The organism is Mesorhizobium waitakense, assembly GCF_056431085.1.
The window spans coordinates 398338-453499 of the sequence record NZ_JBWKME010000016.1 but is presented as its reverse complement, the minus strand read 5'-3'; the positions used below and the strand labels follow the sequence as shown (position 1 = coordinate 453499).

The following is a 55162-nucleotide window of genomic DNA, read 5'->3' as shown; positions in this document are numbered from 1 at the left end:
GCCTGCTTCTTGGCCGATGTTCGCGTCACCGCAATCGCGGTCGCTCCAACCCTGTTGGCGATCTGGATCGCTGCAAGCCCGACACTGCTCGATGCCGCGGTGACGACAACGAAATCTCCGCTGTGCAGCCTGGCGATATCGATCAGCGCGCCATAGGCGGTGAGGTATTGCATCCAGACCGCCGCCGCCATTGGCCAGTCGAGCGAGGGCGGGTGCTTGACGACGAGCCCGGCAGGATAGGTGGCAAGCTCGCCATAGGCGGGCCAGCGGATCATCGACTGCGGCGGGATGATGCTGACGCTGTCGCCCGGCGCAAAATCCTTCACACCTTCGCCTACCGCCTCGATTATGCCCGCAGCCTCAAGACCAAGTCCGGAGGGCAGCGTCGGCGTTTCGATATAGGCACCCGCGCGCAGCAGCGCCTCGGCGCGGTTGAGGCCGAGCGCCTTGACGCGGATTTGAACTTCGCCCGGCCCCGGTCCGGGAAGCTCGACATCCTCGATGCGCAGGACCTCGGGACCACCATGCTGGTGGAAGCGAACAAGACGAGCCATTCGGGTTACTCCAAATTATCTGAACCGAATGAGCTATGCAGGCAAGATTCTCGGCGATTAATGGCTATAAAGGTAGAACAGTAGAAACCAGGAGTTCTGAATATGGATCGGCTTGAGAGCATGGCCGTGTTCGTCAAGGCGGTCGACCTCGGCTCGTTCGCTGCCGCGGCGGTCGCGCTCGATCTGTCCGGGCCGATGGTCGGCAAGCATGTCCGGTTTCTCGAGGAACGGCTGGGCGTGCGGCTGCTCAACCGGACCACGCGCCGGCAGAGCCTGACCGACTTCGGACGCGCCTATTATGAACGCTGCCGGGTCGTGCTGGCCGAGGCCGAAGCCGCCGATGCGCTCGCCGCCGACGAGTTTTCCGAACCGCGAGGCAAACTGCGCGTCACCATGCCGGCGCATTTCGGCCGCCACTGCGTGACACCCATATTGCTGCGGCTGGCGCGGCAATATCCGATGCTGGAACTCGACCTGTCCCTCAGCGACCGCTTCGCCGACCTTGCCGAGGACGGCTTCGATCTCGCCATCCGCACCGGCGCCCTGGACGACAAGGCAGGGGTGATCGCGCGTCGTGTCGCGCGCCAGGGCATGGTCGTCTGCGCAGCACCCGCCTATCTCCAACGCCACGCCGAACCGCTGCGGATCGAGGATCTCGCCGACCATCAGGCCATTGTCTACCGCCGGCTCGGCCAGGTCGTTCAGCCTTGGCTATTCGTGCGCGAGGGGCAAGCCACGCAGGAGATCATGCCGACCGGCCGTCTGCGGCTCGACGATCTCGATGCCATCGCCGATGCCGCTGCTGAAGGCATGGGCCTTGCCTGGTTGCCCTATTGGCTGGTGCGCGAGCGCATTCAGGCCGGCGCCCTGGTGGCGCTGCTGCCGGATCAGCCGCGATATCTCTACGACTGTCACGCGCTTTGGCTGCAGACGCCGCATCTGCCGTTGAAGGTACGGCTGGCCGTCGATGCCCTGGCGGCCGCTTTGCCGAAATCGATGGCCTGATCGCAGGCGTCGCCGTCGGACCTCCGTGCGGCTCAGGCCACCTTGCAGTGCCTGAGCCGCGCAGCTAGTTCGCTACAGTTTGCAGTAAGGCGTCACCGGTGCGATGACGCCGAAATCCTTGACGATCTCATAGCCGATGCCATCTGCCGCCGCCTTGCCGACATAGGAATGGCAGAGCGTGTGGTTGTTGGTGGCGTCGACGCGGATCTTGCCTTGCGGTGCGTCGAACTCGATCGATGGCAATGCCGCCAGCACATCGTCGTCCTTCAGCGATCCGGCCTTTTCGGCGGCCAGCGCGTAGAGGTGCAGGCCGTTGTAGCCGGCCTCGCCGATGCCGTTGACCATCTTCTCCTGGCCGAACTTTTCGCGGAAGCTCGAGATGAACTTCTTGTTGACCGGATTGTCGAGCGCCATCCAGTAGGGCTGCGGCGCGTAAGTGCCGGCCGCCACGCCGGGCGGCAGCGCATCCTTGTTGAAGACCTCGTCGAGCGGCGCGATCAGCGGCTGCTTGATGTCGAAGCTGCGATACTGCTTGAGCTGGGTGACGGCGTCGTTGCCGACCACCATCGACCAGACGACATCGGGCTTCAGCGACTTGATCTTCTGGAAGGCCGGGCCGAAGTCGGTGGTGCCGAACGGATAGTAATCGGCGCCGATGATCTTGCCGCCGGCCTTCTCGTAGGCTGCGGTGATCGCCTCGGTCATCTTCTGCGGCCAGGCATAGTCGGAGGCCATGACATAGATCGTCTTGCCGAGGTTCTCGGCCACCCAGGGCATCATCGGGTCTACCTGCTGCATCGGGATAGGGCCGGTGGCGACGAAGTAGCGGTTGCATTCGCCGCCTTCGAAGTTGGTCGGGTAGAAGAACAGCTTCTTGGCTTTCGAGGTGACGGACAGCGTCGCACTGCGCTCGGGCGAGATGATGGTGCCCATGATCACGTCGACCTTGTCTTCGTTGAGGAGCTTGCGTGCCTTGTCGATCGCGCCCTTGGTCGTGGTCTGGTTGTCCTCGATGAACAATTCGACCTGGCGGCCGCCAATGCCATTGGCGGCGTTGAGTTCGGCAGCCGCCAGCTTGTAGCAATTGAGCAGCGTCTCGCCGAGGATCGCCTGCAATCCGGTGATGGGGATCGATAGGCCGACCTTGACGGTGTCGGCGGCGCGCAGGATCGACGGTGCGCCGACCATGGCGAAGGCGGCCGCGGCGCCGCCCGATTTCAGAACAGTTCTTCTGCTTATCATTTTTGTGTTCCCTTCCAGTCCAGGCGCGCCCCATGCACGCCCTACAAAGCCAACAAATCCCGGGCGCGCTTTAAGCGCGCCTATAGAGCCAACAGATCCTTGAGCAGTGTCTCGTCGGCGAACGCCTCCGGCGCGCCTTCATGCACGATCCTGCCTTTTTCCATCACCAGGCAGCGGTCCGCCGCCTTGAGAACGAGATCGAGATTCTGCTCGACAAGAACGATCGCGATGCCGCGCTCGCGCGCGATGCGCGGCACCAGCTCGGCAATCGACTGCACGATGTTCGGCTGGATGCCTTCCGAGGGTTCGTCGAGCAGCAGCACCGACGGCAAGCCGCACAGCGCGCGGCCGATCGCCAGCAACTGCTGCTGGCCACCGGAGAGTGTGCCGGCAACCTGCGCTTCGCGTTCACGCAGGATCGGGAAATAGCCGAAGATATCGGCCGGAATGCCGCCGTCGCCGCGCCCCTTGGCGGCGCGTGTGCCGACGTCCAGGTTTTGCCGCACGGTCAGCTGGTTGAAGATGCCGCGTCCCTGCGGGACATGCGCGATGCCGGCCCGCGCGCGGCGGAAGGCCGGCGCATTGGTGAGGTCCTGGTCGCCGAGAAGCATGGCGCCGCCGCTCGCCCGCAAGGCTCCGGCGATGACGCGCAGCAGCGTCGTCTTGCCGGCGCCGTTGCGGCCGAGCAGGCCGACGACCTCGCCCGGCGCGACGCTGAGGTCGATGCCGTTCAACACCGGGAGCAGGCCGTAGCCGGCCGAGATCGCCATTGTCCGCAGCATGGTCAGCGCCTCCCCAGATAGACGTCGCGGACCATCTCGTCGGTCTCGATGTCATGGAAAGGACCTCTGCGCAGCCGGCGCCCCTGATGCAGCACCAGCGTTTCGCAGTTCAGCGCTCGCACGAAGCGGATGTCATGTTCGACCGCGACGATCGAGAATTCGCCCTTGAGCCGCAGCAGCATCTCGGCCGTCGCCAGCGTCTCCTGCGGCGTCATGCCGGCGGTCGGCTCGTCGAGCAGCAGCAGCCTTGGCTCGATCGCCAGCGCCATGCCGATCTCCAGCCATTGCTTCTGGCCGTGCGCGAGTTCGCCGGCCAGCGTGGCGGCTCGATTGCCGAGCGCGACCAGTTCCAGCAATTCAGCGACCGGGCGGACAGGTGAGGGCGCCCCCCACCGCGCGACCTTCAGATTGTCCTCAACCGACAGGCTGGGGAAGACCGACGGGATCTGGAACTTGCGGGCGATGCCGAGCCGGGCGATGCGGTGCAGCGGCAGGCCGGCGATATCGCGGCCGAGGAAGCGCACACTGCCGCTGGTCGGGCGCAGCGTACCGGTCAGCACGTTGAGGAAGGTGCTCTTGCCGGCGCCATTCGGCCCGATGATGCAGCAAAGCTCCTTGTCGCGCACGGTGAGATCAAGCGCTTCCAGCGCCTGCAGGCCGCCAAAGCGGATGCCGACATTTTCGGCCTGGAGCAGGACATCGCTCATTGCGCGCGCCTCCGGCCTTTGAACAGGACCTTCAGCCGCGCGTAGATCGACAGGATGCCGTCCGGCAAGACGAAGACGATGACGACGAAGACACAGCCAAGCAGCAGCGGCCACAGGCTCGGGTTGAAGCTGCTGATCGTCTGTTGCGCCCGCTGGATGAAGATGGCACCGAGCACCGGACCGAGCAGCGTGCCGCGCCCGCCGACCGCAACCCAGACGATGACTTCCGTCGACAAAAGCAGCCCCGAAAGGTCCGGCGCCACCAGCCCCGCCATGCAGACATAGAGGGCGCCGGCAAGTCCGGCGATGGCCGCCGACAGGACGAAGGTGACGAGCAGCCGCAAGGGCGCGTTGTGGCCCAGCGCAGCGGCCCGGACTTCATTGTCCTGGATGGCGGTGAGCACCGTGCCCCAGCGCCCGCGGCTGATCGACCACAGGGTGAGCACGGCCACCGCGACGATGGCTGCGACGAAGATGTAGGAGGGCAGGTCCTGGCTGAGATCGACATGCAGCCCGCCTATATCGAACTCGATCGGCGGGATGCCGATCAAACCGCTGTCGCCGCCGGTGACCGAGCTCCAGGAGACCGCGGCCTGCTGGCAGATGACGCCCATGGCCAGCGTGACGATGGTGAAATAGCTGCCACGGATGCCGCCGAAGAACAGGAAATAGCCGATGATGGCGGCGACGAAGGCCGCGCCGGCCACCGCGCCCATGATACCAAGCAGACTAGCGAAGGGGATCGCGTCATTGAGCGTGACCAGCGCCATGATGTAGCCGCCAATGCCGAAAAAGGCGGCGTGGCCGAAACACAGAATGCCGGTGCGACCCCAGAAGAAGTCGAGGCTCGCCGCGAACAGGCCGAAGATCAGTGCGTCGCGGATCACCGTCAGCTGATAGCCATCGGCAATGAGCGGATAGACGATGGCGAGCGCCACGCAGACGGCGAAGATCAGCAGCCAGTTGCGGTCCCGGGCGATCATCGCGATGCCCCGTTGAACAGGCCGTTGGGCCGCAGCCGCACGGCGACGATGGCCGCGAGCAGCACGATCGCTTGCGCCAGCGATGGCGATATCTGGTAGTTCAGGACACTCGTCAGGCCGCCGACGAAGACGCTTCCGGCGACAAGGCCGCCGATCGAACCGACGCCGCCGACGATGACGACGAAGAAGGCGTTGGCGAGATAGTTCACTCCCATCTGCGGCAGCACGATCGCCAGCGGCGCGACCAGTCCTCCTGCCAGTCCGGCAATGGCGGCACCGAAGGTGAAGGCGATGGCATAGGTGCGCCGCGTGTTGATGCCGACGCCCTCGGCCATCTCGCGGTTCTGGATGACGGTGCGGATGTCGAGGCCGAACGATGTCCGGCTGATCAGCAGGACGACTCCAAGCAGCGTCAGCGCGGCAATAGTGATCAGGATCAGCCGGTAGGCCGGATAGACGGTGAAGAAGAGATCGAGCGTGCCTTCGATCGGCGGCGTCACCGGCTTGGCGCCGAGACCGAAGGTCAGTTCCAGCCCTTGTTGCAGGATCAGGCTGACGCCCCAGGTGGCGAGCACGGTCGAGACCGGCCGCGAATAGAGATGGCGGATGATGGCGAACTCGAGGATGCAGCCGACCACCGCGCCGGCGATCGGTGCGGCGGCCAGCCCCAGCCAGAACGAGCCGCCGATGCTCTGGACGAAATAGACCGCGAAGGCGCCGACGGTGACGAACTCGCCATGCGCGAGGTTGGTCACGTTCATCAGGCCGAAGCTGATCGCCAGGCCGAGCCCCACAAGCATCAGGATGCTGATCAGCGTCAGCGCGTTGAGAAGCGTGGTGACGACAAAATCCATCGCGTCAGGCCGCACTGGCCAGGCGTTGGCGCAGGCCGGCAAGCAGGCCTTCGGCGGCATCGATCACACCAGCCTGGTGCGGCTGCAATTCCTGCCCTGCCCATTCGTCGATATGGTCCGACAGCGGGTCGACCACTTCGGTACGATGATTGGCTAGCGTCTCGATGACGGCATGGCCGCAGAACGGTACGTAACCTTCGGAATAGCCGCCTTCATGGCTCATCATCAGGCGTCCGTTCGATGTCTCGGCGGCCAGCGCCACCATGCGTGCGGCTAGGCGCCGGAAGCATTCGCTGTTGAGCATCATGCGACCGAGCGGGTCGAAACCCGATGCGTCGAAGCCGGAAGCGACGATGACGAGGTCCGGCTTGTAGGCGCGCAGGGCAGGGGCGATGACGCGATCGAAGGTCGATTCATAGGCGCCGGTGCCGCTGCCCGCCGGCAGCGGGATGTTGATGTTATAGCCTTCGCCGGCGCCCTTGCCATTGTCGGCCAGCGCACCGCGCCCGGTCGGATAGAGATTGTCCTGGTGCACGGAAATGGTCAGCACCGATGGGTCGGAATAAAACACCGTCTCTGTGCCGTTGCCGTGATGCACGTCCCAGTCGACCACCGCAGCGCGGCCAAGCAGCCCTTCATGCTGCAGCCGGCGCACGGACACGCCGATGTTGGAGAACAGGCAATTGCCCAACGCCTGGTCTGGCTCGGCATGGTGCCCCGGCGGCCGCGCCAGCGCATAGGCGTTGTCGACCCGGCCGGTCAGCACGGCGCGCATGGCGGCATATGTGGTGCCGGCCGACAGCAGGGCGATGTCGAAACTGTTGAGCCCGATCGGCGCCTGCGGCCCGGCGAAGCCGGAACCCCGTTCGCTGAGCATGCGGATATCGTCGACGTGGCGTTGAGTATGCACGCGCAGCAGGTCCTCGACCGAAACCGGTTCGGGAATGATCGGCACGAGGTGGCGCGACAGGCCGCTGACCTGGATCAAATTGTTCAGCCGACGCTTTGAGCCGGGCGATTCCAGATGCCGGCCGGGTTCCACGAAACGGCCGGGAGGCATCATGTCGGCGCTGGAGCCGGTGTCATGCCACATCAGCTGTTCGTGAAAAACGTAACCTGTCGCCATCCGCAACGTCCTCTAAAAACCGGGTGACGCTAACAGGTTTGCGGTGGCATAACCCGACCCGAAAGAGGGGTTGTGCCCGTTATCTATGCCCCTCCTTTCGGAGGGGTTTGAAGGTTTGCCGACCCTTGCGCGGCGCGCACGGCCTGGACCCGGTTGCTCACCGCCAGCTTGCCGAAAATGTTCTTCAGATGCCACTTCACCGTGGTTTCGCTGACCGATAGCGCAAGCGCGATATCGCGGTTGGACATGCCTTCCGTCAGGCAGCGCAGCAGCTCGGCCTCGCGCTGGGTGAGGTGTTCCCTCTCTACGGCTGGCGGGGCCGGCCTGCGCGTCGCCACAGGCATCGTCTGCGCGGCATCGATGATGCGCGTGGCATAGGCTGAGAGTGCCGGATCGGTCTTTGCCTGGGCCGCACGCAGCCGCATCAACCCTTCGACAACGGGCCTTCCCTCATCGATGAAGGAGCGGATGAAGCCAGAGGGGTGGGCAAGGCGCAGCGCTTCGAGCAGATAGCGATCGGCCTCGCGTTGGTCTTGGCCGGCGCATTTGGCGCGCTGGATCAGCGCCAGGATATGGCGGCGCATGCGCCCGCCGCTTTTCGTGCGCTCCAACAGCGCGTCGAAGACCCCCGCCGCATCGACATAGGATTTCTCCGCGGTCAGCAGGCGGCCCTCGGCGAAGAACTCGAATTCGTTGGCGACGGTGGGAGTGGTTTCGGCCTGTCCACGGCGATGCTCGTTCAGCAGGGCGCGCGCCTCGGCGCCGCGGTTCTGGTCGAGCAGCAGCCTGACGCGATCATGCACGAGCACCGAAGCGAGACGACGATACACGGAGCCACGCACGCGCTGATAGACTCGCTCCAGCATATCGAGGGCGGCCTCCGCGCGGCCGGTCAGCTGCAGCACGCGGGCATAGGTCGGAACGCTGGCGAGCGGATAGACGATGACCGCCGCTCCCTCGATCAGCGGCCCGAGATTCTCGACCAAGGTCAGCGCTTCGCTCGACGCATTGGTCTCATAGGCAAGTTCGGCAAGCAGCGTGCCCGCCAGCGCTTCGGCATAGGAATTCGGACCGATCCGCGCCCTGGCTTCGGCGATTGCATCGCGCAGCAGCCGTTCGGCTGCGGGCAGGCGGCCGGCCGAGCGTTCGATGACGGCCATGTAGCAATTGGCGATGGTGACGCCGAGCAGGCTGCCGCTTCGCTCATGCGCCTTGCGCGCCGCCTCCACCGCCGCGCGCGCACCGTCGAGGTCGCCCAGCGCATAGAGATTGTAGCCGATGACATTGGCCGTCGCGCCTTCCATGAACCAGGCGTCGGGCGCAATGACGCGCAGGGCCGCCAATGCGGTGTCGCGCGCCTGCTCGAACTGCTCCAGCGTGCTGTGGACGGCGGCGGCGAGCACCACCAGTTCCGCATCGATCGTGGTGCCGGTCAACGTGCCGGGATCCTTGCCGTCGGCCGGCCCGGTTTCGACCAGCTTGCGCGCATTGTTCAGCGTCTGTTGGGCAAGCTCGGGTTGGCTGCTGTGCACTGCCAGCCACAGCACGACAAGCTGCAGCCGGATGCGCTGGTCGATCAGCTTTTTGGGCAACAGCGCCAGCAACTGGCGCACATAGAGAAGCTGGCACTGGGCGATGAGGTCGAGTGCGTTGTTCTCGACGAACACCGCCGCACGGGCCTGGTCGCCGGCGGCGAGCGCGTGGCCGATCGCCTCGGTCAGCATCTTGCGTTCGCCGAACCATTCGGCGGCCGCCAGGTGCAGCGGCGCGATCATCTCCGGTTCGCGTCGTTCCATTTCGCGGCCGAGGAAGTCGCGGAACAGATGATGATAGCGGAACCAGCGCCGCTCTTCGTCGAGCGGCACCAGGAACAGGTTGCGCGTCTCGATCTCGGTGATCGCCGCCTCGGCATCCGCCGCCCGCATCACCGCCCGGCAGGCCTCGGCGCTGAAGCGTTCGAAGATCGAGCTGTAGAGCAGGAACTTCGCGATAGAAGGCGGCAGTTCGCGAAACACTTCCCCCATCAGGAAATCTGCGACGTTGCGGTTGGCGCCGGTGAAATTGCCGATGACGGTTTCGGGCGCATGCGCGGCACTGAGCGACAGCGAGGCGAGCTGCAGGCCGGCGGCCCATCCTTCGGTTCGCGAACACAAGGTCTCCACAGTGCCGCTACTGACGCTCAAACCGAGCTTCTCGTTGAAGAAGGCCTCGGCTTCGGAGGAGGCGAAGCGCAAATCGTCGGGGCCGATTTCGCAGACGTCGCCCAGCACTCTGAGCTTGCCGAGCTGCAGGTCGGGCAGGCTGCGCGAGCCGATGACGAAGGCGACATTGGCCGGCGCCTGTCGGGTCAAGCGCTCCATGAACCGCTTGACCGCCGGCGCCTCGATGGCATGATAGTCGTCGAAGAACAAGGTGATGTCGGCCTGGCGCGCCGCCAACCCTGCCACCAGCGCGGCAAGCACCACATCCAACTGCGGGATCGGGCTCGACTGGAAGGCTAGGTCGAGCTCCGCCGGGCTCTGTACGAGGTGGCGCAGCCCACCCACCAGATGCCACAGGAAGGCACCCTCATCATTGTCTGATGCCTCGCAGGACAGCCACGCAGTCAGCCGGCCGAGGCGCGGGGCTTCCGCAGCCCATTGCGCCATCGTCGTCGACTTGCCGAAGCCGGCCGGCGCGGCGAACAGCACGATGCGCGTGTCGATGTGGCGCTTCAGCGTCGACAGGATGGTCTCGCGACGGACCCATCGGCGGTGATGCGGCGACGCGTGCGGGGTGGGTTGCGGAGCTGTTCTCATCTAGGCTCGCGCAACCTGTCGGTTCTCCGGACTGCAGGTGCTCCACTCCGCTTCGATCAGCGGAATTTGCGGCGCGGCATTGCGCGGCAAGGTACCCTTTATCCGGGGATCGTCGACGATCTCAAAACCGGACGCGAACGGCACAAATCCACAGGCGCCGTAGAAGCCTATGACGCTGTGATGATCGAAGCTGCTTGTATGCAGCCAGACACGGCTTGGTTTCAGGCGCCATGCCAGCTCGAGCGCGCCGGCCATAAGGCGCCTGCCGAAACCGCGGCCGGTCAGGGACGGGAACAGGCCGAAATAGGTGATCTCGATCTCGTTGCTGTCGGCGACGAAGAATTCGACCATGCCGAGATGCACGCCGCGTTCATCATGGCCGTAGTGGAGATGCTGGCGCGGATCGGCGAAGTGCTCCGTTATCTCGGCGTCGGACATTTCAGACACGCGGTCCCACAGCCAGGGGGCGCCGATTTCGAGGAAGATCGCCCGATAGGACGCGCAGTCGGGCGTCGTGATCCGGGTCATGGCCAGGGGTTGCGCGAGGTCGGGCTGCGGAGCGCGCGCCTCCATCCATGTCACCGCATTGGCGAGCTTGCCCGCCGGCAGGCGCCGGTAGCCAATGGCGAGATCGGTGATTTCGGCCGGCATCGTGTCTTCGGGGATCAACGCATTCCTCTTCATCTCTGCCGATAGCAGTATCGGCTTATCGCCGCTGATGCCAACACCCGCGAATGGTCTGACAAGAGCGGCTGGCCTGGATCGGATTTTTGGCGCCACTGCCTCTTGCATTTCATGAGAATGGCATATGAGATATGATACACCATCCAAATGAAAGTGAAATACAATGCCTGAGCGGATTGCGGACGAGGCCATTCTCAGCGCGGTCGATGACGGCTTCGCGCGACAGGTCGCGTTCCTGGCCGATCTCGTACGCTTTCCCTCCCAACGCGGCGAGGAGCATGCCGCGCAGTCGTTCATGGCGGCTGCCTATGAGGCCGACGGCTATGCGGTTGACATGTGGCGCGTCGATGTCGACGCGATTCGCGATCTGCCGGGTTTTTCACCCGTCGCGGTGTCCTATGACGATGCCTTCAATGTCGTTGCCACCCATACGCCAAGAAACGCGACCGGCCGTTCGCTGATCCTCAACGGGCATATCGATGTCGTGCCGACGGGACCGCTCGACCGCTGGGCGCGCGATCCCTACGATCCGGTGATCGAGGACGGCTGGATGCATGGCCGCGGCGCCGGTGATATGAAGGCTGGCCTGTCCGCCTGTGTTTACGCGCTGACCGCATTGCGCAGCCTCGGCTATCAACCGGCCGCGAACGTGTTCCTGCAGTCGGTCGTCGAGGAAGAGTGCACCGGCAATGGTGCACTCGCCTGCCTGCAGCGCGGCTACCGCGCCGATGCCGCCTTCATCCCCGAGCCGTTGGAGCCGAGGCTGATGCGGGCGCAGGTCGGGCCGATCTGGTTCAGGGTCGAGGTCGACGGCGATCCGCAGCACGCGTCGGGCGCTTTTTCGGCCGGCGCCAATGCCATCGAAAAGGCATTCGTGATCATCCAGGCGCTGAAGCAGCTCGAAATCGTCTGGAACGCCCGCAAGGTCGATGATCCGCATTTTTGCGACCATCCGCACCCGATCCGCTTCAATCTCGGCAAGATCGAAGGCGGCGAATGGACGTCGAGCGTTCCGGCGCGCTGTGTTTTCGAGATGCGGGTCGCGACCTATCCCGGCCAGAAGCTCGAGGATGCCAGAGCAGAGCTTGAGGCGTGCATCGCCGATGCGGCCCGCGCCGATCCGTTCCTGGCCAACCGCCCGCCCAAGATGAGCTACAACGGCTTCATGGCCGAGGGCTATGTGCTGGAGGGCGCCGACGAGATGGAAGCCGTGCTGCGCCGCAGCCATACCGCTGTCTGGGGCGAGCCGCTTACGGAACATGTCACCTCGGCGACCACCGATGCGCGCTTCTTTGGCCTCTATGCCGACACGCCGGCGATCGTCTACGGCCCGATCTGCCGCATGCCGCACGGCTATGACGAGGCCGTCGATCTGGACTCGGTGCGCAAGGTCACCCAGACCATCGCGCTGTTCATCGCCGACTGGTGCGGCCTTGAGCCCATCGATCCGGAGGCCGGGCCATGAACGCGGCTTCGCCCGATGCTTTCGGAGAGACACTGGCCGAGAACGCGCCTGACGTCTCGACGGCCGACGCGCTTGCCATCCTCCGCCGGCACTACGGCCTCACCGGCATCGCGCGTCCGTTGCCTGGCGAACGCGACCACAACTTCCACATCCAGACGGACGGTGATGGCGAGTTCGTCCTGAAAATCTCCCATCCGGCGGAAGAAGCGGGCTTCACCGACTTCCAGAACAAGGCACTCGATCACATCCTTATGGTCGATCCGACCTTGCCGGTTCCCTCGGTGCGCAAAAGCCTGCAAGGTGAAGCGCAATTCACGGTCAGCGTCGGTGGATCGGCGCCACGCATCGTCCGGCTGGTCACCTATCTGCCCGGCCAGTTGCTGTCGCGGTCGCCTGCATCACCGGCGCAAGATCGCAATCTCGGCATCTTCCTGGCCCGCCTTGGCCGCGCGCTGCGCGGCTTCTTCCATCCGGCCGCAGGCAGCGACTTGCTCTGGGATATCCGCAAGGTGGCCAAGACGCGGCCGATGCTGACGCATGTCGCCGACGCTGGTCGGCGGGCCATGGTCGAGCGTGCGATCGATGCCTTCGAGGAGCATGCGGCGCCGGTTATCCCGAAACTGCGCGCCCAGATCGTCCACAATGACATGAACTCCTACAATGTGGTGATGGACGCATCGCGGCCGGAAGCCGTGAGCGGCATTCTCGATTTCGGCGACATGATCCATTCTCCGCTGATCTGCGATCTCGCCATCGGCGCCGTCTATCGCTGGCCGGCCGAAGGCCATCCGCTGGTGCCGGCCGCGCGCTTTGTCGCCGGCTACCGGTCGGTGCAGCCGCTCGAGGCGGAAGAGCTGGGGATCCTTTTCGATCTGATCCGGGCTCGGCTTGCGCTCATCGCCAACATCGCCAGCTGGCAGGCCGAGCGCTTCCCGGCCAAGCGCGACTATGTCCTGCGCCTCGCCACCGAGGTCTGGGCCTCGCTCGAACGGCTGGACGGGCTGTCGTCCGCTGATGCCCGCCGCTATTTTCTCGACCATTCCAATCCGGAGTAGATGCCCGTGTCCCAGTTTTCGCATGCAAATGCCCTTGCCGATGCCGGCGCTTCGGCACAAGAGCGCGCCCTGCTCGAGCGACGCGCCAGGCTGCTTGGCCCGACCTACCGCGCCTTCTACCGCAACCCGATCCATCTGGTGCGCGGCAGCGGCGTCTGGCTCTATGATGCCAAGGGCCGAAAATTCCTCGATGCCTACAACAATGTCGCCTCGGTCGGCCACTGCCATCCGCGTGTCGTCGAGGCCCTGTCGGGGCAGGCCGCAACACTGAACACGCACACACGCTATCTCAGCGAGATCATCCTCGACTACGCCGAGAAGTTGCTCGGCACCTGTCCGCCCCATCTCGGCCATGCCATGTTCACCTGCACCGGCAGCGAGGCCAACGACCTTGCCATCCGCATCGCCCAGCATTCCAGCGGCAGCACCGGGGTGATCATCACCGACTTCGCCTACCATGGCGCGACGATCGCGACTGCACAATTGTCGCCGGCCGCGGTCGGGGTGAAAGCGGTGCCCGCGCATCACCGTACTGTCGCAGCGCCGGACACGTTCCGCGATCATGGCCGCGCCGCGCGCGATTTCGCGAAAAACGTCGCCGCCGCCATCGAGGACATGCGCGCGCGCAATGTCCGTCCGGCGGCACTACTCCTCGACTCTGCGTTTTCCAGCGACGGCATCTTCTTTCCCGATGCGACGGTGATGCGCGAGGCGGCAAGCCTCGTCAAAAAAGCCGGCGGCATTGTCATTGCCGATGAGGTCCAGTCCGGCTTCGGCCGGCTCGGCCAGGGCATGTGGGGCTTCGCCAATTATGGCATCGAGCCAGATATCGTTACGATGGGCAAGCCGATTGGCGACGGGCATCCGATGGGCGCGGTGATGGTACGGCCGCAGCTTGTTGCCTCCTTCGGCTCGAACACCGGTTACTTCAACACCTTCGGCGGCAACCCGGTCGCGGCCGCCGTCGGCATTGCCGTTCTCGAGGTGATTGCGGGCGAGGGGCTGATCGAGAATGCACGCATGGTCGGCGCATATACGGCTGATCTGCTGGGCTCACTGAAGGGCCGGCACGGCATGGTCGCCGACGTCAGGCAAAACGGCCTTTATTTCGGTGTCGAATTGACGGCGGAGGGCGACGAGGCCTTGGCCGCCAGCAGGACATCGGCAATCGTCGAGGCCATGCGCGAGGACGGCGTGCTGATCTCTTCCTGCGGTCCGCGCGGCAATGTGCTCAAGATCAGGCCGCCGCTGCCCTTTGCCAGGGACAATGCCGAGCAACTGGCCGAGACGCTCGACCGCGCACTGTCGAACTGGTGACCGGAGCGGGCCGCGCATGCTGAAGCTTGAACATCAAACCCTGAACGACCGTGCCTATGGCGCGCTCAAGCAGGAGTTGATTTCCGGCGGCTTCAGCCCGGGCCAGACACTGGTCATCCGCAAGCTCGCCGAGACGTTCGGCATATCGACCACGCCAATCCGCGAGGCGCTGCAAAGGCTGGTCGCCGAACGGCTGCTCGAGATGCAGAACAACCGCTCGGTTATCGTGCCCTTGCTGTCCGCCCCCGCCTTCGAGGAACTGACGCGCATCCGCATCGCCGTCGAGGGTCTGGCGGGCGAGATGGCCGCATCGCGGATGACCGAAAGCGGGCTGGTCGATATCAACGCTACGCTCGCCGGCATGCAGCACGCCATCGAGGCGGGCGACGCCAGGGCCTATCTAACGCTGAACGAGGCCTTTCACTTCGCCATTTACCAGCATGCCGGCGCGCCGATCCTTCTGAATATGATCCGCGACCTCTGGGGGAGGGTCGGGCCGTATCTCAAGCTGCTGATGCAGGCTGATCGCTACGTTCCGCAGTCGAACGACGCGCACCGCAAGATCGTCGCCGCGCTGGAGCAGCGCAGCGGTCCCGCCGTCCGGACCTTTATCGAACAAGACATCGCCATGGCAGCCGCTGTTCTGTCGTCAAACCTTGACGCGGCCAGGTGACGGTCCCGCCTATCTCGTTTCGTCCAACCGGTCGCGCAGCATGCTCCAGCCGAGCAGCATGTTGGGTGCGTGCCGCAACAAGCCATGGAACGGGATCGGCGCCGGCAGCGCAAACGGCAGCGGCAGATCACGGGCATCGGTTCCAGCCGCCCAGTCGGCCAGCACCTTGCCCATCGCCGTCGTCATGGCAATGCCCCGCCCGTTGCAGGCGCGACCGGCAATGAGCCCCGGCCCGAGGTCCATGAGGTGCGGTAGGAAGTCCGGCTCGACCGCGGCCATTCCCGACCAGCTACAGGTAAGCGGCGGCAGGTCAGGCAATTCAAGATGCCTGGCGAGCCGTCGCCAGATCGTCTGCGGCACGCGCGCATCGGCTCCGGCGCCCAGGATATGCATGCCGCCGCTGATCAGCCGGTTCTCGGCGTCGAAGCGGAAGGTGAAGAGATTGCGCCTGGTGTCGCCGACGCCTTGCCCGTCGGGCAGGAGACGCGTCCGAATTTCGCGGGGCAGCGGCACGGTGGCGATCTGGAAAACCTTGAGCGGAAAATAGGTTCGTTGCAGCAACGGATTGAGCGCCCCACCATAGGCGTTGGTGGCGATCAGCACCTTGCCGGCGCGTACCGAGCCCTCTGGCGTTTTCAACACCCAGCAATCCGTCGTAAGATCGAGCGCGGTGACGCGCGTATGCTCGAAGATACGCGCGCCGGCCTTCTCGGCCGCATCGGCCAGCCCACGCGCGTAGTCCACCGGATTGAGCACGCCGCCAGAACGATCCATCCAGCCGCCGACATAGCCGCGCGCGCCGGTCAGTGCCTCGACGCTCTGCCGGTCCAAGGCAACGGCAGGCCGGCCGCGCTGCGCCCATTGCCCGGCGCGTGATTTGACCTTCTCGAATGCGGCGTGCGAATGCGCCGGCTGGATCCATCCGCTCTGCACGGCGTCGCAGTCGATGCCGTGCCGGAGGATCAGGCCGAAGACCAGATCGGCGCTGCCGGCGGCAAAATCGATCAGGCGTTCACCACGCTCGGGGCCGAGGTGACCGATGATGTTGTCCGGGTCCATTTTGGCGAAGTTCGGCACGACGAAGCCGGCATTCCTGCCGGTCGCGCCCCAGGCGATGATTTCGGCTTCGAGAACGGCGACCGACAGACCTTTCCCGGCGGCGTGTAGCGCGGTCGAGAGGCCGGAAAAGCCACCGCCGACGATGACGAGATCGACATCGAGCCCGCCTTGCAGCACCGGCCGGTCGCGACGATCGCGGCCGACGGCATGCCAGAGCGAAGCGTCATGCGCTTCCTGCCGGACCACGGCATTCATGACCCGGAACTGCTCTTGCCCGCGACCATCTTCGCCCGCTTGCCGAACCACGGCCGCCGCGCCCGGTCGCCGAACAGGCCATTCGGCCGGATCAGCAGGATGACGCAGAGCATGACGCCGATGGCGGCGATCTGCAGCGCGGCGGCGCGGGCCTGCTGTTCCGGCGGGAAAAGCACGCTGGTCAACGTGCCCGATCCGGCCCATATCGCCCAGATCAGGATGCTGCCGACGACGGCGCCGACATTGCTGCCCGAGCCGCCGACGATCAGCATCACCCAGACCTGGAAGGTCAGGATCGGCAGGTAATTGTCCGGCGCGATGAAGCCGGTGAAATGCGCCTGCAGCGCGCCGGCCAGCGCCATGATGGCGCCGCCGACGGCAAAGGCCTGGACGCGATAGAAGCGCGCGCTCTTGCCCAGCGAGATCGCCGCCCGTTCGTCCTCGCGCAGCGCTTTCAAGACGCGTCCCCACGGGCTGCGCGACAGATGCTCCAGGGCGAGATAGGCGACCAGCGTCACCGCCGAGACGACGGCAAGGTTGGACAGGTTGAACAGCAGCGGTGTCTCCGCAAGGCTGCCGAAGGGACGCGGGATGAAGCCGATGCCAAACGGGCCGCCGGTCAATCCCTGCGCGTTGAGCGCGACCAACTGCACGACGACGGCGACGCCGAATGTGGTGATCGCCAGATAGTCGGATCTCAGCCGCAGCGTGGCCATGCCGGTAAGTGCCGCGGCGATGCCGCCGACGGCCATGGCGCCGAGCCAACCGACAAGGATCGGCAGGCCGAAGCCACCCAGTCGCGCGGCATCGTCAGGTGTGGTCAGCAGCGCCGAGGTGTAGGCACCGATGGCGACGAAGCCGGCGAGGCCGACATTGAACAGGCCGGTCAGCCCCCATTGCAGGTTGAGCCCCAGCGTGACCAGCGAAAAGATCAGCGCGGTGGTCAGGAAGAAGGCGCCGTAGCCGAGCAGATCCATCAGCGTTCCCTCACACCGAACAGGCCGATTGGTCGCACGAACAGCACCGCCATCAGGATGATGAAGGAGACGGCGGCACGCCATTCGGCGCCGATCAGCTGCACCGCACCGGCTTCGGCGAGCCCAATGATCAGGCCGCCGAGCACCGCACCCGGGATGCTGCCGATGCCGCCGAGAATGGCGGCGGCGAACATCGGCAGCAGCATGTCGAAACCCATGAACGGGCGGATTTGCACCAGAATGCCGATCATCACGCCGGCGACACAGGCCAGCGCGCCACCGATGATCCAGGTCACGCGCACCACGCTGGCGACGTCAATGCCGACGACGCGGGCCAGTGCCGCATTCTGGCTGAGCGCCTGCATTGAGCGGCCGGTCTGCGTGCGCGTCATCAACAGATGCACGCCGAGCACCAGCACGGCGGTCAGCAGCAAGAGAGCAATCTGGTCGGGAGTGATGCGGATGCCGAAGCCGACCGGCATGGCGATCTGGATCGCCCGGCTGAAATAGGTCGGCCGCGAGGTGAAGGTGAATTCGAGCAGGCTTCTGAGCGCCATCGAGGCGCCGAAGCTCGCCATCACCACGATGATCGCCTGGCCCTGCGAGCGCAGCCGCGCAAACAGAACCTTGTCGAGCAGCAGCGCCAGCAAAGCGGTGAAGGCCATGCCGATGATCAGTGCGACGATCAGCGGCCAGCCGAAGGACAGCGGTCCGATCGGTGCCACCTTGCCGAATGTCGCGCCGATGGCGCTGACGACGGCCAGCGTCGCATAGGTGCCCCAGGCCATGAAGTCGCCATGGGCGAAGTTCGAGAAGCGCAGGATCGAATAGGTGAGCGTCACGCCGATGGCGCCGAGGCCGATCATCGAGCCGGTCAAAAGCCCGTCGACGATGAATTGCAGGCTCATGCCGCGCCTCCTTTCCCGGCGTGAGGCGTTTTTTCTGCCTTGAGGGGGCGCTGGCCAAGATAGAGTTCGGCGACGACCGGGTCGTTCCACAGTTCGGAAGCAATGCCTTCGTGGCGGTCTTTGCCTTCGACCAGCACATAGGCGCGGTCGCCGATGGCCAGTGCTGCCTTGGCGTTCTGTTCGACCAAAAGGATGGTGACACCGGATTTGCGGATGCCGGCCAGCATCTCGAACACCATCGACACGAATTTCGGCGACAGGCCGGCCGACGGCTCATCGAGCACCAGCACTTTGGGATGGACGATCAGCGCCCGCGCGACGGCGAGCATCTGCCGCTGTCCGCCCGAGAGGTTGCCGGCGGCGGTTCGCCGTTGGCGGACGAGGTCGGGGAAGGCAGCATACATCTCGTCGATGCGGGCAGGGATTTCGCGCCGCTCGAGAATGCCGCAGGCGACCTTCAAATTGTCCTCGACCGACATGAGCGGGAAGATGTTCTCGGTCTGCGGCACGAAGGCCAGGCCAAGCCGTACCATGGTGTGCGCCGGTGCGCCGGTTATGTCCTTGCCGTCCAGAGACACCGTGCCGCCGGTGATCGGGACAAGGCCGGCGATGGCTTTGATGAAGCTCGACTTGCCGGCGCCATTGGGGCCGAGCACGACGACGATCTCGCCTTTCCGGACCGTGATCGAGGCGCCGCGCACGATCGGCACGCCGGGCTCGTAGCCAGCCTCGAGATTGCGGACATCGAGGACTGTCTCGCTCACGCCGCGCCCCCGAGATAAGCCTCGATGACGCGCGGGTCGCGGGCGACCTCTTCCGCCGTGCCTTCGCTCAGCAACTGGCCGCTCGCCATGACGAGGACGCGATGGCAGAGCCGCGTCACCATGTCGATGTTGTGCTCGATCAGCAGGAAGGTGATGCCGCGCGCGTTGATATCGCGGATGCGGTCGATGATGACTTCGAGCAGCGTTGCGTTGACGCCGGCCGCCGGTTCGTCGAGCAGGATGATCGCCGGATCGGCCATCATCACGCGGGCGAGTTCGAGCAGCTTGCGCTGGCCGCCGGACAACACGCGCGCCGGTTCATGCGCGAGGTGGGTGAGGGTGACCAGATCCAGCAGTTCGAGCGCCTTGGTCCTGGCGGCTTTCTCCTGCGCCGCCACCCGCCATGGCGTGACGAAGTTTGCAAGCAGCTTTTCGCCGGCCTGACCCTGCGCCGCCAGCATGATGTTTTCGATCAGCGTCAGGTTGGGCAGCGGACGCGGGATCTGGAAGGTGCGGCCAAGGCCGCGACCGATGCGCAGATGCGCGGCTTCGCCCGAAACGCGCGCACCGTTAAGCAGGATATCGCCGCTGGTCGGCAGGATGCCGCCGGCTAGCAGATCGAACATCGTCGTCTTGCCGGCGCCGTTCGGCCCGATCAAGCCAAGGATTTCTCCTGCCCTGACGTCAAACGAGACATCGTTGACGGCGACGAGGCCGCCGAACCGCCTGACGACGTTCCTTGCCGTCAGAACCGGCGCACGGGTCTCTTGCCCCTGCTGTTCCACTGCCTCGCTCATCAAACCCTCTGGCCGAAGACGATCGCTGCCGCCGCTGATTTTTGATTTGTGATCACACTTGCTTTGATCACGCTATTCGGCTTTAATTTCGTCTGCAAGCCGAAAACCGGCCGAGAACGGAATTCCATGCAAAAGGCTGCTATCGAAAAGAACAACGAGGCCATCGCGGCCCAGCTGGCGCCGGTCGGCCGCGAGACCGTGCAGGATCGCGTCTATTCGGAATTGCGCCGTGCCCTGATCGGCGGCCTGTTCGAGCCAAGCCAGGTGCTGACCATACGTGGTCTGGCCGACGCGCTGGTCACCTCGACCATGCCGGTGCGCGAGGCGCTCGGCCGGCTGATCACCGAAAAGGCCCTGGAGGCGCTGCCCAACCGTTCGGTGAGGGTGCCGCCGATCACGCTGGAACGCCTCGACGATCTCTTGCTTGCCCGCATCCTGATCGAGGGCGAGGCCATCGCGCTGGCCGCCGCCCGCATGGGGCCGCGCCAGATCGCCACCATCGAGACCATTCTCGGCGAATGGGACGAGATGCGGGCTCTGAAACACAAGAAGGATGTCGATCGCGAAGTGACGCTCAACCAGAGCTTTCATTTCGAGATCTATCGCTCCTGCGGCTCGGCCGTGCTGATCCCGATGATCGAAAGCCTGTGGCTGCAATCGGGCCCCTGCATTCGTGTCGCCATCTACGCCTTCTCGGAAGCCGGCGAGGTCGACACCGCCCAGTATCACCGCCGCATCGTCACGGCACTGGCCACCCAGGATGCACAAGCCGCGCGCGAGTCGCTGGCCGCCGACATCAGCCGGCCCTTCACCTTCCTGCGCAGCAAGCTGCAATCCGCCGCCGCGAAAGACCAGACATGACCGCCATCAGGATCACCGAGCCACGCTCGCAGCTTTCCGTGACGGCGCTGTTGCTGCCGCAGAAAGCGCCGGAAAACGCTGCTTTCCTCAAGGCATATCTCGGCACGCCACGCGTCGTCCCGGGGATCCATGCGATGTGGACGGGGCCCGAAATCTCATGCCCGGTTCCCGCTGCCGATCTCGAGGGCCAGCCCTATGCCAGGCCTCTGCCGGCCGAGAACGCGACGCTGACGCCGCAGCCGGGCGACATCGTGCTGTCCTATGTGCCGCCGCGCATGTGGGGCGGCAATCCCAATGCGATCTTCGACATCGGGCTCTACTACGGGCAGGGCGCGCGCCTGCTGTTCCCGATCGGCTGGCTCGCCGGCAGCGTGGTGGCGCAAGTGCGCGCCGAAGACCGCGATCGGTTCGCCGCCGCCTGCGGCATCATCCGCCGCAACGGCGCCTGCGACGTCACCTTCAGCCTGGTGGAGGACTGAATGGCCGACGAAAGTTTCGAGCTCTTCGATCTTCGCGTCGAAGCGGTCATCCCGGAGGGCAAGCCGATCTATTGCGGCGCCAAGGCCGGCGACTATTTCGAGCTCAAGGGCGAGATGCTGTCGATGCCGGCTGGCCAGAGCTTTTCGATCTATTCGATATCGGCCGTGTTGCCGTTGCTGGCAGCCAAGCAGCGCCCGACTCACCCGAACGACTGGATGACCTCGGACGCCGAGATCGCCTGTCCCGATCCCAATTGCGCCAGTCGGCTGAGGATCGTCAGGGTGGCCAAGCGGCGGTTCAGCCATGCCGAGACCACGGCCGTGCCGCTGCCGAAGCGGGGAGACGACAAATGAGTACCCAGACCTTCGAACTTGGCTCCGGCTACACCATCTCGCGCGTCATCCGCGGCGGCTGGCAACTGGCCGGTGGCCACGGCGCCATCGACCGCCAGCAGGCGGTGACCGATCTGATCGCCACCTTCGATGCCGGCATCTGGACCTATGATTGCGCCGACATCTACACCGGCGTCGAGGAGCTGATCGGCGCGGCGCGTCTGCGGCTGGCCAGCGAGCGCGGCCTCGACGCCGCCGCCAGGATGAAGGTGCACACCAAGCTGGTGCCCGACCTCGAACGGCTGGCCGGCATCAGCCGCGACTACATCAGGCGTATCGTCGACCAGTCGCTGCGGCGGCTGAAGACCGAGCGGCTCGATCTCGTGCAGTTCCACTGGTGGGACTATGCGCAGCCGCGTTATGTCGAGGCGATGGGCTGGCTCAACGAGCTTCGGCTTGAGGGCAAGGTGCGCAATCTCGGCACCACGAATTTCGACACGCCGCGGCTGGCCGAAATCCTCGCCGCCGGCATCCCGCTGGTCAGCCAGCAACTGCAATATTCCGTGCTCGACCAGCGGCCGGGCAACAGCCTTGCCGCACTCGCCGCGAAAAACGGCGTTAGCTTCCTTTGCTACGGATCCGTCGCCGGCGGCTTCCTTAGCGACAAATGGCTAGGCGTGGCCGAGCCGGCCACCCCGCTCGAAAACCGCTCGCTGGTCAAATACAAGCTGATCATCGATGACTTTGGCGGCTGGGACCTGTTCCAGCAGTTGCTTCAGGCGCTGAAGGCAGTCGGCGACCGCCACGGCGTCGACATCGCCACCATCGCCAGCGCCTGGGTGCTGGAGCAGCCGCACGTGGCGGCCGTCATCGTCGGTGCGCGCAACCAGGCACATGCGCTTGCCAACGCCGGCATCATGGACGTCACGCTCGATGCCGAGGACCGGGCGCGGATTGCCGCCGTCATCGCGCAAGGCAACGGCCTCGAGGGTGATGTCTACACGCTGGAGCGCGACCGCCAGGGCCGCCACGGTTCGATCATGCATTACAACCTCAATGCGGGGAAGCAATGAGCGGCGAGCCCTCCCTGTTTTCACGCGCCAGCGCAGAGATCGTCGACCTGCATCGCTTTTTCGTCGACTGGTTCGTTGCGGCGCGCGCCAATAAAGCGGACTTCAGCCGCTTCGAGCGCGTCATGGGCGACGGCTTCGCCATGGTCGCACCGGACGGCCAGATTCTCGATCGCGACGCAGTCGTCGGCCATGTCCGCACCAGCCGCGCCACGTGTGACGACGGGTTCGCCATTTCGATCGAGGACATCCGTCCGGGCTGGCAGGATGCCGAGACGATTGTCGTTTTCTACGTCGAGGCGCAACTGCGCGGTGGCAAGCACAGCCGCCGCCAGTCGAGCGCCGTCTTCACCACCAGTTCATCGGCGCCCAACGGCGTCCTATGGCGACATCTGCATGAAACCTGGCTGCAGGTGCCGGAACGCTGAACAGGAGCATCGGACAAAAGTGCGAAGCGGTTTTTGGGTTAGTTCGATGCGCAGACAAAGAGACATGTAATCCAGTTCGTGTAGCTCAAAGGGGAACAACAATGAGAAAGACGATACTTCAACTCACCACCGCGCTCGCCCTCGTAACGATGGCCGGTGCGGCGCAAGCGGCCGATTGCAAGATCACCGTCGGCCTCGTCATGGAACTAACCGGCCCGGCCGGCGAATACGGCCAGGCCGGCGCCAAATCGGTCGAGATGGCCTTCCGCGACATCAATGCCGCCGGCGGCGTGCGTGGCTGCGACCTGGCGACCGACACGCGCGACAGCCAGAGTCAGGGCAACATCGCGGTCGACGCCGCCACCCAGCTGGTTCAGGTCAAGAAAGTGCCGGTCATCATCGGCGGCATCATCTCGTCGGTGTCGATCCCGATCCTGACCTCGGTCACGGCACCGGCCAAGATCGTCCAGGTGTCGCCGGCTTCGTCCTCGCCGACGCTGACGGCGCTCGGCCGCGACGGCAAGACCAACGGCATCTTCTTCCGCACCATCACCTCGGATGCGCTGCAGGGCGTCGCTGCCGCCAAATACGCCGTCGACAAGGGCTTCAAGAAGCTGTCGATCATCCATGTCAACAATGACTTCGGCGTCAACATGGTGGCCGAGTTCTCGCGCGCCTACAAAGCGCTCGGCGGCACCATCGTTTCCGACACGCCCTACAACGAAAAGCAGTCGAGCTATGCTTCCGAAGTGACGGCGGCGATGGCCGGCGAGCCGGACGGGCTCTATCTCGTCAGCACGCCGGTCGACGGCGCGACGGTTGCCCGCACCTGGATTTCGCAGGGTGGCGTGCAGAAGTTCCTGCTCAATGACGGCATGAACAGCCCTGACTTCATCGAGTCCGTCGGCGCCGACTATCTGAAGGACGCCTATGGTACGTCGTCCGGCACCAGCCCGACGGCCTCCACCGACTATTTCACGAAGAACTACAAGGAATTTTCCGGCATCGAGCCGTCAAATCCGGCGGCCGACCGTTCCTATGATGCGGGCGCCATTGTCGGCCTCGCTATCGCGATTGCCGGCTCCGAGGATCCGGCCAAGATCAAGGACGCGATGTACAAGGCGGTCGACCCGGCCGGCACGCCGATCTTTGCCGGCAAGGACGAATTCGCCAAGGCGCTCGGCCTGATCAAGGACGGCAAGCCGATCCGCTACGAAGGCGTCATCGGTCCCGTCGCCTTCGACAAATATGGCGACATCACCGGCCCCTTCCGGCTCTGGAAGATCGTCGACGGCAAGGTGACGACCGACGGCGAAATGACCACCGACGACGTCAACGCGTTGCAAGCCAAACTTCAGTAAGACAACTTCTCGCCCGGCGTCGATCCGATCTCATCGCGATCGACGCCGGACGGTCAGTTTGTGTCGCCATGGATGGCCGTGAGAACCATATCGATTACACGGACAAGGGTTTGACCGCCAGGCGATCACGAATAGGATTGGCCCATCAACAGGATTGGCCAATGTCGCCTGAAACTGAAAAACTTCTATCTGCTCTCGGCGACAGGCTGGGCGCGGGCGGTGTGCTCGCCGGCTCCGACGTGGACCAACGCTATCGCGACGATCCCGATGGCAAGCTTGGCGCTCTGCCCGAAGCAGTGCTGCGCCCGCGCGACACCCAGGGTGTCGCTGCCGCGCTGGCCGCATGCAATGATCTCGGCCAGCCAGTTGTCGTGCAGGGCGGACGCACCGGGCTGACCGGCGCCGCGCGCGTGCAGGCGGGTGAGGTCGTGCTGTCGCTGGAACGCATGACCGGTCTCGATGCACCGGATCGTCAGGCTGCCAGCATCGTCGCCGAGGCCGGCGCAACGCTGCAGGCGGTCCAGGAGGCGGCCGACGGCGCCGGTCTGATGTTCGGCGTCGATATCGGCGCACGCGGTTCGGCTACTATCGGCGGCAATGTCGCCACCAATGCCGGCGGCATCCGCGTGCTGCGCTACGGCATGTACCGGGCGCAGGTTCTGGGGCTGGAAGCGGTGCTTGCCGATGGCAGCGTGCTGACCTCGCTGAAGGGCCTGCCCAAGGATAATTCCGGCTACGACCTCGGCCAGCTGTTCATCGGCACGGAAGGGACGCTTGGCGTCGTCACACGCGCGGCGCTCAGGCTGCATCCGAAACCGGTGTCCGAGGTAAACGCCTTCTGCGCACTCCCATCGCTCGATGCGGCGATCGCCCTGCTTGGGCTGCTGCGGCAAAGGCTCGGCCCGCTGTTGTCCGCCTATGAGGTCAACTTCGCGCCGCTCTATGACGCGATGGTCGCCAGCATGGACATGCCGGCGCCGCTGCCGGGGGGTTCGCCTGTCTATGTGCTGGCCGAGATCCAGGGCAGCGAACCCGACCGTGACGGCGAGCGCTTCGCCGAGGTCTTGATGCAAGCTGTCGAGGACGGCGTGGTCGACGATGTGGTCGTCTCGCAGTCGCCGCGCGAAGTCCGGGCGTTGTGGGCCGTGCGCGAGGACGCAAATCGCCTCCTGTTTTCGATCAAAGGCCTTGTCGGCGTCGACATCAGCATCCCGCTGGCGCGGATGGGTATTTTCCTGCGAGAAGCGGACGCTGCCATCCATGCCATGGATCCCGGCGCCGACATCTATGTCTTCGGCCATCTCGGTGACGGCAATCTGCACTACCAGGTCCGCACGGTGGATCCGGCGGCGGCATACGATATCGTCTATCGCGGCGTGGCGGCAGCGGGAGGCGGCGTTTCGGCCGAGCATGGCATCGGCCTCGACAAGAAGAGGTGGCTGCATCTGGTCCGCAGCGATGCCGAGATCGCCACGATGCGGCGGCTGAAGACAGCTCTCGACCCCAGAAACATCCTCAATCCGGGGCGGGTCTTCGACCTGGTCCCGTCTGCCTTAGCGGCCGGCCTGTAGTCAACGTGGCACTGCGACATCCGTCGGCCGTGACTGCCGCGCACTCAGGTCCGTTCCGTCGCGACTTGCCTGGGGATGAGAAAACGCGCGGCGAGCACGCAAAGCAGTACGGTGAACATCAGGATCAGCGCCACCAGCGCATTGATGTCGGGTGAAAAGCCAAGCCGCATCATCGCCCACAGCCTGACCGGCAGCGTGCTTTGGGTGCCTGTGACCAGGATGGTGATCATGGTCTCGTCGAATGACAGCGCGAAAGCCAGGATTGCACCGCCGACCATGGCGCTCGAGAGGTTCGGCAGGACGATGCGCCAGAATGTTTGCCAGCCGGTGGCGCCGAGATCGTAGGATGCTTCGACCAGCGTGCGGCTCATCGACTGCAGCCGCATCAGCACCGTGCGATAGACGATCGCCAGCACGAAAACCGTATGCCCGATGACCACCGTCAGCAGCGAGCGTTCAAGGCCGATCTCGCGGAAGAAGATCAGCAGCGCCAGACCGCTGATGATCGGCGGCATCAGGAACGGCAGGAATATGATGAACTGCAGCAGCGTGCGCCCGGAACGGCGGCTGTTATAGTAGAGCGCCAGCAGCGTTCCGCTGACCACCGACAGGATGACGGTGCAGACACCAACGATCAGCGTGGTGCGCAAGGCGGCCAGTATGTCGTGGTTTTCGGTCAGCGCGACATAGGTCGCAAGCGTCGGCGACGACCAGTCGACATTGCCATGCGCAATGGTGAAGAACGACGATACGATCGGCACGGCCAGCGGGCTGTAGAGCAGCACCGCGACCAATGTCGTGATCGCAGCCAGAAAGACAGTGGATAGCCGGGGCAGGGCGGTCATATCGCTGTCCCCCGGTTGCGGCCGAAGCGCTCGCCGACAAGAATTGCCGCGATCACCACGACAGCCAGCGCCACTGACAGCGCCGCACCGAACGGCCAATTGTAGGCCGTGCCGAACTGGCTGTAGAGGATGCGGCCGAAGGTGAAGCCGCTGATCCCGCCGACCATTTGCGGCGTCAGGAAATCGCCGATCGCCAGCACGAACACGAAGCTCGCCGCAGAGGCGACGCCGGGCAGGCTGAGCGGCAAGGTGATGCGCAGGAACGTCTGCAGGCCGCTTGCGCCCAGGTCGTCGGAGGCGCGCAGCAGCACCTGTGGAATCCGCTCCAGCGACAGGAAGATCGGCAGGATGGCGAACGGGATCAGCAGCAGCGTCAGCGTCAGCAGGATGGCGTTCATGTTGAACACGAAAAGCGTCGATGGCTCCTGGAGGATGCCGAGCCCGACCAGTGCCTTGTTGAGAAAGCCGTTAAGGCCGAGGATGCTGCGGATCGCATAGATCTTGATGACGTAGCTCATCAGCAGCGGCACCAGCAGCAGCATCAGCAAGGCGTAGCGCCAGCGCCCTTTCAGGGTCGTCAGGAAATAGGCGGCGGGATAGGCGAGCAGAATGCAGATTGCCGACACCGAGAGACACAGCACGATGGTGTTCCAGAACACCGGAAGAAAGATCGGATCGGTGAAGAAGCGGACATAGTTGCCCAGTGACGGCGTATGAACGATCGTGCCCTGGTCGACGCTGAAGAAGCTATAGCCGAGGAAGATCGCCAGCGGCACGAGGACGAAGACCACCGGCAAGGCGAAAGCCAGCACCGTCACCAGCAGCGACCATCGCCGTTCCGCGACCGGTATCGTGCTGGCTCCGCTCATGCCAGCACCAGGTGCCCTTCATGCGGCGCAAACGCGAGGGGGATCGTCGCGCCGGATTTCAGCGTGCTGCCGTCGACCCGGCTCGGCATGCGCAGCCGCAAGCGTTGCGCAGCATGGTCGGCGCCGGCAGCGATGGTGGCAACGGTCGACGAGCCGGCGAAGGCCATGTCGGCGATCGTGCCGGAAAAGCGGTTGTCGGTGTCCTTTGCATCGGCAAGGTGCAAGGCCTCGGGACGGAAGGCCGCGAAGGCACTGGCGCCATCCGCCGCGGACTTCAAATGCGGCTGGTCACGGATCGAACAGACCAGGCGTCCGAGCGTCGTCTCGATCGATCGCAGTTCGCCCTGGACGGATCCAAGCTTTCCGGCCACCAGATTGTTTTCGCCAAAGAAGCGCGCCACGAACTCGCAATTCGGCTTGTAGTAAAGCTCGTGCGGCGTGCCGAGCTGGCGGATATGGCCGGCCTGCATGACGCAGATCCGATCGGCCATGCCGATCGCTTCTTCCTGGTCGTGGGTGACGAACAGAAAGGTGGTTTTGATTTCACGCTGGATGGATTTCAGGAATTCCTGCATTTGCCGGCGCAGTTCGAGGTCGAGCGCCGCCAGCGGCTCGTCGAGCAGGATCAGACGCGGCTGGCAGATCAGCGCGCGGGCCAAGGCGACGCGCTGGCGCTGGCCACCGGAGAGCTGGGCTGGAAAGCGGTCGGTGAAACGCCCGAGCTGGACAAGCTCCAGCGCTTCCGCGACGCGGCGCGCAATCTCCTTGCGCGGCACGTGGCGAACCGAAAGCCCGTAGCCGACATTGCCGGAAACGGTCAAATGCGGGAACAGCGCATAGTCCTGGAACACGGTGTTGAATGGCCGCCGGTTGATCGGCATGCGGCTAATGTCCTGGCCGTCGAGCCGGATCTCGCCCGACGTCAGTGGTTCCAGCCCGCCGATCAGCCGCAGCACCGTGGTCTTGCCGGAGCCCGACGGTCCAAGAACGGTCAGGAACTCACCGTCCTTGATCGACAGGTCGATGTCGTGCAGCACCGGAACGGTGCCGTAGGATTTCGAGACGGACCGCAGCGTCAGCAGGTCGATGTTCTGGTTCATAAGATATTCTCGCATACGCTTCGGCGGTCCGGAACGTCCGGACCGCCGGGTCCTTCGAAGTCTTCGTGCGGAAAGATCAGGGCGTGGCCTTGATCTCGTTCCACATGTCCGACCGCTTCAGCGGGTCCTCGACATTGTTGAGCCAGACCAGCTTGTCGTTGCCGCCGGCGCTGCCGGTTTCGGTCACCGTGTTGCCGAAACCCGTGCGCTCGGAAAGCTCGCCGCTGACCTTCTTGCTCAGCATGAAGTCGATCCATTTCTCGGCCGCCGCATTGTCGCGGACGCCCTTGGAGATGACCCAGTTGTCGAGCCAGGCAAGCGCGCCCTCGCTCGGATTGACGTAGGCGACATGGGCGCCGATCTTCTGCAGTGCCTTGACCTGCTGCTGGCCATAATTGGCCCAGATCAGTGCCACGTCATTGTTCTGATAGATCTGCTGCGCCTCGTCGGCGGTGGTGTAGAAGCTCAGCACATTGCGCTTGAGTTCGACCAACTTGGCCTTGACCGCCGCCATCTGTTCTTCATTCAGATTGAACGGATCCTTGTAGCCGAGCGTCAGCGCGGTGAACGAGAAATTGTGCTCGCCATTGTCATAGGCCAGAACCTTGCCCTTGTAGGCCGGGTCCCAGAGGACCGACATCGATGTCGGCGCCGGCTTGACCTTGTCGGTGTCGTAGATCAGGCCGATCGAGTCGAAGCAGAACGGAATGCCATAGACCTTGCCGTCCTTGGTGACGCCGCTCACCGCCGTCAGATCGCGGAAGCGCGGCAGCACCTCTTTCTGGTTGGCCAGCTTCGTCACGTCGATCGGCGACACCAGATCGGCCTTGATGTAGCGCTGCAACTGGGCCGTGTTGACGGCGAAGACGTCGAAGTCCTGCCCTTCGCTTCCCTTGATCTTGGCCCAGATCTCGTCATCGCTGCCGATGAAGACGACATCGACGCCGATGCCGGTTGCCGCGGTGAAGTCCTTGACCCAGTCCGGGTCGGCGTAGCCGTCCCAGGCCAGAATCCGAAGGTTCGCTGCCAAGGCTGCCGATGTCATCAAGCCGATGCCGAGGCCGATTGCTGCCATTCTTAGAAACAGTCTTTTCAGTCCCATTTTTAATCTCCCATTGTCGTTCTGATGGACCGCAGTTTCCGGACCTTTACCGTCACAGCTGGGTGACGGCGACCAGTCCCTCGTCCGGCACCGACTCCATCCGGTTGCGCAGTGGCTTGCCGAATGTCTGTGCCTGGATTTCATACTCGTCGCCGGAAGCCGTCTTGATGCCGGAGGCGTAGCTCATCACCGCCGCGCCGAAGAAGTAGGCATGCAGGTCGCCTGCTCTGCGGTGCATCGGGTAGCGGAAATGGAAATGTTCGAGATTGGCGATCGAATGCGACATGTGCGCCTCGCCCGACAGGAACTCTTGCTCCCAGATGACGGCGCCGTCGCGCAGGATGCGGGAATGGCCGCGCACTTCATCGGGCAGGTCGCCGATCAAAAGCTCCGGGCCGATCGAGCAGGAGCGGAGTTTTGAATGGGCGAGATAGAGGTAGTTCTCGGCTTCCGTGACATGGTCGGAGTATTCGTTGCCGAGCGCATAGCCGATGCGATAGGGGCGGCCATCCGGCCCATTGAGATAGAGCCCGACGATTTCGGCCTCTTCCGCGCCGGCGCGCGCGAAGGCCGGCATCGGCAGCGCAGCACCGGGCGGCACGACACAGGTGCCGACGCCCTTGAAGAACCATTCGGGCTGGATTCCGATCTGCCCGGCGGCGGGTTTGCCGCCCTCCAGACCCATGCGAAAGATCTTCAGTGAATCGGATTCCTCGGCGTCCTCGCCATGCGTAAGCACATGCATCTTGTCGCGTGCCGCGGCACTTCCGGTATGGGTCAGGCCCGTGCCGGTGACCAGGAAACGCGCCGGTTCGGGATGATCGACCGGGGCCAGTACGCGGCCATCGCGCAACAGCTCGTCATAGTCGACCGTTGCAGTACCCGTCCGCCTCTCGACAAGTGCGGCGATGGAAACGCCCTCAGCAATTGCCGCTTCGGCAAGTTCCAGCACGGTGCGGGTCTTTTCGAGCGGGTGCAGGTGATTGCCGTCATCGGAGACACGGCCAACCCGCCTGTTGCCATCGGGCATTCTGAACTGAACAAGACGCATGAGGTACCCTTCTTCCCTTGAGGCAGTGCGGGTCACACCCAGCCCGCATCGACGATGAATTGCTGGCTTGTGCACATGCGGCTGTCGTCGGCGGCGAGGAACAGCGCCATGCGCGCAATATCGGAGGGCTGCAGCCGGTCGGGCAGGCACTGCCTCTCCTCGATCTGCCGCTCTCCGGCCGGGTTCAGCCACAGGCGCATCTGGCGCTCGGTCATCACCCAGCCCGGCACCATGCAGTTGACGCGGATGCGCTCGGGGCCGAGCTCACGGGCCAGCGCCCGTGTCATGCCGTAGACAGCGGCTTTCGCGGTGACATAGGCGGGGCAATCGGGATCGCCGACCATCCAGGTGATGGAACCAAAATTGATGATCGAGCCGCCGCCCAGCGAGCCCATCTGCAGGCGTACCGCTTGCGCCGCAAAGAACTGGTGGCGCAGATTGACCGCCATGCGGTCGTCCCAATAGGCGACCGTCACGTCCTTGGTTTGATGGCGGTCATCGTTGCCGGCATTGTTGCACAGAACCTGGATCGGGCCGTTGTGCTGCATCGCTTGCACCGTTGCCGCCTGCAGTTGCTCGACGTTGCGCAGGTCGCAGGCAATGAACAGCGGCGCACGATGTCCATCCGCCGCGATCGCGTCTACCAGGCGCCGGGACGGCTCCTCGGCTAGATCGACAAAGGCAACGCGGCTGCCTTGCGCGCAGAAATGGCGCACCAGGCTTTCGCCGATGCCGCTGCCGCCGCCGGTTATGAAGACGCTGCGATCCTTGAGGCTGGGGTAGGTGGCGTAGCCGCTGATTTCATTCGTCATCGCGCGCCTCACTAGTGGGAATGCCGGGGGATGCCGGCATCGCGCCGACCGACGAGAAAGTCGAAATCGCAGCCCTTGTCGGCCTGCAGAACGCGCTCGACATAGAGGCTCTGGTAGCCGCCTTCGGGCGCCGCCGGCGGCTGCCAGTTGTGTCGGCGGATAGCCAGTTCCTCGTCCGACACCAAAAGCTCCAGGCGCCGGCCGGCCACGTCCAGCTCGATGAGATCGCCATCGCGCACCAGCGCCAGCGCCCCGCCGGCCGCTGCTTCCGGCGCCACATGCAGCACCACGGTGCCGTAGGCGGTGCCGCTCATGCGAGCGTCCGAGATGCGCACCATGTCGGAGACGCCTTGCTTCAGCAGCTTGGCCGGCAGCGGCATGTTGCCGACCTCGGCCATCCCGGGGTAGCCACGCGGTCCGCAGTTCTTCAGCACCATCACTGAAGAGGCGTCGATATCCAGCTCCGGATCGTCGATGCGGGCGTAGTAGTGCTCGATGTTTTCGAAGACGATCGCCTTACCGCGATGCTGCATCAGCTCGGGCGTTGCCGCCGACGGTTTGATGACCGCCCCGTTGGGCGCCAGATTGCCGCGCAGGATCGAGATGCCGCCTTCCCTGGTCAGCGGGTCGCTCAGCGGGCGGATGACCTCGGTGTTGTAGTTGGGCGCGCCGTCGATCAACTCGCCAATAGTCTTGTTGCTGACGGTCATGGCGTCGCGATGAAGAAGCCCCACTTCATCAAGCGACGCCATGACCGCAGCCAGCCCCCCGGCATAGTAGAAATCTTCCATCAGGAACCGGCCCGATGGCATTAAATCGACAATGGTCGGAACGTCGCGGCCAAGGCGGTCCCAGTCATCGAGGCTGAGATCGACGCCGACACGGTTGGCGATGGCGATCAGGTGCAGCACTGCATTGGTCGAGCCGCCGATCGCGCCATTGACGCGAATGGCGTTCTCGAACGCTTGCCTGGTGAGGATCCGCGCAATCGTCACATCCTTGCGGACCAGCTCGACGATCTGGCGTCCGGCCATCTGGGCGAGCACACCACGGCGCGAATCCGCCGCCGGGATCGCGGCATTGTCCGGCATCCCGATGCCGAGCGCCTCCACCATGCTGGCCATGGTCGAAGCCGTGCCCATTGTCATGCAGCTGCCCGCCGACCGGCTCTGGCCCTGTTCGGCGGCCAGGAAATCGGCGACCGGCATGCGGCCGGCCTTCACCTCTTCGGCGAATTTCCAGACATGCGTGCCCGAGCCGATATCTTGTCCGCGGAACTTGCCGTTGAGCATCGGCCCGCCCGAAACGGCGATGGTCGGCAGATTGCATGACGCAGCGCCCATCAGCAGCGCAGGCGTGGTCTTGTCGCAGCCGACCAGCAGGATGACGCCGTCGATAGGATTGCCGCGGATGGATTCCTCGACATCCATGCTGACCAGATTGCGAAACAGCATGGCGGTGGGGCGCATGTTGCTCTCGCCCAATGACATGACCGGAAATTCCAGCGGCAGGCCGCCGGCTTCATAGACGCCACGTTTGACGTGGTCGGCCAGGGCGCGCAGATGCGCGTTGCATGGTGTCAGTTCCGACCAGGTGTTGCAGATGCCGATCACCGGGCGGCCGTCGAAAGCGTCGGCGGGAATGCCTTGGTTCTTCATCCAGCTGCGGTGCATGAAGGCATTCTTGCCTTCGCCGCCGAACCAGGCCTCGGACCGCAGCTTGCGTTTGGTCTCGGTCACGATGCCAGCTCCCGATTGGCGCGGCGCCTGTTGCGGTTCTCGACACTGCGGCGCACGTCTTCCTCGGCATCGTCGATGAGCACCAGCAGCGCCTTTTGCGCGCCGGCGGCATCGCGCGCGGCGATCTTCTCAGCTACTTCCCGGTGCAGCGGCAAAGAGTGGCGCTGTCCTTCCGGATTGTCGTTGGAGAGGCGGAAGCTCATCACCAGCGCGGTTTCGACCAATGCCGCGAGCGAACCGATCAGCTCGTTGCCGGTCATGCGCAGAATGGTCTGGTGGAACAGCAGATCAGGCTTGGCGAAGCGGTCGCCGTCGTCGACAACGGCTTCCATTTCGGCGAGTGCGGCGTTGATCTCGGCGATCTGCGCCGGCGTGGCGCGCTGCGCGGCAAGTGCGGCCGACATCGGCTCGATGGCCCGGCGCAGTTCGAACAGCGCCCGCACATCGTCGGCGCTGACGCCGCTGGCGTAACGCCACGACAGGACGTCCGGGTCGAGGAAGTTCCAGTCGGAGCGGGGACGCACCCTTGTCCCGGTCTTCGGCCGCGATTCGACGAGCCCCTTGCCGGCCAGCACCTTGATCGCCTCGCGCAGCACCGTGCGGCTGACCCCCAGCATCTCGCTGGAATCGTCCGCATTGGGCAGTGCCTCGCCGGGCAGGAAATCGCCCTGCACGATGCGCAACCCGATCTGCTCGACAACCGTCGCATGCAGTGCCGTGGAGCCGCTGGAAACCGCGACGGCGACTCGCGAAGTCCGCGCCGTGCTAAAAGATTTCTTATTCTTCATACTATTCATATGATATGTCTTATAGCCGTGGCGATTGGAGTCAAGGGATGGGGACATGCCGATGACAACGAATTCAGCAGCCGTTGTGGAGCAGCACACAGAGCTGCTTTCGATCAGCGACGGCATTGCGACGGCCGAGATTGCTCCGGCCGCCGGCGGTGCGGTAGCGTCGTATCGCTGGCGGCAAGACGGCTCTGTCGTGGACTTGCTACGCCCGGCCGATCAGGCGGCGATCAGCCGCCGCGATGCCGGCGCCATGGCCTGCTTCCCGCTGGTTCCCTATTCCAACCGCATAAGGGGTGGTCGCTTCGCCTTCGCTGGTCGTACCGTCACACTTCCGACAAGCCCCGATGACCCGCATCATGAGCACGGCCATGGCTGGCGTCGGCCTTGGACAGTCGAGCGGCACGAACCCAGCGCTGTCGTCTTGCGCTATCGCCACGCCGCCGATTCCTGGCCATGGAGCTACGAGGCCGAGCAAGTCATCTCGCTGGCCGATGGCAGGCTGGGCATCATCATCTCGCTGCGCAATCTCTCGGACACGCCGATGCCGGCCGGCTTCGGCCTGCATCCCTATTTCCCGTCGACGCCGTGGACGCATGTCCAGGCGCCGGTGTCCGGCATGTGGGAGACCGATGCGGACATCTTGCCAACCCGCCACGTCCTGCCGCCGGCCGGTGCCAACCCGACCACGGGCTTCGATGTGTCCGAGACGGACTTCGATACCGTCTTCACCGGATGGACGCGCCGGGCCCGGATTTGTTGGCCGGAGCATGGACGGCAACTGGAGATCGAGGCCGAGGTGCCGCTCGATTTCCTCGTTCTCTACACGCCGCCCGGCGAGCCGTTCTTTTGCGCCGAGCCGGTCACCAACATCACCGATGCCTTCAACCGCGACGCGGGCATCGACACCGGCCGCATCGTGCTGGCGCCCGGCCAGCTGCGATCCGCCAGTGTTCGCTTCACGCCCTCACAGGCGGTCTGACCGTCCGAATGAAGGCAGTCAGAACGGATAATGCTGGCCCGGGTCCTCGATCGTCACCCAGCGCAAATCGGTGAACTCGGCGATCGAGGCCTTGCCGCCGAAACGGCCATAGCCCGAGCCCTTGACGCCGCCGAACGGCATTTGTGCCTCGTCGCCGACGGTCGGGCCATTGATATGGCAGATGCCGGCTTCGATGCGCGCGGCGACCGCCATGGCACGCTTGATGTCGCGGCTGAACACGGCTGACGACAGGCCGTATTCGGTGTCGTTGGCGACACGCACGGCCTCGTCCTCGCCCTTGACCCGGATCACCGGCTTGACCGGCCCGAAGGATTCTTCGGCATAGACGCGCATGGCCGGCGTGACGTGGTCGAGCAAGCTCGCTTCCACCACGGTGCCGGTACGCTTGCCGCCGGCGACCAGCCTGGCGCCCTTGGCGACGGCATCGGTGATGAGTTCCTCCATCTTGTCGGCCGCCTGGCTGCTGATCAGCGAGCCCAGCACGACATGGCCGCGTGGATCGCCCGCCGGCAGTTGCGACGTGCGCGCCGCGAGCTTGGAAACGAATTCATCGGCGACCTTTTCGTCGACGATCAGACGCTCGGTCGACATGCAGATCTGGCCCTGATGCATGAAGGCGCCGAAGGTGGCGGCGTTGACCGCCGCGTCGATGTCGGCATCGTCCAGCACCAGCAACGGCGCCTTGCCGCCGAGTTCGAGCAGCGCCGGCTTCAGGTGCCGTCCGGCGAGTTCGGCGATGATCCTTCCGACCTTGGTCGAGCCGGTGAAGTTGACGCGCTTGACTGCAGGATGCGCAACCAGCGCCTCGACGATGCCGGCGGCATCCTTGGGATCGTTGGTGACGACATTGATGACGCCCTTCGGCAGGCCGGCTTCGACCAGCACCTGGCCGATCAGCCGGTGCGTTCCGGGGCACATTTCGGATGCTTTCAGCACGACCGTGTTGCCGCAGGCGATTGGCATGGCGATGGCGCGGGTGCCGAGAATGACCGGGGCATTCCATGGCGCGATGCCGAGGCACACGCCGGCCGGCTGGCGGATCGCCATGGCCAGCGTGCCGGGCTTGTCGGAGGGGATGATCTCGCCCGAGATTTGTGTCGTCATCGCCGCCGCCTCGCGCAGTATGTTGGCGGCCAGCATGACGTTGAAGCCAGCCCACGGGCCGGTCGCGCCTGTCTCTTCCATCATCAGCCGGGTGAACTCGCCGACCTTGGAGGCCATGACGTCGGCCGCTTTGCTCAGCAAGGCGCGGCGCTCACCGGGCCCGGTCTTCGACCAAGCCGGAAAGGCGGCAGCGGCAGCCTCTACCGCGGCATTGGCGTCGGCGATGTTGGCCGCGGCGGCGCGTGTCGCCAGCCTGCCGGTAAACGGGTCCATGCGCTCGAAGGATGCCGCACCCGAGGCAGCCCGTTCGTCGCCGTCGATCAGAAGTCCGATGTCCATGACTGTCTCCATGCTCCCAGTGGAGCGTATTCTCTTGGGTTAGAATCCGAACATTTCGGCATTGATCGATGCTTCGAGGCCGCCATCGACCGGCACGTTGGCGCCGTTGATCCAGCGCGCGCCGTCCGAGCACAGGAACAGCACCACCGGCGCGATGTCGCCGGATGTGCCGGCGCGCCCGACCCTGGCAATGTCGCTGTCGACGCGGGCGTCGCCGAGCACGGTGCGGAACTGCTTCAGGATCGGCGTTTCGACCGGGCCGGGGCTCACTGCGTTGACGCGGATGCCGCGGCGTTTGAACAGATCCTGATGCGCCGCGCGAAACGTCCACAAAAGCAGCAGTTCCTTGGAGACGGGATAGCCTTCCTCGTTCCTGACTGCATGGTCGCAAACCACCTCGGCGACATCCGGAAAACCTTCGATGCCGACCATCGAGGCGGCGCGGTTGAGATTGGCGCGCCAGCCATAGCCGGCGATCGAGGCGACGTTGACGATGGCGCCGCCTTCGCGAAGTCTCGGCGCGAGACCTTCCGAAAGCGCCCGCAGGCCGAAGAAATTGACGGCCAGCGTCGCCGCCGCACCGGTGTTGCCGGAAAGGCCGGCGACATTGCAGAGCGCGTCGATGCGATTCGGCAGCCGCGCGATGAGATCGTCGACGCCGGCCTTGGTGGAGATGTCGGCCTTGACGAAACTGCCGACCGCTGCGGCCGGCTCGCGCACATCGACGCCGATCACATCGGCGCCGAGCTGGCCGGCAAGTTCCGCCGTGCGGGCGCCGATGCCGGAGGCGACACCGGTGATGAGGATCGTCTTGCCGAAGAGCATGGTCATGCCCTTTCCTGATGCATCGTGGTTTGTTGTGGCGAAGGCGTCGCGTCGCCATCGGTGGCAGAACCGGGCAGCCTGACCCGGTAGCCGACCGGCAGCAGGCGCAGGCCAAAACGCTCCTCGATCGTCCCCCACAGGCCGCGCGGCAGGAAGAGCGAGAACAGCACGGCCGTGGCGCCCAGCCCGACCAGGTACCAGACGCCGGTGCCGCCGAACCAGGTCTCGATGAGGAAGAACACCAGCGCGCCGAGAATGGCGCCCTCGAAGGTGCCGATGCCGCCGACCAGCACCATGAAGATCATGTAGGCGGTCCATTGCACGTTGAAGTAGGTTTTCGGCTGGAAGGTGATAGAGGTCGCCAGCCATAGCGCGCCAGCAATGCCGATGCCGAAAGCGGCAAGCACGAACAGCAGCCGCTTGGTGCCGGTGACGCGCACGCCGACCGAGGCGGCGGCGTCCTCATTGTCGCGGATCGCGCGGATCGCGGCGCCCGTGCTGCCGCGCAGCAAGCCAAACAGGATGGCGAGCAGCGCGGTCATCGAGGCCAGCGCCAGCCAGTAGATCGTTGCCCGCCTGGTGCTGGCGTCATAGACGTTGAGCGAGATCAGCGACGTGCCGGTTTCGCCCTGCACCAACCGGTCGAGGTTGACCAGGAGATGCGTCAACGCCGCGATGACCCACATGCCGATGGCGAACTCGCCGTTCTTCAGCCGCAGCATGAACAGCGACAGCGGGATAGACACCACGCCGACGACAATTCCCGAGGCGAACAGTGCCAGGAAGGGGTTGAGGCCGGCATCGGCCAGCCGGATGGCGAAATAGGCGCCGAGCCCGAAGAACACCTGCTGGCCGACCGAGACCAGGCCGCCGAAGCCGGCCAGAGCATTCCACATCGCCGCCAGGATCACATAGATGAACAGTGCGGTCATGCGGTCGACCGCACCGGCCGACAGGAACTGCGGTGCAATCGCCAGCAACGCGATGATCACGGCGACGGCCATCGCGGCGATCCGCGATGTCGCCGTGCCGCGCTCGATGACAGGCATGGTGGCGAGAATGCTCATGACGTCTTCCCGAGGTGCAACAGGCCGCGCAGGCCAAGGCCGGACGCGGACAGCCGCACGAACAGCACGATGAGGAAGACAGCGTGGCCGCCGATCAGAAAACCTTGCGGGTGCACTTGCGCGCCGAGCGTCTGGGCAAGCGCCAGCACGATGCCGCCGACCAGCGTTCCCCACAGCGAACCGGCGCCGCCGATCACCGCCGCCTCGAAGGCAAACAGCAATTGCGGCGCGCCGGCATAGGGATCGAAGGTGGCGCGCATACCAAGGAAAGCGCCGGCCAGACCAACCGTGACCATGGCGATGGCGGCAGCGATGGCATTGGCGCGGCGGGCATCGACACCGACCAGGCCGGCGGTGTCGGGATCCTCGGAAGTGGCGCGGATCGAGCGGCCAAGCCGGGTGCGGGTGAGGAACAATTGCAGCCCGCCCAGTAGGATCACCGCGGTCGCGAACATGATCACGGCAAGCTTGCCGACATAGATGCCGCCTGGCCATTCCCAGGAATCATAGGACAGGCTGCCGATATAGGGCGCCAGCGAACGGGTGTCGGCGCCGAACTGCTCGAACAGCAGATTGTCGATGACGATGGCCAGGCCGAACGTGGTCAGGACCGGCAGCAGCGCGCCACCGCGCGCGCTGCGTTCGAGCAGGAAGCGCTGCAGCGCCCAGCCGATCGCCGCCATCAACGGCAGGACGATGAGCAGGCCGACGAATGGTGAGACATGGAACCGCGAGGCGAGTAACCACAGCGCATAGGCAGCGAACACCGCAAGGCTGCCATGGGCGAGGTTGATGATGCGCATCACCGAAAACATGAACGACAGGCCACAGGCGATCAGCGCGTAGTAGCCGCCGAGAAGGATGCCCTGGATGATCTGGTTGCTCATGCCGGAACGCTCCCGGTGCTTTTCCGGTGCAGACCGAAATAGGCCTTTGTCACCTCGTCGCGCGAAACCTCCTTGCTCGGTCCTTCGAGCGCGACGCGCCCTTCGAGCATGCAGATCACCCTGTCGGATACAGCGAGCGCCCGGTTGAGGTTCTGTTCGACCAGGATGATCGTCGTGCCTGAAGCGATCAGCCCTTGCAATGCGGCGTAGACACGGTCGACGATCAGCGGCGACAGACCGAGCGAAACCTCGTCGAGCAGCAGCAGTTCCGGGTTGCTCATCAAGGCCCGGCCGATCGCCGTCGCCTGCTGCTCGCCGCCCGAGAGGTGGCCCGTCTTGGCATGGCGGCGCGGCTTGAGGTTGGGGAACATCTCGAGCACCTTGTCGACGCTCCAGTCGCCCGACCGGCCGGCGGTCCTGCCGAGCAGGAGGTTCTCCTCGACCGTCATCTGCACGAACAGTCTGCGTCCCTCCGGCACCAGCGCGATGCCCTTGCCGACGCGCCTGTGCGACGGCACGCTGGTGAGATCGGCGCCGTCGAGCAGCACGCGGCCGGCCGCCGGCTGATGGGCGCCGGCGATGGCCCGCAGCAGCGTCGTCTTGCCGGCGCCATTGGCGCCGACCAGCGCCAGCGTCTCGCCGCGTTCGATCGTGAAGCTCACGCCGCGCACCGCCTGCAACAGGCCGTGCCGGACAACCAGGTTCTCGACCGACAGCAGGCTCATTTCGGGCCTCCGCCGAGATAGGCGCGCACGACCTCCGGGTCGGCCATCACCGCTTGTGGCTCGCCGTCGGCGATGATCTTGCCGGCATCCATGCAGATCAGCCGCTCGGCCACCTGCAGCAGGATATGCACGATGTGCTCGATCCAGACGATGCCGATCTTGCGCCGGCGCAATTCCTTGATCGTGTCGACCAGTTCGCCGGCTTCGCCATCGGTCAGTCCGCCGCCGATCTCGTCGAGCAGCAGCAGCGTCGGTCTTGCGGCGAGCGCCCTTGCCAGTTCCAGCCGCTTGCGGTCGAGCAGCCCGAGCGTTTCGGCGCGCCGGTTGGCAACGCCCAGCATGCCGCACAGTTTCAGCGAGCCGAGCGCCTCTTCATAGGCCTCGTCGCGGCCGAGACCGGCGCCGTGCGAGGCGGCGACGAAGACATTCTCGAAGGTGGTCATGCCGCTGAATGGTTTTGGCACCTGGTGCGTGCGCACCAGGCCGAGCCGGCAGCGCTGCGTCTCCGACAGCGGCGTCACGTCGCCGCCCTTGAAGCTGACCGTGCCCGAGCTTGGTGGAAAAGCCCCGGCAAGCACGCTGAGCAGTGTCGTCTTGCCTGCACCATTCGGGCCGACGATGCCGACCGCCTCGTCGGCAGCCATGGTGAAGTCGACGGCATCCAGCACCACAAGTGCGCCGAAGCGCTTGTGGATAGCGGCGGCGGCGAGGATCGCCTGTTGTTGCGGATGGGTCACCAGGCGATCCTCGTCAGCGGTCCATCAGCCGTTGTAAGGCAGAAGCTTGGCTTCGACGGGCACTTTCGGGTCCGTGGCATTCTCGGTCACGACATAGTCGAGCGGGAACTTGGCTCCTTCCTTGGCGGCCACCCATTGCGTGCCGATGATCGGGCCGGGCGAGACATTGGCAACCGGGCCGCTGGTGAAATCGACCTTGCCGATCATCGTCTCGGTCTTGAGCTGGCTCAGCGCCTTGGCCACCGCGGCCTTGTCCTTGGCGTCGCTGCTTGCCTTCAGCGCTTCGAAGCCGGCGTCGAGCAGCGACATCGAGGCGCCGAGCTGCTGCGTCCACTGCTTGCCGCTCGCCGCCCCGTAGCCGTCGGCCAGCTCGGTTCCCGAAACGCCGGTCAGGGGCGACTTGTAGGGGAATGCCTTGTGCCAGTAGGCGGCACTCGAAATCTTCATGCCGAGATCGCCGAGCGCCTCGATATCCGAGGGGAACAGCCCGGTCTTGGCGACCTGGCAGATCTTGATCTGCTTGATCAGGCCTTGCTGTGCCGCCTGGCGCCAGAACGCCGCGAAGTCCGGCGGGATCGGGAAGGAATTGAAGATCTCGACGCCTTCCTGCTTGAACAGCGCGATCTGCGAGGAATAGTCGGTGGTGCCGGTTTCATAGGCGCCGGGATCGACGATGGTGAACCCTTGCTTGGCCAGCAGTGGCGCCAGATTGGCACGGATGGCGTTGCCGTCGGCGTCGTTCGGATACATGACGCCGACCTTCTTGTTAGTCTCGATCAAGTTCCACTGCGAGATGTAGGTCTTGAAGAACTCGCCGACGCCGAAGCCGAAATGATAGGTCCATTTGAACGGCGAGGGCGCGCCGGGCTTGGCGCCGCGGCCGAAGTACCAGGCCTCCCAAGGCATGACTGTCGACAGGCACGGCACCCCTGCGGCTTCGCAGGCGTCGGCCACCGGGTTGATCACCTCGGGCGTCGACACCGCCAGCATCAGGTCGATGGCCTGGTTGTTGATCAGGTCCTTGGCCAACTGGCCGGCCCGCGACGGGTCGGACTGCGTGTCCTGGTCGAGGATTTCGACGCTGTACTTCCTGCCGCCCAAGTCGAGCCCGCCGGCCAGCGCCTTGCGGGCCAGATCGAGCACATAGCCGTCGGTCTGGCCGAACCCGGCGAGCGGCCCGGTGCGCGGGCTGACGAAGCCGACCTTGAGCGTGTTGCCCGCCTGGGCAAACGCGCCGCGGCCGCCAAGCGCGAGCGCCGTGCCGCCGGCAATCGATGTGGCGATGAACTGCCGTCGCGATAGGCCCGGAATTGTGGATCTGCTGCCAATGGCGTGGGTCATATTTTCCTCCCTCTGTGGCTCCTCCATCGTCACAGTGCACCACCGGTTTGGTTCGGTAAAATGATATTTTGCGGTGTTTCATTAACCCCTGGGTTAGGAAACTGCCCGGCTGAGACGACGTCCGGTTGGAATGTCCGAGCCGTCAGCTGCCTTGCCTTGCCGCTTCGCGGATGGTCTGCAGCAGGATGGAGAAGGCCGGCGAGGGCGCGGTATCCGTCCGCATCGTCAGGCCGACCGGGCCCTTGGTTTCCTCGGTGTTGACCGGCAAGGCGACGAAGGCACCGCTGCCCAGTTCATTGGCGACGACGCCGGCCGAAATGATCCAGACGGCATTGCTCTGCCGCAGGAAGGCGCGACCGAACGAGTCCGAGACGGTTTCGATCTCGGTTGCCGGCGCGGTCATGCCGTTGGTGATGAACAGCCGGTCGACGAACGGGCGGATGACGGATTCCCGCGTCGGCATCAGCATCGGGAATTCGTCGAGCCGTGCGAACACGTCCTGCTCGGGATCAAGCAGCGGATGTCCCGCTCGCACCACGAACAGCACCTGTTCGGAGTAGAGGTGCTCGAAGAAGAAGCCGGTCATGTTCTCCGGCGCTGCCAGCCGCCCGACAACGAGATCGAGCGCGCCGGTGCGCAATTGTTCGAGCAGCACCGCGTTCTCGCCGGTGACGATCTTGATCGCCGCCCCGGTGCCCTCCTTGAGGAACAGGGTCATGGCAAGCGGCATCACCCGCGCCGACACCGTCGGCAGCGCGCCGATGCGGATCGGGTGCCGGTTGACCGCCCCATCCTGCCTGACGGAATCGACGCCTTGCTTGAGCGCCGTGATCGCCGTGCCGGCATGGCGAAGGAAGATCTCGCCGATGCGCGTCAGCCTGATGCCGCGGCCATCGCGTTCGACCATCGCGACGCCGAGCGCCTCTTCCAGTTCGCGCAACGTCTTGGTCACCGCCGGTGGGCTGACATGCAGCAAATCGGCCGCTCGCGCCACGCTTCCTTGCCGTGCAACTTCCAGGAATGCCTGCAGGTGACGGAACCGGATGCGGCTCTCGGACATGGATTTGATAACCCCTAAGTTAATGAAACGGCGCAAAATATCATTTTACCGAACCAAATGCCTTGTGCAATGTGGAGATGGAGGATCGAAATCGTGCCATTCGTCACCATCGGCGGCATCACGCTGCATCACCGTCACGTCAGGGCGAACGGCAGTGCGCGCCCGATCGTGTTCATCAATTCGCTCGGCACCGACTTCCGGATCTGGGACGAAATTGTCTCTGCTCTTGATGGGGAAATGCCCTTGCTGGTCTATGACAAGCGCGGCCACGGCCTGTCCGACATCGGCGACATCAGGTCGATCGACGATCATGTCGACGATCTCTCGGCGCTCCTCGATCATTTCGGGTTGGAGAAGGTCGTACTGTGCGGCCTGTCGGTGGGCGGCATGGTCGCGCAAGGCCTCTATGCCCGGCGACCCGAGATCGTCGAGGCCATGATCCTATGCGACACGGCCCACAAGATCGGCACGACGGACAGCTGGAACACGCGCATCGCAACGGTCGAAAGCAAAGGAATCCAGGAGATTGCCGATGGTGTGCTCAAAGTGTGGTTCACCCCCAGCTTCCACGCAACGCGTTCAGCCGAGCTCGACGGCTACTGGAACATGCTGACCAGGCAGGCGCTCGCCGGCTATCTCGGGACATGCGCGGCCGTTCGCGACGCCGATTTCACCGAGGCTGCGCGCCGTATCTCCGTACCGACGCTTTGCATCGCCGGTGATCAGGACGGCTCGACGCCTCCCGATCTTGTCCGCTCGCTGGCCGCTCTCATTCCCGGCGCGCGCTTCGAGATCATCCGCGACGCCGGACATATTCCCTGTGTCGAACAGCCCGAAGCACTTGTCGCCCTGATCCGCCATTTTATCGCATCGCTTGCCCTTGGAGCCGAAACCCATGGATGAAGTCCCCGGCAACACCGCCAGATATCGCGCGGGCCTTGGCGTACGGCGGTCCGTGCTCGGCGATCCGCATGTCGACCGGGCCGAGGTCGCCGTCACCGGTTTCGACCAGCCTTTCCAGGAGCTGATCACCGAGGCCGCCTGGGGGACGGTGTGGGCACGGCCGGGCTTCACCAAGCGCGAGCGCTCGATCGTCACGCTGGCCCTGCTGGCAGCACTCGGCCATGATGAGGAGGTCGCCATGCATGTGCGCGCCACCGCCAACACCGGTGCCTCGCGCGACGACATCTGCGAAGCGTTCCTGCATGTCGCCATCTATGCCGGCGTGCCGGCCGCCAACCGTGCCTTCAAGATCGCCAAGGACGTGTTTTCGGAAATGGACGGAGCCAAGAATGCCCGCTGAGTCCGGATCGAACCGGAAGCCCGAGACCGGCGCCTTCTTCCAGCGCGACCGGACCTGGCATCCGCCGGCGCTGACGCCGAACTACAAGACTTCCGTGTTGCGTTCGCCGCAGAAGGCGCTGCTCGCCTTCGACAACACGCTGTCGGAGATTGCAGGGCCGGTCTTCGGTCACGCTATGCTCGGCGAACTCGATGGCGACCTGATGCACAATTTCGCCAGACCCGGCGAGAGCGCCATCGGCGAGCGCATCATCGTCCACGGGCGGGTGCTCGACGAACGTGGCGTTGGCGTGCCCGGCGCGCTGCTCGAATTCTGGCAGGCCAATGCCGGTGGCCGCTACCGTCACAAGAAGGACGGTTACCTGGCGCCGCTCGACCCGAACTTTGGCGGCTGCGGCCGCGCCATCACCAGTGAGGATGGCGGCTATGCCTTTCGCACCGTCAAGCCCGGTCCCTATCCCTGGCCGAACGGGCCGAACGACTGGCGGCCATCGCACATCCATTTTTCGGTCTTCGGCCATGGCTTCGCGCAACGGCTGATCACGCAGATGTATTTTGAGGGCGACCCGCTGATCTGGCACTGCCCCATCGCGCGCGGCATTCCCGACAAGGCAGCCATCGAAACGCTGATCGCTGCGCTGGACATTCAGGCGACGATCCCCTTCGACGCTCGCGCCTACAAGTTCGACATCGTGCTGCGCGGGCGCCGCTCCTCGCTGTTCGAAAACAGGCTGGAGGGCAATTGATGGCCCAGTCGCTCGACCGGCTCAGGGAAAGCCCCTCGCAAACCGCGGGACCCTACGTCCATATCGGGCTGACGCCCAATTTCTGCGGCATCGGCGGCGTCTACGCGAGCGACCTTGGTGCGGCCATGGTCAACGACAAGACCAGGGGCGAGCGCATCGGCCTGCGCATCCGGGTGCTCGACGGCACCGGCACGCCGCTGAAGGACGCGCTGATCGAGATCTGGCAGGCGGATGCCGACGGGCTATACAATTCGCCGGCGGAACTGCGCGGCACGGCCGATCCGAATTTCCCCGGCTGGGGCCGTTGCCCGACCGACATGGACACCGGCCTGTGCACGTTCGACACCATCAAGCCGGGCCGCGTGGCGTTCAGCGATGGTCGCCTGATGGCGCCGCACATCACGCTCTGGATCGTCGCCCGCGGCATCAATCTCGGCCTGCACACGCGGCTGTATTTTTCCGACGAGGAAGAGGCCAATGCGCAGGATCCGATCCTGGCGCGCATCGAGCACCGCATCCGCGTGCCGACGCTGATCGCCGAGCGCAAGGGCGATATTTATGTCTTCGACGTCCATCTCCAGGGGGAGAAGGAAACGGTCTTCTTCGACAGCTAGGAGGCCCGCGCCATGACCGTTTCGCCCTTCGACCATCCATTGCTCTCCGCACTTCTCGGCGACGAGGAAGCGAGCCGGCATTTTTCCGTCGAAGCGGAAATCGAGGCGATGCTAGCCTTCGAGCGCGCGCTGGCCGAAGTGGAAGCGGAAAGCGGACTGATCACGGGGGAGGCGGCAGCAGCCATCGTGGTGGGGCTTGGGACGTTCCGGCCCGACACCGCCTTGCTGCGCGCCGGTGTCGCCAGGGACGGCGTCATGGTGCCGGAACTGGTGCGCCAGATCAGGGCGGCGGTCGGCGAACCGCATGGTGCCTCCGTTCATTTCGGCGCGACCAGCCAGGATGTCGTCGACACAGGCCTGATGCTTCGGCTCAAATCCGTCGTCGAACATCTTGGCCTCCTGTTAACCGAAACCGGCATGCGCTTCGCCTCGCTCGAAGAGCGCTTCGGGGGCAGGGCGCTGACCGGGATCACCCGCATGCAGAAGGCTATTCCCATCCGGGTATCAAATCGCGTGGCAGCATGGCGGGCGCCGCTGCAACGACACCAGGAGAGGCTGGCGGAACAGTCGAGGCGCCTGTTGGTGGTGCAGTTTGGCGGCGCTGCCGGCACGCTGGAAAAGCTAGATGACAAGGGGCTGGCGGTGCGCGCGGGCCTTGCGGCAAAGCTTGGCCTTGCCGATGCGCCGCAATGGCATAGCCAGCGCGATTCGCTCGCCGATTTCGCCGGCTGGTTGTCGCTGGTGACGGGCAGCCTCGGCAAGTTTGGCCAGGACATTGCCTTGATGGCGCAAGGCGGCGCCGACATCGAACTCTCTGGCGGTGGCGGCTCGTCGGCCATGCCGCACAAGCAGAATCCGGTAAAGGCCGAGGCGCTGGTGGCGCTTGCCCGTTTCAACGCCACGCAGCTTTCCGGCATACATCAGGCGCTGGTGCATGAGCAGGAGCGCTCCGGTGCTGCCTGGACGCTGGAATGGCTGCTGCTGCCGCAGATGGTGGTGGCGACAGCCGCGTCGCTGCGCCTTGCCGCCGAACTGGCCGGGCAGGTCGAAAGCCTGGGACGCTGATGCATGTCGCCCAAAAGTGCGCAGCGGTTTTGGGATAACGACATGCACAAGAACATGCGCACGCAGATCCTCATTGTCGGGTCCGGACCGTCCGGCCTGCTGCTTGGCCAGCTTCTCGGCACGATCGGCATCGAGACGGTCATTCTGGAGCGCGCCAGCCGCGAGCATGTGCTCGGCCGCGTGCGCGCCGGTGTGCTCGAACAGGGTACCGTCGAACTGCTGGAGGAAGCGGGTGCCGCGGCACGGCTGCACGCCGAAGGGCTGCCGCATTCCGGCATCTCGCTCGCCTTCGACGGACGCCTGCACCGCATCGACATCGAGGCGCTGACCGGCGGCAGGCATGTCACCGTCTACGGCCAGACCGAAGTGACGCATGATCTGATGGACAAGCGCGATGCGGCAGGACTGACCACGATCTACGAGGCGGCAAACGTCACGCTGCACGATTTCGACGGCAAGGCGCCTTTTGCCACCTATGACAAGGACGGCGTCACCCATCGCATCGAGTGCGATTTTATTGCAGGCTGTGACGGCTATCATGGCGTCAGCCGCAAATCGGTGCCTGAGCGCGCGCTGAAGACCTTCGAGCGCCACTATCCGTTCGGTTGGCTCGGCGTGCTGGCCGAAGTGCCGCCGGCCGACCACGAACTGGTCTACGCCAACCATGAGCGGGGTTTTGCGCTGTGCTCGATGCGCTCGACGCATCGCAGCCGCTACTATGTCCAGTGCCCCGAGGGCGACCGCGTCGAGGCGTGGTCGGACGACCGCTTCTGGGATGAGTTGCGTCGCCGTCTGCCGGAACAGACGGCGGCAAGCGTGGTCACCGGGCCTTCCTTCGAGAAGTCGATCGCGCCCCTGCGCTCCTTCGTTGCCGAGCCACTGCGTTTCGGCCGGATGTTCCTGGTCGGGGACGCCGCCCACATCGTGCCGCCGACCGGCGCCAAGGGCCTCAACCTCGCCGCCAGCGATGTGCGCTATTTGTTTGCCGGTTTGCGCGACTTCTACCGCGACAAATCGATGGCCGGCATCGACGCCTATTCAGGCAAGGCGTTGGCAAGGGTGTGGAAGGCGGTACGCTTCTCCTGGTGGATGACGACGATGCTGCACCGCTTTCCCGACACCGGCGATTTCGGCCAGCGCATCCAGGAGGCCGAGCTCGACTACCTCGTACACTCGCGTGCAGCGTCGACTGCGCTCGCCGAGAACTATGTCGGCCTGCCTTACTAGTTTTTCGTATAGTCAGGCCCAAACCGTGTCGGCAGGCCGTCGGCGAGTTTCAACCAAGGGAGCTTCTCCTCAAAAGCGACATGCAGCGTGGGTGCAAATTTTTCCGGCTCCTCCATCGCTGCGGCAAAAAAATGCATGACACCGGACATGTTCTTTGAGCGGAAGGACAGCGGCGAGCCACATTTATCGCAAAATGTTCTTTCCACACCGGGAGAAGAGTTGAATACCTTCGGTGGCTTGCCCAGCCATCGCCATTGGCTGTCCAAGACGCCAATGTAGGTGGTCATCGGCGCAGAACATTGCCGCCGACAACTTTCGCAATGACAGCTCACGCATGCTTGTGCCGGGCCATCGACTTCAAAAGCAATAGCGCCACATAAGCAATGACCGCGCATGCAAATTCTCCTTGAGTCAACTGACCTGACCAATAATTTGTACCGGGAGCAGTAAGAGAGTCGCCATGAGATACGCCGAGCTGGCGCTCAATTGCGACATTCGGCGCTAGTGATTGTTCTCGCGTGCGCGGGGAGTTGTTTTGGCCTTGGCGGCCATCAGATTGGCGCTTCGCCTTTATGAGTCCGCGGCCTGATGCAGGTCGCCCAAAAGTGGTCCCGGTCTTGGGACAACGACATGCATAAAACATAGCCTCAAAGCGCGGCGCGCTATAAGGGCCGCACCGCCGGCGATCATCGTTCAGCGTCTTTTTGCCTGGCAAGATCCGACAGCATCGGTCGCTGCCCCTTGAGGATCTTGACCTCGGCCTCGGGCAAGGCGAACCAGCCGGCTCTGTCGACTTCCGGGAATTCCTTCATCGATCCCGACCTTGGCGGCCACTCCATGGTGAAGGTGTTGCTCCTGATGGCTGCCACATCGATGTCGATACGCGCCTCGACGGACCACGCCACGACGATCTTTCCACCCGGCTGCCTGTAGTCGCCGAGCCGCGTGAAGGGACCATCGACCTTGATGCCGAGCTCTTCCTCGGTCTCGCGTCGCGCCGCCGTCAACTCGTCCTCGTTCTCATCGACGAGGCCCTTCGGTATCGACCACGCGCCATCGTCCTTCTTCGCCCAGAACGGTCCGCCCGGATGAACCAGCAGCACCCGAAGACCGCCGTCGTCTTGGCGGTAGATCAGCAACCCCGCACTACGTTTTGCCATTTTTTAATGTCCGTTTGTAAAGCTGATTGCGAAGGCGGCGGTCCACCGATTCCCTGGTCATGGGCGCCGACCTTGCGCCGAATGATTGCGACGCTATGTCAGGTGCGACTGCATTGCTCCTCTTCCGCGAGTCCGGCAATCTGACCATCGCTTATTTGGCGGCTCGAAGGCTAGATGAGGCGTGACGATGCAACTCGGTCTTATTGGCTACTACAGCGACTTCGTGGTGTATCCGCTGGTGATCGCCGTGCTGGCAGTGGCCGGGCTGATCGAGGCCGGCGAAGACAATGCGCCGGGCTGGATAGTCACTGTCGTCGCCTGCCTCTTGCTCTGGACGTTGACCGAATACGTCCTGCACAGGTTCGTCCTGCACCACATCCCCTACATCAAGGACCTGCATGATCGTCACCATGTCGAAGAGCGCAGTTCGGTGGGCACGCCGACCTGGCTCAGCCTTGGAGTGCATGCGCTGGTCGCGTTTTTCCCGGTCTGGATGATTTCAGGTTTCGCCGCCGCAAGCGCGGTAAGTTGCGGGCTGATGCTGGGCTACCTCTGGTACATCAGCGTCCATCACATGATCCATCATTGGCATCCCTCCCATCCGAGTTATCTCTACACACTCAAGCGCCGCCACGCCGTGCATCATCATGTCGACGAAACGGTCAATTTCGGTGTCACGTCCATATTCTGGGATCGTGTTTTCGGCACGGCGCGGCTCTGAAGCCAGGGGCACGTGCATCGGTCGTTCAACGCCTTTTTGCGCGACCGCCTAGGGATTTGGCTCCGCGAGGTCCGCTCTGAACCGGCGTGTTGCTCTGGTTTTCGTCGGACAGTTTCCGCCAGCGGGCAAGACGCTCCGGATCGAGCGTGCCAGCCTTCAAGGCAGCCTGCACCGCACAGCCCGGTTCATGCACGTGTGTGCAGTCGCGGAACTTGCAGAGCGGCGCGAGCTCGGTGATTTCGGCAAACAGCGTGTCGATGCCGTAGGCGACGTCGCTGACCTGCAGCGTCCGCATTCCCGGCGTATCGATCACCCAGCCGCCGCCCGCAATGGCGTGCAGTGACCGCGACGTGGTGGTGTGGCGCCCCTTGGCGTCGTGTTCGCGGATGTCTCCGGTCTGTTGCGGCAAGCGCTGGCCAGATCCGGCCAGCGTGTTGACAAGCGTCGATTTGCCGACGCCGGAGGAGCCGACCAGCGCGACCGTCTGGCCAGCACCGCACCAGGTGGCGAGCGCGGTCGCGGCATCCGATGTGCGCGGGTTCAGCGTCACCACCGCTAGGCCGCGTTGCAGCGCGGCGGCCTGCCGCTGATACGCCTCGGCGTCGGCCGCGGTATCCGCCTTGGTCAACAGGATCACCGGCGTCGTTCCAGCCTCGTTGGCCAGCGCCAGATAGCGCTCGAGCCGGGCCGGATTGAAGTCGGCATTGCATGAGGTGACGATGAACAGGGTGTCGACGTTGGCCGCTGCCAGCTGCGGCACCCGACCGCCCTGGGTGCGGCGTTCCAGCACCGTCTTGCGGGTCAGGCGGCGCTGCACAAGCCGGTCATGCGCGTCGACGAGCACCCAGTCGCCGACGGCGTAGTCACCGGTGTTCGCCTGCGCCGGCAGCGTCAGATCGATTGGCCCTGCCCGGGACAGGCCGGTCAGGCGGTCGCGATGGACCGTGGCGATCCGCGCAGGGACGAGATTGGCTTCGCCGGGCTCGAGCTGGTCGCCGAAAAAATCCGTCCAGCCCAGGCTGGCGAGAGATGGCATGGAAGGATCCGTCACGGCTTTGACCGGGGGTACGGCGTCGCAGACATCGGACAGGATCCCTGGCAGGTGGGGCGTGAACGGGGCGGGGGCGATTGCCCAGCCGTGTATGGGCGGCACGGCGGCATTTGGCAAGCCGGACCCTTGCCGATGGCCCGCGCGGCAAGCATCTAGTCGGAACCTATCCCGTCACACGGCGATCTGGAATCCCGCCGCACGACGGGAGCCTTCGTTCTGATCGAGGCATGTCATTTTTCATATTGTCAACAAATAAATTGACGCTCGTAATGTTTTTGCGCTGTACTGGAAACTGTGAAAATTGACGGAATAAGTTCGGCCAAGCATTGCCGCCCTCGGACAATGGCCGCATGACTGGTGATAGGCGGATCGTTCCGATCGGCGGGTGTGGGCAAGAGGGACCTGACGTTCGATGGCGGAGAAGACGCACCGCACGATGGATGATTTTGCCCGGGCATGTGGCGTGTCCCGGCCGACGCTGTCGAAATATTTTGACGATCCGGCGAGTGTGAAGCCGGCAACGCGGGCGCGCATTGAAGCCGCGTTGCGTTCCTCGGACTATCAGCCGAACCTTTTCGCCCGCAATCTAAACCGCAAGCGCACCCGCAACATTGGCATCGTCGTACCGACGATCACCGACCCGTTCTATGCCGAGATGGTCAGCCGCATCGAATTTCGCTGCCGCGACGAGGGCTATTGGCCGATCGTCATTTCTTCGCATGGCTCGCAGAAGCTGGAGGCGGAATCGGTCAGGACGCTGCTGTCACTTAAGGTCGCCGGCGCGATCATCGCGCCGCTGGGCCTGGCCTCTGACCGTAACGTTTTCGACAAGCTCGGGACGGACATTCCGATCGTCTATTTCGACACCTATATCGAGGGTGACACGCCCTTCGTCGGTAACGACAACCACCAGAGCACGTCGACCATGGTTGACTATCTCAACCGGTCCGGAGAACCGCCTGTCTATGTCGACATTCCGCATGTCAACCACAATTCGGGGGAGCGGCTGCAAAGCTACATCGCGACGATGAAAGTCGCCGGCTTGGAACCGGTCGTCATCGACGCGGCGCGCGACTACACCTGGGACTTCGAGCGCATCGGCCATGAATGGATGGAAAGGACACTCGATGTTGGCGGTCTGCCAGGCCGCACCATCCTGTGCGCCAATGATCGTCTGGCCTTCGGCGTGATGGCGGCCGCGTTCTCGCGCGGACTGAAGATCGGCCGCAGACCTGACTGCGATCTGCGCGTTGCCGCGCATGACGATCATCCGCTGAGCCGCTACACCTGTCCGGCACTGACCACCATGGCACAGGATTTCGCCGCCATGGCAGGCCGCAGCGTCGAGATCCTGCTAGCTCTGCTGGACGAGGCCGAACCGCCAAGGCAGGGCATGGCGCAAAGGGTCAAGCTCGGCGCGACGCTGGTGATGCGTCAGTCGGCCTGAGCGTCCAGCTTCAGCGATCCTTCTCGAACTGGCGCCAGGCCGCCACCGCTTCGGCCACCGCTTGCCGCGCGGCGGGGATATGGCGCCCCATCGAGACGAAGCCGTGGATCTTGCCCGGCCATTGCCGCAGGACCAGCGGCACGCCCGCGGCTTGCAGGCGTTCGGCATAGGCTTCGCCTTCGTCGGCAAGGATGTCGCAGCCGGCAAGTGCGACGAAAGCCGGCGCGACGCCGCCGAGATCGGGTGCCAGCAAGGGCGAGACGCGCCAGTCCACGATGTCGTCAGGCGTTCGCACATAGTGGTCGCGGAACCATGCCATGGTGGTTGCCGTCAGCCCGAAACCGTCGCCGAAACGCCGGTAGCTGTCGGCCGTCTGCCGCGCATCGGTGTTGGGATAGATCAGGATCTGTGCGGCGAGGGATGGCGCCAGCCCATCGCGAGAAAGCAGCGCCAGCACTGCGGCGAGATTGCCGCCGGCGCTGTCGCCGGCAACGCCGATGCGGGATGGGTCGATCCCGAGAGCGGCGGCGTTCTGCGTCATGAAGCGCAGTGTCGCCAGACAATCCTCCAGCCCGGCGGGAAACTTGTGGTCCGGTGCCAGGCGATAGTCGGGACAGACAATGACGGCGCCGCCGAGATTGGCCAGCCAGCGGCAGATCTCGTCATGCGAATCGAGGTTGCCGACGACCCAGCCGCCGCCATGCAGGTAGAGCAGCGCCGGCGCCCCGCTTTGTGGTGCGCCGATGCCCCGATGGATGCGGACCGCGATGGGGCCGTTCGGCCCATCGATCCGCTGTTCCAAGGTCGCAGCGACCGGTTCGCGCTCGCCCTGCAGTGTCGGGAACGAGGCGTTGTAGGCGGCCCGCGCCGCCGCTACGTCCCCATTCTCGAACGGCTCTCCGCCGGCCGCGCGGCCGATTTCGAGGACGTGCAGCGCATCCGGATCGAGTGTCATCGTCATATCCTCAGGCAAGCAGGTCGCTTGCCTCTTCCTCGGTCAGCAGGGCTGGTTGGGTGACATCGCTCGCGACCATCACCGAGCCCTGGCCCTCGCCGGAACGCAGGATCGCCTCCATGATCTCAAGCACATGCAGCGCAAGGTTGCCGGAGGCGCGTGGCGTGTTGCCGGTTTGAAGCGAACGCGCCAGATCGGCGACGCCGAGCATGCGGTAATTGGCGCGGTCGGGCGCCGCATAAGGCCAGTTGCGGGCGCCGTAGAGGTCGCCTTCGCTGGCAAAGTCCTTCCAGTCGGCGCCGCGCTCGGACAGCGACACGGTGCCGCCGAACGTGTCGGGATCGGGCAGGCGCAGCGAGCCCTCCGTGCCGTGCAGCTCGATCGGATGGTTGGAGTGGCGAAAGATGTCCCACGAGGCGCCGAAGGTGACCGTCGCACCGGAGCGGAATTCAAGCAGCGATAGCACGTTGGTCGGCGTGCCGACCTTGAATGTGGTGTTCTTGAACGGTCCGTCGGCGGTGATCAGCCTTTCCTCCTGGCCGCGCGTCGCCATCGCCATGACACGCTCGACCGGGCCAAGCAGGTTGACCAGCATGGTCAGATAATAGGGGCCCATGTCGAACACCGGGCCGCCGCCAGGCTGGTAGTAGAATTGCGGGTTGGGGTGCCAGTGCTCCATGCCGCGGCCCATCATGAAGGCGGTGCCGGTGACCGGACGGCCGATGGCGCCGGCGTCCATCAGCCGGCGCGCGCGGCGTCCGGCAGCGCCGAGGAAGGTGTCGGGCGCCGAGCCAAGCAGCAGGCCGCGCGACTTCGCCTCGCTGACCAGTCGTTGTCCGTCGGCGGCTGAGGTGGCAAGCGGCTTTTCGGTGAAGACGTGCTTGCCGGCCGAAAGCGCCGACATGGTGACGTCGAAATGCACGGCGGGAACGGTGAGGTTGAGAACCAGGCCGATTTCGGGATCGGCAAGCAGGGCATCGACGCCCATTGCCCTGATGCCGTATTCGCGGGCCCGCAGGGCGGCCGCGTCCGCGGAGATGTCGGCGCAGGCCTTCAACTCCAAGCCTGCAAAAAGTGCTGCGTTGCGCATGTAGGTCATGGCGATGTTGCCGCAACCTATGACCCCTACACCAAGCTTTTCCATCATTCCTCCAGTCGGCGTCCGTCCGTCAGGATCGGCGATTCTTCGTTCACGTGGCCATCCTTCGCCCACGTCATAAGCATATTGATGCACCAATATGCAGTTTAAATCTTGACGCGCGACAATTTTTTATAAATCATGTGCGAAGTTGGACGGGCGGGAGTGGCTGCCGTCAACTCTGGGAGGACTACACATGGACGAGTCAAGGAAGGTGCCGCGCAGCGGTTC

At 64.6% G+C, this 55162-nt stretch carries 57 protein-coding genes (2 of these 57 running past the window's edge); 22 read left to right on the top strand and 35 right to left on the bottom strand.

The genetic code is table 11. From position 1 onward, the window contains the following. Nucleotides 1-554, bottom strand: the 5' portion of a protein-coding gene (locus AC07FD_RS04705) for a zinc-dependent alcohol dehydrogenase family protein (RefSeq protein ID WP_478348856.1). The gene continues 436 nt to the left of window position 1, outside the view; the window shows 554 of its 990 coding nt (coding positions 1-554); it begins with the start codon at nucleotides 552-554; the stop codon falls past the left edge of the window. 102 nt (nucleotides 555-656) lie between these two features. Here AC07FD_RS04705 and AC07FD_RS04700 point away from each other — a divergent pair, with 102 nt between their 5' ends. Next, a complete protein-coding gene (locus AC07FD_RS04700) occupies nucleotides 657-1559 on the top strand; it encodes a LysR family transcriptional regulator (RefSeq protein WP_478348855.1) in 903 nt (300 codons plus the stop codon). Between the two features lie 72 nt (nucleotides 1560-1631). Here AC07FD_RS04700 and AC07FD_RS04695 read toward each other — a convergent pair whose 3' ends face one another. The 8 genes from AC07FD_RS04695 to AC07FD_RS04660 all read right to left on the bottom strand — a co-directional run bounded on the left by AC07FD_RS04695 (nucleotide 1632) and on the right by AC07FD_RS04660 (nucleotide 10720). After that, a complete protein-coding gene (locus tag AC07FD_RS04695) occupies nucleotides 1632-2801 on the bottom strand; it encodes a substrate-binding protein (RefSeq protein ID WP_477393940.1) in 1170 nt (389 codons plus the stop codon). 80 nt (nucleotides 2802-2881) lie between these two features. Next, a complete protein-coding gene (locus AC07FD_RS04690) occupies nucleotides 2882-3583 on the bottom strand; it encodes an ABC transporter ATP-binding protein (protein ID WP_478348854.1) in 702 nt (233 codons plus the stop codon). 2 nt (nucleotides 3584-3585) lie between these two features. Next, complete coding sequence (locus tag AC07FD_RS04685) at nucleotides 3586-4290, bottom strand: ATP-binding cassette domain-containing protein (RefSeq protein ID WP_478348853.1); 705 nt, start codon at nucleotides 4288-4290, stop codon at nucleotides 3586-3588. Continuing rightward, nucleotides 4287-5273 (bottom strand): branched-chain amino acid ABC transporter permease, encoded by a 987-nt coding sequence (locus AC07FD_RS04680; RefSeq protein ID WP_478348852.1) that lies wholly within the window; start codon nucleotides 5271-5273, stop codon nucleotides 4287-4289. Before AC07FD_RS04680 ends, AC07FD_RS04685 begins: the two co-directional genes overlap by 4 nt. Then, nucleotides 5270-6127, bottom strand: coding sequence for an urea ABC transporter permease subunit UrtB (gene urtB / locus AC07FD_RS04675; RefSeq protein ID WP_477393932.1), 858 nt, complete (start codon nucleotides 6125-6127; stop codon nucleotides 5270-5272). Before urtB ends, AC07FD_RS04680 begins: the two co-directional genes overlap by 4 nt. Nucleotides 6128-6131: 4 nt before the next feature. Further along, nucleotides 6132-7253, bottom strand: coding sequence for a class II histone deacetylase (locus AC07FD_RS04670; protein WP_478348851.1), 1122 nt, complete (start codon nucleotides 7251-7253; stop codon nucleotides 6132-6134). Nucleotides 7254-7336: 83 nt separating this feature from the next. Then, nucleotides 7337-10051, bottom strand: a complete 2715-nt coding sequence (locus tag AC07FD_RS04665; RefSeq protein ID WP_478348850.1) for a winged helix-turn-helix domain-containing protein — start codon at nucleotides 10049-10051, stop codon at nucleotides 7337-7339. Beyond that, nucleotides 10052-10720 carry a GNAT family N-acetyltransferase gene (locus tag AC07FD_RS04660; protein WP_478348849.1) on the bottom strand — a complete coding sequence of 223 codons (669 nt, stop codon included), beginning with the start codon at nucleotides 10718-10720 and terminating at the stop codon, nucleotides 10052-10054. 178 nt (nucleotides 10721-10898) lie between these two features. On the opposite strand from AC07FD_RS04660, the gene AC07FD_RS04655 reads away from it, so the two are divergent. Genes AC07FD_RS04655 through AC07FD_RS04640 form a run of 4 tightly spaced genes read left to right on the top strand, consistent with a single transcriptional unit; the run spans nucleotide 10899 to nucleotide 15245 of the window. Next, nucleotides 10899-12200 (top strand): ArgE/DapE family deacylase, encoded by a 1302-nt coding sequence (locus AC07FD_RS04655; RefSeq protein ID WP_478348848.1) that lies wholly within the window; start codon nucleotides 10899-10901, stop codon nucleotides 12198-12200. Next, entirely contained in the window at nucleotides 12197-13255 is a 1059-nt protein-coding gene (locus AC07FD_RS04650) for a phosphotransferase (protein ID WP_478348847.1), read from the top strand. Before AC07FD_RS04655 ends, AC07FD_RS04650 begins: the two co-directional genes overlap by 4 nt. Beyond that, a complete protein-coding gene (locus tag AC07FD_RS04645) occupies nucleotides 13256-14572 on the top strand; it encodes an aspartate aminotransferase family protein (protein WP_478348846.1) in 1317 nt (438 codons plus the stop codon). 16 nt (nucleotides 14573-14588) lie between these two features. Continuing rightward, nucleotides 14589-15245, top strand: coding sequence for a GntR family transcriptional regulator (locus AC07FD_RS04640; protein WP_478348845.1), 657 nt, complete (start codon nucleotides 14589-14591; stop codon nucleotides 15243-15245). 9 nt (nucleotides 15246-15254) lie between these two features. Here AC07FD_RS04640 and AC07FD_RS04635 read toward each other — a convergent pair whose 3' ends face one another. The 5 genes from AC07FD_RS04635 to AC07FD_RS04615 are packed head-to-tail and all read right to left on the bottom strand — an operon-like array spanning nucleotide 15255 to nucleotide 20005. Beyond that, nucleotides 15255-16559, bottom strand: a complete 1305-nt coding sequence (locus AC07FD_RS04635; RefSeq protein WP_478348844.1) for an NAD(P)/FAD-dependent oxidoreductase — start codon at nucleotides 16557-16559, stop codon at nucleotides 15255-15257. Next, on the bottom strand, nucleotides 16556-17539 hold the full coding sequence (locus AC07FD_RS04630; RefSeq protein WP_478348933.1) for a branched-chain amino acid ABC transporter permease: 984 nt from the start codon (nucleotides 17537-17539) through the stop codon (nucleotides 16556-16558). Before AC07FD_RS04630 ends, AC07FD_RS04635 begins: the two co-directional genes overlap by 4 nt. After that, nucleotides 17536-18444, bottom strand: a complete 909-nt coding sequence (locus tag AC07FD_RS04625) for a branched-chain amino acid ABC transporter permease (protein ID WP_478348843.1) — start codon at nucleotides 18442-18444, stop codon at nucleotides 17536-17538. Before AC07FD_RS04625 ends, AC07FD_RS04630 begins: the two co-directional genes overlap by 4 nt. After that, the gene (locus AC07FD_RS04620) at nucleotides 18441-19208 is read right to left on the bottom strand and encodes a branched-chain amino acid ABC transporter ATP-binding protein (protein ID WP_478348842.1); all 768 of its coding nucleotides are present in this window, start codon (nucleotides 19206-19208) and stop codon (nucleotides 18441-18443) included. The genes AC07FD_RS04625 and AC07FD_RS04620 overlap by 4 nt, the downstream gene beginning before the upstream one ends. Beyond that, nucleotides 19205-20005: an ABC transporter ATP-binding protein gene (locus AC07FD_RS04615; RefSeq protein WP_478348841.1), complete on the bottom strand. Its 801-nt coding sequence runs from the start codon at nucleotides 20003-20005 to the stop codon at nucleotides 19205-19207. The genes AC07FD_RS04620 and AC07FD_RS04615 overlap by 4 nt, the downstream gene beginning before the upstream one ends. Nucleotides 20006-20131: 126 nt before the next feature. Here AC07FD_RS04615 and AC07FD_RS04610 point away from each other — a divergent pair, with 126 nt between their 5' ends. The 7 genes from AC07FD_RS04610 to AC07FD_RS04580 all read left to right on the top strand — a co-directional run bounded on the left by AC07FD_RS04610 (nucleotide 20132) and on the right by AC07FD_RS04580 (nucleotide 26108). Then, nucleotides 20132-20866 carry a GntR family transcriptional regulator gene (locus tag AC07FD_RS04610; RefSeq protein ID WP_478348840.1) on the top strand — a complete coding sequence of 245 codons (735 nt, stop codon included), beginning with the start codon at nucleotides 20132-20134 and terminating at the stop codon, nucleotides 20864-20866. After that, the gene (locus tag AC07FD_RS04605) at nucleotides 20863-21345 is read left to right on the top strand and encodes a DUF3830 family protein (RefSeq protein WP_478348839.1); all 483 of its coding nucleotides are present in this window, start codon (nucleotides 20863-20865) and stop codon (nucleotides 21343-21345) included. Before AC07FD_RS04610 ends, AC07FD_RS04605 begins: the two co-directional genes overlap by 4 nt. Further along, complete coding sequence (locus AC07FD_RS04600) at nucleotides 21346-21699, top strand: TIGR04076 family protein (protein WP_478348838.1); 354 nt, start codon at nucleotides 21346-21348, stop codon at nucleotides 21697-21699. Continuing rightward, nucleotides 21696-22751, top strand: coding sequence for an aldo/keto reductase (locus AC07FD_RS04595; RefSeq protein ID WP_478348837.1), 1056 nt, complete (start codon nucleotides 21696-21698; stop codon nucleotides 22749-22751). Before AC07FD_RS04600 ends, AC07FD_RS04595 begins: the two co-directional genes overlap by 4 nt. Beyond that, the gene (locus tag AC07FD_RS04590; RefSeq protein ID WP_095080910.1) at nucleotides 22748-23176 is read left to right on the top strand and encodes a DUF4440 domain-containing protein; all 429 of its coding nucleotides are present in this window, start codon (nucleotides 22748-22750) and stop codon (nucleotides 23174-23176) included. The genes AC07FD_RS04595 and AC07FD_RS04590 overlap by 4 nt, the downstream gene beginning before the upstream one ends. Nucleotides 23177-23277: 101 nt before the next feature. Next, nucleotides 23278-24537, top strand: coding sequence for an ABC transporter substrate-binding protein (locus AC07FD_RS04585; RefSeq protein ID WP_457150385.1), 1260 nt, complete (start codon nucleotides 23278-23280; stop codon nucleotides 24535-24537). Nucleotides 24538-24698: 161 nt separating this feature from the next. After that, nucleotides 24699-26108 (top strand): FAD-binding oxidoreductase, encoded by a 1410-nt coding sequence (locus tag AC07FD_RS04580; RefSeq protein WP_478348836.1) that lies wholly within the window; start codon nucleotides 24699-24701, stop codon nucleotides 26106-26108. Nucleotides 26109-26152: 44 nt separating this feature from the next. On the opposite strand, the gene AC07FD_RS04575 is transcribed toward AC07FD_RS04580, so the two are convergent. The 8 genes from AC07FD_RS04575 to AC07FD_RS04540 all read right to left on the bottom strand — a co-directional run bounded on the left by AC07FD_RS04575 (nucleotide 26153) and on the right by AC07FD_RS04540 (nucleotide 34423). Beyond that, entirely contained in the window at nucleotides 26153-26953 is an 801-nt protein-coding gene (locus tag AC07FD_RS04575) for an ABC transporter permease (RefSeq protein ID WP_478348835.1), read from the bottom strand. Then, on the bottom strand, nucleotides 26950-27822 hold the full coding sequence (locus tag AC07FD_RS04570; RefSeq protein WP_478348834.1) for an ABC transporter permease: 873 nt from the start codon (nucleotides 27820-27822) through the stop codon (nucleotides 26950-26952). Before AC07FD_RS04570 ends, AC07FD_RS04575 begins: the two co-directional genes overlap by 4 nt. Further along, a complete protein-coding gene (locus tag AC07FD_RS04565) occupies nucleotides 27819-28922 on the bottom strand; it encodes an ABC transporter ATP-binding protein (RefSeq protein ID WP_478348833.1) in 1104 nt (367 codons plus the stop codon). Before AC07FD_RS04565 ends, AC07FD_RS04570 begins: the two co-directional genes overlap by 4 nt. 76 nt (nucleotides 28923-28998) lie before the next feature. Next, entirely contained in the window at nucleotides 28999-30024 is a 1026-nt protein-coding gene (locus AC07FD_RS04560; protein ID WP_478348832.1) for an ABC transporter substrate-binding protein, read from the bottom strand. 52 nt (nucleotides 30025-30076) lie between these two features. Continuing rightward, a complete protein-coding gene (gene araD1 / locus AC07FD_RS04555; RefSeq protein WP_478348831.1) occupies nucleotides 30077-31075 on the bottom strand; it encodes an AraD1 family protein in 999 nt (332 codons plus the stop codon). A 32-nt stretch (nucleotides 31076-31107) separates the two neighbouring features. Continuing rightward, nucleotides 31108-31887, bottom strand: a complete 780-nt coding sequence (locus AC07FD_RS04550) for an SDR family NAD(P)-dependent oxidoreductase (protein WP_478348830.1) — start codon at nucleotides 31885-31887, stop codon at nucleotides 31108-31110. A gap of 11 nt (nucleotides 31888-31898) precedes the next feature. Beyond that, entirely contained in the window at nucleotides 31899-33626 is a 1728-nt protein-coding gene (locus tag AC07FD_RS04545; RefSeq protein ID WP_478348829.1) for an IlvD/Edd family dehydratase, read from the bottom strand. Next, nucleotides 33623-34423, bottom strand: coding sequence for a FadR/GntR family transcriptional regulator (locus AC07FD_RS04540; protein ID WP_478348828.1), 801 nt, complete (start codon nucleotides 34421-34423; stop codon nucleotides 33623-33625). The genes AC07FD_RS04545 and AC07FD_RS04540 overlap by 4 nt, the downstream gene beginning before the upstream one ends. Nucleotides 34424-34475: 52 nt before the next feature. Here AC07FD_RS04540 and AC07FD_RS04535 point away from each other — a divergent pair, with 52 nt between their 5' ends. Further along, the gene (locus AC07FD_RS04535; protein WP_478348827.1) at nucleotides 34476-35399 is read left to right on the top strand and encodes an aldose 1-epimerase; all 924 of its coding nucleotides are present in this window, start codon (nucleotides 34476-34478) and stop codon (nucleotides 35397-35399) included. A gap of 18 nt (nucleotides 35400-35417) precedes the next feature. On the opposite strand, the gene AC07FD_RS04530 is transcribed toward AC07FD_RS04535, so the two are convergent. From AC07FD_RS04530 to pcaQ, 8 genes are all read right to left on the bottom strand, one after another. After that, nucleotides 35418-36863, bottom strand: coding sequence for an aldehyde dehydrogenase (locus AC07FD_RS04530; protein WP_478348826.1), 1446 nt, complete (start codon nucleotides 36861-36863; stop codon nucleotides 35418-35420). 39 nt (nucleotides 36864-36902) lie between these two features. Next, a complete protein-coding gene (locus AC07FD_RS04525) occupies nucleotides 36903-37688 on the bottom strand; it encodes a coniferyl-alcohol dehydrogenase (protein ID WP_478348932.1) in 786 nt (261 codons plus the stop codon). 2 nt (nucleotides 37689-37690) lie between these two features. Then, on the bottom strand, nucleotides 37691-38755 hold the full coding sequence (locus AC07FD_RS04520) for a branched-chain amino acid ABC transporter permease (protein ID WP_478348825.1): 1065 nt from the start codon (nucleotides 38753-38755) through the stop codon (nucleotides 37691-37693). Next, a complete protein-coding gene (locus AC07FD_RS04515) occupies nucleotides 38752-39642 on the bottom strand; it encodes a branched-chain amino acid ABC transporter permease (protein WP_478348824.1) in 891 nt (296 codons plus the stop codon). The genes AC07FD_RS04520 and AC07FD_RS04515 overlap by 4 nt, the downstream gene beginning before the upstream one ends. Continuing rightward, complete coding sequence (locus AC07FD_RS04510) at nucleotides 39639-40367, bottom strand: ABC transporter ATP-binding protein (RefSeq protein WP_478348823.1); 729 nt, start codon at nucleotides 40365-40367, stop codon at nucleotides 39639-39641. Before AC07FD_RS04510 ends, AC07FD_RS04515 begins: the two co-directional genes overlap by 4 nt. Continuing rightward, a complete protein-coding gene (locus AC07FD_RS04505; RefSeq protein WP_478348931.1) occupies nucleotides 40364-41107 on the bottom strand; it encodes an ABC transporter ATP-binding protein in 744 nt (247 codons plus the stop codon). The genes AC07FD_RS04510 and AC07FD_RS04505 overlap by 4 nt, the downstream gene beginning before the upstream one ends. 21 nt (nucleotides 41108-41128) lie before the next feature. Further along, entirely contained in the window at nucleotides 41129-42445 is a 1317-nt protein-coding gene (locus AC07FD_RS04500) for an ABC transporter substrate-binding protein (protein ID WP_478348822.1), read from the bottom strand. Nucleotides 42446-42587: 142 nt separating this feature from the next. After that, nucleotides 42588-43505, bottom strand: a complete 918-nt coding sequence (gene pcaQ / locus AC07FD_RS04495; protein WP_478348821.1) for a pca operon transcription factor PcaQ — start codon at nucleotides 43503-43505, stop codon at nucleotides 42588-42590. A 93-nt stretch (nucleotides 43506-43598) separates the two neighbouring features. Between pcaQ and pcaD the strand changes: the two genes are divergently transcribed. From pcaD to pobA, 6 genes are read left to right on the top strand one after another with little or no spacing between them, the layout of a single operon-like run. Further along, nucleotides 43599-44408, top strand: a complete 810-nt coding sequence (pcaD, locus tag AC07FD_RS04490) for a 3-oxoadipate enol-lactonase (RefSeq protein WP_477300834.1) — start codon at nucleotides 43599-43601, stop codon at nucleotides 44406-44408. Further along, nucleotides 44401-44808 carry a 4-carboxymuconolactone decarboxylase gene (gene pcaC, locus AC07FD_RS04485; protein WP_478348820.1) on the top strand — a complete coding sequence of 136 codons (408 nt, stop codon included), beginning with the start codon at nucleotides 44401-44403 and terminating at the stop codon, nucleotides 44806-44808. The genes pcaD and pcaC overlap by 8 nt, the downstream gene beginning before the upstream one ends. Beyond that, nucleotides 44798-45553, top strand: coding sequence for a protocatechuate 3,4-dioxygenase subunit beta (pcaH, locus tag AC07FD_RS04480; RefSeq protein WP_478348819.1), 756 nt, complete (start codon nucleotides 44798-44800; stop codon nucleotides 45551-45553). The genes pcaC and pcaH overlap by 11 nt, the downstream gene beginning before the upstream one ends. After that, complete coding sequence (pcaG, locus tag AC07FD_RS04475; RefSeq protein ID WP_478348818.1) at nucleotides 45553-46167, top strand: protocatechuate 3,4-dioxygenase subunit alpha; 615 nt, start codon at nucleotides 45553-45555, stop codon at nucleotides 46165-46167. Before pcaH ends, pcaG begins: the two co-directional genes overlap by 1 nt. A gap of 12 nt (nucleotides 46168-46179) precedes the next feature. Then, the gene (locus tag AC07FD_RS04470; protein WP_478348817.1) at nucleotides 46180-47232 is read left to right on the top strand and encodes a 3-carboxy-cis,cis-muconate cycloisomerase; all 1053 of its coding nucleotides are present in this window, start codon (nucleotides 46180-46182) and stop codon (nucleotides 47230-47232) included. Between the two features lie 54 nt (nucleotides 47233-47286). Continuing rightward, nucleotides 47287-48459, top strand: coding sequence for a 4-hydroxybenzoate 3-monooxygenase (gene pobA / locus AC07FD_RS04465; protein WP_478348930.1), 1173 nt, complete (start codon nucleotides 47287-47289; stop codon nucleotides 48457-48459). On the opposite strand, the gene AC07FD_RS04460 is transcribed toward pobA, so the two are convergent. Then, nucleotides 48456-48854, bottom strand: coding sequence for a GFA family protein (locus AC07FD_RS04460; protein ID WP_478348816.1), 399 nt, complete (start codon nucleotides 48852-48854; stop codon nucleotides 48456-48458). The two genes, pobA and AC07FD_RS04460, sit on opposite strands and share 4 nt — an antisense overlap. Nucleotides 48855-49145: 291 nt before the next feature. Continuing rightward, nucleotides 49146-49619 (bottom strand): NUDIX hydrolase, encoded by a 474-nt coding sequence (locus tag AC07FD_RS04455; protein ID WP_478348815.1) that lies wholly within the window; start codon nucleotides 49617-49619, stop codon nucleotides 49146-49148. Nucleotides 49620-49806: 187 nt separating this feature from the next. Between AC07FD_RS04455 and AC07FD_RS04450 the strand changes: the two genes are divergently transcribed. Further along, complete coding sequence (locus AC07FD_RS04450) at nucleotides 49807-50340, top strand: sterol desaturase family protein (RefSeq protein WP_478348814.1); 534 nt, start codon at nucleotides 49807-49809, stop codon at nucleotides 50338-50340. Nucleotides 50341-50365: 25 nt separating this feature from the next. Here AC07FD_RS04450 and rsgA read toward each other — a convergent pair whose 3' ends face one another. After that, entirely contained in the window at nucleotides 50366-51376 is a 1011-nt protein-coding gene (rsgA, locus tag AC07FD_RS04445; RefSeq protein ID WP_477225898.1) for a ribosome small subunit-dependent GTPase A, read from the bottom strand. A 427-nt stretch (nucleotides 51377-51803) separates the two neighbouring features. Between rsgA and AC07FD_RS04440 the strand changes: the two genes are divergently transcribed. After that, nucleotides 51804-52838: a LacI family DNA-binding transcriptional regulator gene (locus AC07FD_RS04440; protein WP_477393866.1), complete on the top strand. Its 1035-nt coding sequence runs from the start codon at nucleotides 51804-51806 to the stop codon at nucleotides 52836-52838. Between the two features lie 10 nt (nucleotides 52839-52848). On the opposite strand, the gene AC07FD_RS04435 is transcribed toward AC07FD_RS04440, so the two are convergent. Both AC07FD_RS04435 and AC07FD_RS04430 read right to left on the bottom strand, forming a co-directional pair. After that, nucleotides 52849-53793, bottom strand: a complete 945-nt coding sequence (locus tag AC07FD_RS04435) for an alpha/beta hydrolase (protein WP_478348813.1) — start codon at nucleotides 53791-53793, stop codon at nucleotides 52849-52851. Nucleotides 53794-53803: 10 nt separating this feature from the next. After that, nucleotides 53804-54940, bottom strand: a complete 1137-nt coding sequence (locus tag AC07FD_RS04430; protein ID WP_478348812.1) for a Gfo/Idh/MocA family protein — start codon at nucleotides 54938-54940, stop codon at nucleotides 53804-53806. A gap of 187 nt (nucleotides 54941-55127) precedes the next feature. Here AC07FD_RS04430 and AC07FD_RS04425 point away from each other — a divergent pair, with 187 nt between their 5' ends. Beyond that, nucleotides 55128-55162, top strand: partial view of an ABC transporter substrate-binding protein gene (locus tag AC07FD_RS04425; RefSeq protein ID WP_478348811.1) — the 5' end (the start) only. 1312 nt of this gene lie beyond the right edge of the window; 35 of the gene's 1347 nt are visible here — the first part of the coding sequence; its start codon is at nucleotides 55128-55130; its stop codon lies beyond the right edge, outside the window.

Bases quoted from the DNA above. Each gene is read 5' to 3' on its own strand.
- AC07FD_RS04590 (WP_095080910.1), top strand. From the start codon at position 22,748: ATGAGCGGCGAGCCCTCCCTGTTTTCACGCGCCAGCGCAGAGATCGTC.
- AC07FD_RS04665 (WP_478348850.1), bottom strand. From the start codon at position 10,051: ATGAGAACAGCTCCGCAACCCACCCCGCACGCGTCGCCGCATCACCGC.
- AC07FD_RS04535 (WP_478348827.1), top strand. From the start codon at position 34,476: ATGACAACGAATTCAGCAGCCGTTGTGGAGCAGCACACAGAGCTGCTT.
- AC07FD_RS04560 (WP_478348832.1), bottom strand. From the start codon at position 30,024: ATGGGACTGAAAAGACTGTTTCTAAGAATGGCAGCAATCGGCCTCGGC.
- AC07FD_RS04695 (WP_477393940.1), bottom strand. From the start codon at position 2,801: ATGATAAGCAGAAGAACTGTTCTGAAATCGGGCGGCGCCGCGGCCGCC.
- AC07FD_RS04640 (WP_478348845.1), top strand. From the start codon at position 14,589: ATGCTGAAGCTTGAACATCAAACCCTGAACGACCGTGCCTATGGCGCG.
- AC07FD_RS04510 (WP_478348823.1), bottom strand. From the start codon at position 40,367: ATGAGCCTGCTGTCGGTCGAGAACCTGGTTGTCCGGCACGGCCTGTTG.
- pcaC (WP_478348820.1), top strand. From the start codon at position 44,401: ATGGATGAAGTCCCCGGCAACACCGCCAGATATCGCGCGGGCCTTGGC.
- AC07FD_RS04455 (WP_478348815.1), bottom strand. From the start codon at position 49,619: ATGGCAAAACGTAGTGCGGGGTTGCTGATCTACCGCCAAGACGACGGC.
- pcaG (WP_478348818.1), top strand. From the start codon at position 45,553: ATGGCCCAGTCGCTCGACCGGCTCAGGGAAAGCCCCTCGCAAACCGCG.
- AC07FD_RS04460 (WP_478348816.1), bottom strand. From the start codon at position 48,854: ATGCGCGGTCATTGCTTATGTGGCGCTATTGCTTTTGAAGTCGATGGC.
- AC07FD_RS04650 (WP_478348847.1), top strand. From the start codon at position 12,197: ATGAACGCGGCTTCGCCCGATGCTTTCGGAGAGACACTGGCCGAGAAC.
- AC07FD_RS04550 (WP_478348830.1), bottom strand. From the start codon at position 31,887: ATGACGAATGAAATCAGCGGCTACGCCACCTACCCCAGCCTCAAGGAT.
- AC07FD_RS04605 (WP_478348839.1), top strand. From the start codon at position 20,863: ATGACCGCCATCAGGATCACCGAGCCACGCTCGCAGCTTTCCGTGACG.
- rsgA (WP_477225898.1), bottom strand. From the start codon at position 51,376: ATGCCATCTCTCGCCAGCCTGGGCTGGACGGATTTTTTCGGCGACCAG.
- AC07FD_RS04600 (WP_478348838.1), top strand. From the start codon at position 21,346: ATGGCCGACGAAAGTTTCGAGCTCTTCGATCTTCGCGTCGAAGCGGTC.
- pcaH (WP_478348819.1), top strand. From the start codon at position 44,798: ATGCCCGCTGAGTCCGGATCGAACCGGAAGCCCGAGACCGGCGCCTTC.
- AC07FD_RS04500 (WP_478348822.1), bottom strand. From the start codon at position 42,445: ATGACCCACGCCATTGGCAGCAGATCCACAATTCCGGGCCTATCGCGA.
- AC07FD_RS04635 (WP_478348844.1), bottom strand. From the start codon at position 16,559: ATGAATGCCGTGGTCCGGCAGGAAGCGCATGACGCTTCGCTCTGGCAT.
- AC07FD_RS04575 (WP_478348835.1), bottom strand. From the start codon at position 26,953: ATGACCGCCCTGCCCCGGCTATCCACTGTCTTTCTGGCTGCGATCACG.
- AC07FD_RS04450 (WP_478348814.1), top strand. From the start codon at position 49,807: ATGCAACTCGGTCTTATTGGCTACTACAGCGACTTCGTGGTGTATCCG.
- AC07FD_RS04570 (WP_478348834.1), bottom strand. From the start codon at position 27,822: ATGAGCGGAGCCAGCACGATACCGGTCGCGGAACGGCGATGGTCGCTG.
- AC07FD_RS04610 (WP_478348840.1), top strand. From the start codon at position 20,132: ATGCAAAAGGCTGCTATCGAAAAGAACAACGAGGCCATCGCGGCCCAG.
- AC07FD_RS04685 (WP_478348853.1), bottom strand. From the start codon at position 4,290: ATGAGCGATGTCCTGCTCCAGGCCGAAAATGTCGGCATCCGCTTTGGC.
- AC07FD_RS04700 (WP_478348855.1), top strand. From the start codon at position 657: ATGGATCGGCTTGAGAGCATGGCCGTGTTCGTCAAGGCGGTCGACCTC.
- AC07FD_RS04515 (WP_478348824.1), bottom strand. From the start codon at position 39,642: ATGAGCAACCAGATCATCCAGGGCATCCTTCTCGGCGGCTACTACGCG.
- AC07FD_RS04440 (WP_477393866.1), top strand. From the start codon at position 51,804: ATGGCGGAGAAGACGCACCGCACGATGGATGATTTTGCCCGGGCATGT.
- AC07FD_RS04525 (WP_478348932.1), bottom strand. From the start codon at position 37,688: ATGCTCTTCGGCAAGACGATCCTCATCACCGGTGTCGCCTCCGGCATC.
- pobA (WP_478348930.1), top strand. From the start codon at position 47,287: ATGCGCACGCAGATCCTCATTGTCGGGTCCGGACCGTCCGGCCTGCTG.
- AC07FD_RS04565 (WP_478348833.1), bottom strand. From the start codon at position 28,922: ATGAACCAGAACATCGACCTGCTGACGCTGCGGTCCGTCTCGAAATCC.
- AC07FD_RS04520 (WP_478348825.1), bottom strand. From the start codon at position 38,755: ATGAGCATTCTCGCCACCATGCCTGTCATCGAGCGCGGCACGGCGACA.
- AC07FD_RS04655 (WP_478348848.1), top strand. From the start codon at position 10,899: ATGCCTGAGCGGATTGCGGACGAGGCCATTCTCAGCGCGGTCGATGAC.
- urtB (WP_477393932.1), bottom strand. From the start codon at position 6,127: ATGGATTTTGTCGTCACCACGCTTCTCAACGCGCTGACGCTGATCAGC.
- AC07FD_RS04430 (WP_478348812.1), bottom strand. From the start codon at position 54,940: ATGATGGAAAAGCTTGGTGTAGGGGTCATAGGTTGCGGCAACATCGCC.
- pcaQ (WP_478348821.1), bottom strand. From the start codon at position 43,505: ATGTCCGAGAGCCGCATCCGGTTCCGTCACCTGCAGGCATTCCTGGAA.
- AC07FD_RS04615 (WP_478348841.1), bottom strand. From the start codon at position 20,005: ATGAGCGAGGCAGTGGAACAGCAGGGGCAAGAGACCCGTGCGCCGGTT.
- AC07FD_RS04470 (WP_478348817.1), top strand. From the start codon at position 46,180: ATGACCGTTTCGCCCTTCGACCATCCATTGCTCTCCGCACTTCTCGGC.
- AC07FD_RS04625 (WP_478348843.1), bottom strand. From the start codon at position 18,444: ATGAGCCTGCAATTCATCGTCGACGGGCTTTTGACCGGCTCGATGATC.
- araD1 (WP_478348831.1), bottom strand. From the start codon at position 31,075: ATGCGTCTTGTTCAGTTCAGAATGCCCGATGGCAACAGGCGGGTTGGC.
- AC07FD_RS04540 (WP_478348828.1), bottom strand. From the start codon at position 34,423: ATGAATAGTATGAAGAATAAGAAATCTTTTAGCACGGCGCGGACTTCG.
- AC07FD_RS04670 (WP_478348851.1), bottom strand. From the start codon at position 7,253: ATGGCGACAGGTTACGTTTTTCACGAACAGCTGATGTGGCATGACACC.
- AC07FD_RS04530 (WP_478348826.1), bottom strand. From the start codon at position 36,863: ATGGACATCGGACTTCTGATCGACGGCGACGAACGGGCTGCCTCGGGT.
- AC07FD_RS04645 (WP_478348846.1), top strand. From the start codon at position 13,256: ATGCCCGTGTCCCAGTTTTCGCATGCAAATGCCCTTGCCGATGCCGGC.
- AC07FD_RS04595 (WP_478348837.1), top strand. From the start codon at position 21,696: ATGAGTACCCAGACCTTCGAACTTGGCTCCGGCTACACCATCTCGCGC.
- AC07FD_RS04585 (WP_457150385.1), top strand. From the start codon at position 23,278: ATGAGAAAGACGATACTTCAACTCACCACCGCGCTCGCCCTCGTAACG.
- AC07FD_RS04435 (WP_478348813.1), bottom strand. From the start codon at position 53,793: ATGACACTCGATCCGGATGCGCTGCACGTCCTCGAAATCGGCCGCGCG.
- AC07FD_RS04580 (WP_478348836.1), top strand. From the start codon at position 24,699: ATGTCGCCTGAAACTGAAAAACTTCTATCTGCTCTCGGCGACAGGCTG.
- AC07FD_RS04690 (WP_478348854.1), bottom strand. From the start codon at position 3,583: ATGCTGCGGACAATGGCGATCTCGGCCGGCTACGGCCTGCTCCCGGTG.
- AC07FD_RS04680 (WP_478348852.1), bottom strand. From the start codon at position 5,273: ATGATCGCCCGGGACCGCAACTGGCTGCTGATCTTCGCCGTCTGCGTG.